This window comes from Stenotrophomonas sp. GD03877, from assembly GCF_029840555.1.
Taxonomy (GTDB): Bacteria; Pseudomonadota; Gammaproteobacteria; order Xanthomonadales; family Xanthomonadaceae; genus Stenotrophomonas; species Stenotrophomonas geniculata.
In genome coordinates this window covers 1-54317 of record NZ_JAOCCT010000011.1, presented here as the reverse complement: position 1 = coordinate 54317, position 54317 = coordinate 1, and the positions used below count along the sequence as shown (strand labels likewise).

57 protein-coding genes, 4 tRNA genes and 1 pseudogene (1 of these 62 running past the window's edge) are annotated in these 54317 nt (G+C 66.7%); 26 read left to right on the top strand and 36 right to left on the bottom strand.

Annotation, left to right across the window (positions count from 1 at the left end; translation table 11 throughout):
- The 3 genes in view from N5D20_RS10510 to N5D20_RS10500 are tightly spaced (at most 14 nt apart) and all read right to left on the bottom strand, a layout consistent with a single transcriptional unit that may run on beyond the window.
- Positions 1 to 493, bottom strand: partial view of a metallophosphoesterase family protein gene (locus N5D20_RS10510; RefSeq protein WP_279914383.1) — the beginning only. Its footprint begins 857 nt before the window's first position; 493 of the gene's 1350 nt are visible here — the first part of the coding sequence; it begins with the start codon at positions 491 to 493; its stop codon lies off the left edge, out of view.
- A 14-nt stretch (positions 494 to 507) separates the two neighbouring features.
- On the bottom strand, positions 508 to 1623 hold the full coding sequence (locus tag N5D20_RS10505; protein ID WP_197579219.1) for a phytase: 1116 nt from the start codon (positions 1621 to 1623) through the stop codon (positions 508 to 510).
- The gene (locus N5D20_RS10500; protein ID WP_197579220.1) at positions 1623 to 4184 is read right to left on the bottom strand and encodes a TonB-dependent receptor; all 2562 of its coding nucleotides are present in this window, start codon (positions 4182 to 4184) and stop codon (positions 1623 to 1625) included. Before N5D20_RS10500 ends, N5D20_RS10505 begins: the two co-directional genes overlap by 1 nt.
- A gap of 168 nt (positions 4185 to 4352) precedes the next feature.
- On the opposite strand from N5D20_RS10500, the gene upp reads away from it, so the two are divergent.
- Positions 4353 to 4985 carry a uracil phosphoribosyltransferase gene (gene upp / locus N5D20_RS10495; RefSeq protein ID WP_005409099.1) on the top strand — a complete coding sequence of 211 codons (633 nt, stop codon included), beginning with the start codon at positions 4353 to 4355 and terminating at the stop codon, positions 4983 to 4985.
- A 59-nt stretch (positions 4986 to 5044) separates the two neighbouring features.
- On the opposite strand, the gene N5D20_RS10490 is transcribed toward upp, so the two are convergent.
- Positions 5045 to 5524, bottom strand: a complete 480-nt coding sequence (locus N5D20_RS10490; RefSeq protein ID WP_049434910.1) for an SRPBCC family protein — start codon at positions 5522 to 5524, stop codon at positions 5045 to 5047.
- Complete coding sequence (locus N5D20_RS10485) at positions 5496 to 5864, bottom strand: metalloregulator ArsR/SmtB family transcription factor (RefSeq protein ID WP_197579226.1); 369 nt, start codon at positions 5862 to 5864, stop codon at positions 5496 to 5498. Before N5D20_RS10485 ends, N5D20_RS10490 begins: the two co-directional genes overlap by 29 nt.
- 123 nt (positions 5865 to 5987) lie before the next feature.
- Here N5D20_RS10485 and N5D20_RS10480 point away from each other — a divergent pair, with 123 nt between their 5' ends.
- Positions 5988 to 6281 (top strand): PsiF family protein, encoded by a 294-nt coding sequence (locus N5D20_RS10480; protein ID WP_197579221.1) that lies wholly within the window; start codon positions 5988 to 5990, stop codon positions 6279 to 6281.
- An 85-nt stretch (positions 6282 to 6366) separates the two neighbouring features.
- On the opposite strand, the gene N5D20_RS10475 is transcribed toward N5D20_RS10480, so the two are convergent.
- From N5D20_RS10475 to rsmD, 6 genes are all read right to left on the bottom strand, one after another.
- Positions 6367 to 7254 carry an MBL fold metallo-hydrolase gene (locus N5D20_RS10475; RefSeq protein ID WP_197579222.1) on the bottom strand — a complete coding sequence of 296 codons (888 nt, stop codon included), beginning with the start codon at positions 7252 to 7254 and terminating at the stop codon, positions 6367 to 6369.
- Positions 7255 to 7374: 120 nt separating this feature from the next.
- The gene (gene ggt / locus N5D20_RS10470) at positions 7375 to 9105 is read right to left on the bottom strand and encodes a gamma-glutamyltransferase (protein WP_049434900.1); all 1731 of its coding nucleotides are present in this window, start codon (positions 9103 to 9105) and stop codon (positions 7375 to 7377) included.
- A complete protein-coding gene (locus N5D20_RS10465; RefSeq protein ID WP_004153175.1) occupies positions 9102 to 9383 on the bottom strand; it encodes a YfhL family 4Fe-4S dicluster ferredoxin in 282 nt (93 codons plus the stop codon). Before N5D20_RS10465 ends, ggt begins: the two co-directional genes overlap by 4 nt.
- 132 nt (positions 9384 to 9515) lie before the next feature.
- Entirely contained in the window at positions 9516 to 10007 is a 492-nt protein-coding gene (locus N5D20_RS10460) for a hypothetical protein (protein WP_004153167.1), read from the bottom strand.
- Between the two features lie 60 nt (positions 10008 to 10067).
- Positions 10068 to 10577: a pantetheine-phosphate adenylyltransferase gene (gene coaD, locus N5D20_RS10455; RefSeq protein ID WP_010484372.1), complete on the bottom strand. Its 510-nt coding sequence runs from the start codon at positions 10575 to 10577 to the stop codon at positions 10068 to 10070.
- A 26-nt stretch (positions 10578 to 10603) separates the two neighbouring features.
- The gene (rsmD, locus tag N5D20_RS10450; RefSeq protein ID WP_312660931.1) at positions 10604 to 11212 is read right to left on the bottom strand and encodes a 16S rRNA (guanine(966)-N(2))-methyltransferase RsmD; all 609 of its coding nucleotides are present in this window, start codon (positions 11210 to 11212) and stop codon (positions 10604 to 10606) included.
- A gap of 616 nt (positions 11213 to 11828) precedes the next feature.
- On the opposite strand from rsmD, the gene htpG reads away from it, so the two are divergent.
- Positions 11829 to 13721, top strand: coding sequence for a molecular chaperone HtpG (gene htpG, locus N5D20_RS10445; protein ID WP_197579409.1), 1893 nt, complete (start codon positions 11829 to 11831; stop codon positions 13719 to 13721).
- Positions 13722 to 13889: 168 nt separating this feature from the next.
- Here the strand turns inward: htpG and N5D20_RS10440 are convergent, their stop codons facing one another.
- Positions 13890 to 14189, bottom strand: coding sequence for a hypothetical protein (locus N5D20_RS10440; RefSeq protein WP_053442829.1), 300 nt, complete (start codon positions 14187 to 14189; stop codon positions 13890 to 13892).
- Positions 14190 to 14318: 129 nt separating this feature from the next.
- Between N5D20_RS10440 and ftsY the strand changes: the two genes are divergently transcribed.
- The 3 genes from ftsY (at position 14319) to N5D20_RS10425 (ending at position 17118) form a co-directional block, all read left to right on the top strand.
- Positions 14319 to 15635: a signal recognition particle-docking protein FtsY gene (ftsY, locus tag N5D20_RS10435; RefSeq protein ID WP_197579410.1), complete on the top strand. Its 1317-nt coding sequence runs from the start codon at positions 14319 to 14321 to the stop codon at positions 15633 to 15635.
- Between the two features lie 83 nt (positions 15636 to 15718).
- On the top strand, positions 15719 to 16843 hold the full coding sequence (gene mutY, locus N5D20_RS10430) for an A/G-specific adenine glycosylase (RefSeq protein WP_197579411.1): 1125 nt from the start codon (positions 15719 to 15721) through the stop codon (positions 16841 to 16843).
- A 5-nt stretch (positions 16844 to 16848) separates the two neighbouring features.
- The gene (locus N5D20_RS10425) at positions 16849 to 17118 is read left to right on the top strand and encodes an oxidative damage protection protein (protein WP_014036808.1); all 270 of its coding nucleotides are present in this window, start codon (positions 16849 to 16851) and stop codon (positions 17116 to 17118) included.
- A 74-nt stretch (positions 17119 to 17192) separates the two neighbouring features.
- On the opposite strand, the gene N5D20_RS10420 is transcribed toward N5D20_RS10425, so the two are convergent.
- The 10 genes and pseudogenes from N5D20_RS10420 to N5D20_RS10375 all read right to left on the bottom strand — a co-directional run bounded on the left by N5D20_RS10420 (position 17193) and on the right by N5D20_RS10375 (position 24153).
- Complete coding sequence (locus N5D20_RS10420; RefSeq protein ID WP_049434174.1) at positions 17193 to 17651, bottom strand: DUF6491 family protein; 459 nt, start codon at positions 17649 to 17651, stop codon at positions 17193 to 17195.
- Positions 17652 to 17758: 107 nt separating this feature from the next.
- Complete coding sequence (lolD, locus tag N5D20_RS10415) at positions 17759 to 18472, bottom strand: lipoprotein-releasing ABC transporter ATP-binding protein LolD (RefSeq protein ID WP_005409083.1); 714 nt, start codon at positions 18470 to 18472, stop codon at positions 17759 to 17761.
- Positions 18465 to 19706, bottom strand: a complete 1242-nt coding sequence (locus N5D20_RS10410; RefSeq protein ID WP_197579412.1) for a lipoprotein-releasing ABC transporter permease subunit — start codon at positions 19704 to 19706, stop codon at positions 18465 to 18467. Before N5D20_RS10410 ends, lolD begins: the two co-directional genes overlap by 8 nt.
- Before the next feature lie 23 nt (positions 19707 to 19729).
- Positions 19730 to 20179 (bottom strand): annotated as a pseudogene (locus tag N5D20_RS24720) (hypothetical protein).
- The gene (locus tag N5D20_RS10400; protein WP_197579413.1) at positions 20130 to 20378 is read right to left on the bottom strand and encodes a succinate dehydrogenase assembly factor 2; all 249 of its coding nucleotides are present in this window, start codon (positions 20376 to 20378) and stop codon (positions 20130 to 20132) included. Before N5D20_RS10400 ends, N5D20_RS24720 begins: the two are co-directional and overlap by 50 nt.
- 98 nt (positions 20379 to 20476) lie before the next feature.
- A complete protein-coding gene (locus N5D20_RS10395; protein ID WP_005409079.1) occupies positions 20477 to 21262 on the bottom strand; it encodes a succinate dehydrogenase iron-sulfur subunit in 786 nt (261 codons plus the stop codon).
- A 66-nt stretch (positions 21263 to 21328) separates the two neighbouring features.
- The gene (gene sdhA / locus N5D20_RS10390) at positions 21329 to 23119 is read right to left on the bottom strand and encodes a succinate dehydrogenase flavoprotein subunit (protein ID WP_197579414.1); all 1791 of its coding nucleotides are present in this window, start codon (positions 23117 to 23119) and stop codon (positions 21329 to 21331) included.
- Between the two features lie 31 nt (positions 23120 to 23150).
- Positions 23151 to 23537: a succinate dehydrogenase, hydrophobic membrane anchor protein gene (sdhD, locus tag N5D20_RS10385; RefSeq protein WP_005409077.1), complete on the bottom strand. Its 387-nt coding sequence runs from the start codon at positions 23535 to 23537 to the stop codon at positions 23151 to 23153.
- A complete protein-coding gene (gene sdhC / locus N5D20_RS10380; RefSeq protein WP_005409076.1) occupies positions 23534 to 23926 on the bottom strand; it encodes a succinate dehydrogenase, cytochrome b556 subunit in 393 nt (130 codons plus the stop codon). The genes sdhD and sdhC overlap by 4 nt, the downstream gene beginning before the upstream one ends.
- Positions 23927 to 23982: 56 nt before the next feature.
- A complete protein-coding gene (locus N5D20_RS10375) occupies positions 23983 to 24153 on the bottom strand; it encodes a DUF1674 domain-containing protein (RefSeq protein ID WP_005409075.1) in 171 nt (56 codons plus the stop codon).
- 39 nt (positions 24154 to 24192) lie between these two features.
- Between N5D20_RS10375 and N5D20_RS10370 the strand changes: the two genes are divergently transcribed.
- Positions 24193 to 25068: a folate-binding protein YgfZ gene (locus N5D20_RS10370; RefSeq protein WP_019338329.1), complete on the top strand. Its 876-nt coding sequence runs from the start codon at positions 24193 to 24195 to the stop codon at positions 25066 to 25068.
- Between the two features lie 101 nt (positions 25069 to 25169).
- Here the strand turns inward: N5D20_RS10370 and ugpC are convergent, their stop codons facing one another.
- A complete protein-coding gene (gene ugpC / locus N5D20_RS10365; protein WP_010484335.1) occupies positions 25170 to 26252 on the bottom strand; it encodes a sn-glycerol-3-phosphate ABC transporter ATP-binding protein UgpC in 1083 nt (360 codons plus the stop codon).
- Between the two features lie 352 nt (positions 26253 to 26604).
- Here ugpC and zwf point away from each other — a divergent pair, with 352 nt between their 5' ends.
- From zwf to eda, 5 genes are all read left to right on the top strand, one after another.
- Positions 26605 to 28041 carry a glucose-6-phosphate dehydrogenase gene (gene zwf, locus N5D20_RS10360; RefSeq protein ID WP_010484333.1) on the top strand — a complete coding sequence of 479 codons (1437 nt, stop codon included), beginning with the start codon at positions 26605 to 26607 and terminating at the stop codon, positions 28039 to 28041.
- A complete protein-coding gene (gene glk / locus N5D20_RS10355) occupies positions 28038 to 29045 on the top strand; it encodes a glucokinase (protein WP_010484331.1) in 1008 nt (335 codons plus the stop codon). The genes zwf and glk overlap by 4 nt, the downstream gene beginning before the upstream one ends.
- Positions 29042 to 29764: a 6-phosphogluconolactonase gene (gene pgl / locus N5D20_RS10350; RefSeq protein WP_010484329.1), complete on the top strand. Its 723-nt coding sequence runs from the start codon at positions 29042 to 29044 to the stop codon at positions 29762 to 29764. The genes glk and pgl overlap by 4 nt, the downstream gene beginning before the upstream one ends.
- A gap of 58 nt (positions 29765 to 29822) precedes the next feature.
- Positions 29823 to 31739 carry a phosphogluconate dehydratase gene (edd, locus tag N5D20_RS10345; RefSeq protein WP_197579415.1) on the top strand — a complete coding sequence of 639 codons (1917 nt, stop codon included), beginning with the start codon at positions 29823 to 29825 and terminating at the stop codon, positions 31737 to 31739.
- Between the two features lie 205 nt (positions 31740 to 31944).
- The gene (eda, locus tag N5D20_RS10340; protein ID WP_197579416.1) at positions 31945 to 32604 is read left to right on the top strand and encodes a bifunctional 4-hydroxy-2-oxoglutarate aldolase/2-dehydro-3-deoxy-phosphogluconate aldolase; all 660 of its coding nucleotides are present in this window, start codon (positions 31945 to 31947) and stop codon (positions 32602 to 32604) included.
- A gap of 330 nt (positions 32605 to 32934) precedes the next feature.
- Here eda and N5D20_RS10335 read toward each other — a convergent pair whose 3' ends face one another.
- The 3 genes from N5D20_RS10335 to ispG all read right to left on the bottom strand — a co-directional run bounded on the left by N5D20_RS10335 (position 32935) and on the right by ispG (position 35779).
- Positions 32935 to 33582 carry a response regulator gene (locus tag N5D20_RS10335; RefSeq protein ID WP_004153112.1) on the bottom strand — a complete coding sequence of 216 codons (648 nt, stop codon included), beginning with the start codon at positions 33580 to 33582 and terminating at the stop codon, positions 32935 to 32937.
- 201 nt (positions 33583 to 33783) lie between these two features.
- Complete coding sequence (locus N5D20_RS10330) at positions 33784 to 34533, bottom strand: phosphatase PAP2 family protein (protein ID WP_197579417.1); 750 nt, start codon at positions 34531 to 34533, stop codon at positions 33784 to 33786.
- The gene (gene ispG, locus N5D20_RS10325; RefSeq protein ID WP_197579418.1) at positions 34514 to 35779 is read right to left on the bottom strand and encodes a flavodoxin-dependent (E)-4-hydroxy-3-methylbut-2-enyl-diphosphate synthase; all 1266 of its coding nucleotides are present in this window, start codon (positions 35777 to 35779) and stop codon (positions 34514 to 34516) included. Before ispG ends, N5D20_RS10330 begins: the two co-directional genes overlap by 20 nt.
- A 114-nt stretch (positions 35780 to 35893) precedes the next feature.
- Between ispG and N5D20_RS10320 the strand changes: the two genes are divergently transcribed.
- Complete coding sequence (locus N5D20_RS10320; RefSeq protein ID WP_125438410.1) at positions 35894 to 37120, top strand: ATP-binding protein; 1227 nt, start codon at positions 35894 to 35896, stop codon at positions 37118 to 37120.
- Positions 37117 to 37680 (top strand): response regulator transcription factor, encoded by a 564-nt coding sequence (locus N5D20_RS10315; RefSeq protein WP_005409063.1) that lies wholly within the window; start codon positions 37117 to 37119, stop codon positions 37678 to 37680. Before N5D20_RS10320 ends, N5D20_RS10315 begins: the two co-directional genes overlap by 4 nt.
- Before the next feature lie 44 nt (positions 37681 to 37724).
- Here the strand turns inward: N5D20_RS10315 and pgi are convergent, their stop codons facing one another.
- The 7 genes from pgi to pcnB all read right to left on the bottom strand — a co-directional run bounded on the left by pgi (position 37725) and on the right by pcnB (position 43822).
- Complete coding sequence (gene pgi, locus N5D20_RS10310) at positions 37725 to 39239, bottom strand: glucose-6-phosphate isomerase (protein ID WP_197579419.1); 1515 nt, start codon at positions 39237 to 39239, stop codon at positions 37725 to 37727.
- The gene (gene panD / locus N5D20_RS10305; RefSeq protein ID WP_005409061.1) at positions 39236 to 39616 is read right to left on the bottom strand and encodes an aspartate 1-decarboxylase; all 381 of its coding nucleotides are present in this window, start codon (positions 39614 to 39616) and stop codon (positions 39236 to 39238) included. Before panD ends, pgi begins: the two co-directional genes overlap by 4 nt.
- A gap of 87 nt (positions 39617 to 39703) precedes the next feature.
- Positions 39704 to 40201: a hypothetical protein gene (locus N5D20_RS10300; protein ID WP_197579420.1), complete on the bottom strand. Its 498-nt coding sequence runs from the start codon at positions 40199 to 40201 to the stop codon at positions 39704 to 39706.
- A gap of 66 nt (positions 40202 to 40267) precedes the next feature.
- Complete coding sequence (panC, locus tag N5D20_RS10295) at positions 40268 to 41107, bottom strand: pantoate--beta-alanine ligase (RefSeq protein ID WP_043402539.1); 840 nt, start codon at positions 41105 to 41107, stop codon at positions 40268 to 40270.
- A complete protein-coding gene (gene panB, locus N5D20_RS10290) occupies positions 41104 to 41919 on the bottom strand; it encodes a 3-methyl-2-oxobutanoate hydroxymethyltransferase (protein ID WP_004153072.1) in 816 nt (271 codons plus the stop codon). Before panB ends, panC begins: the two co-directional genes overlap by 4 nt.
- A 34-nt stretch (positions 41920 to 41953) precedes the next feature.
- Positions 41954 to 42439: a 2-amino-4-hydroxy-6-hydroxymethyldihydropteridine diphosphokinase gene (gene folK, locus N5D20_RS10285; RefSeq protein ID WP_197576787.1), complete on the bottom strand. Its 486-nt coding sequence runs from the start codon at positions 42437 to 42439 to the stop codon at positions 41954 to 41956.
- Between the two features lie 3 nt (positions 42440 to 42442).
- The gene (pcnB, locus tag N5D20_RS10280) at positions 42443 to 43822 is read right to left on the bottom strand and encodes a polynucleotide adenylyltransferase PcnB (protein ID WP_054171463.1); all 1380 of its coding nucleotides are present in this window, start codon (positions 43820 to 43822) and stop codon (positions 42443 to 42445) included.
- Between the two features lie 52 nt (positions 43823 to 43874).
- On the opposite strand from pcnB, the gene N5D20_RS10275 reads away from it, so the two are divergent.
- Positions 43875 to 43949, top strand: a tRNA-Glu gene (locus tag N5D20_RS10275).
- Between the two features lie 362 nt (positions 43950 to 44311).
- Here the strand turns inward: N5D20_RS10275 and N5D20_RS10270 are convergent.
- A complete protein-coding gene (locus N5D20_RS10270; protein ID WP_197579421.1) occupies positions 44312 to 45736 on the bottom strand; it encodes a sugar porter family MFS transporter in 1425 nt (474 codons plus the stop codon).
- Positions 45737 to 45927: 191 nt separating this feature from the next.
- On the opposite strand from N5D20_RS10270, the gene fdxA reads away from it, so the two are divergent.
- Positions 45928 to 46251: a ferredoxin FdxA gene (fdxA, locus tag N5D20_RS10265; RefSeq protein WP_004153066.1), complete on the top strand. Its 324-nt coding sequence runs from the start codon at positions 45928 to 45930 to the stop codon at positions 46249 to 46251.
- Between the two features lie 152 nt (positions 46252 to 46403).
- On the opposite strand, the gene N5D20_RS10260 is transcribed toward fdxA, so the two are convergent.
- Together N5D20_RS10260 and dapA are read right to left on the bottom strand one after the other, a co-directional pair.
- On the bottom strand, positions 46404 to 46919 hold the full coding sequence (locus N5D20_RS10260; protein WP_197579422.1) for a hypothetical protein: 516 nt from the start codon (positions 46917 to 46919) through the stop codon (positions 46404 to 46406).
- 32 nt (positions 46920 to 46951) lie between these two features.
- A complete protein-coding gene (gene dapA / locus N5D20_RS10255) occupies positions 46952 to 47845 on the bottom strand; it encodes a 4-hydroxy-tetrahydrodipicolinate synthase (RefSeq protein WP_049434211.1) in 894 nt (297 codons plus the stop codon).
- Between the two features lie 164 nt (positions 47846 to 48009).
- Between dapA and N5D20_RS10250 the strand changes: the two genes are divergently transcribed.
- From N5D20_RS10250 to N5D20_RS10205, 10 genes are all read left to right on the top strand, one after another.
- Complete coding sequence (locus tag N5D20_RS10250) at positions 48010 to 48570, top strand: glycine cleavage system protein R (protein ID WP_005409051.1); 561 nt, start codon at positions 48010 to 48012, stop codon at positions 48568 to 48570.
- Between the two features lie 79 nt (positions 48571 to 48649).
- The gene (locus N5D20_RS10245) at positions 48650 to 49129 is read left to right on the top strand and encodes a peroxiredoxin (RefSeq protein ID WP_049434212.1); all 480 of its coding nucleotides are present in this window, start codon (positions 48650 to 48652) and stop codon (positions 49127 to 49129) included.
- An 84-nt stretch (positions 49130 to 49213) separates the two neighbouring features.
- The gene (locus N5D20_RS10240) at positions 49214 to 50614 is read left to right on the top strand and encodes a PhoH family protein (RefSeq protein WP_010484287.1); all 1401 of its coding nucleotides are present in this window, start codon (positions 49214 to 49216) and stop codon (positions 50612 to 50614) included.
- Positions 50611 to 51117 carry a hypothetical protein gene (locus N5D20_RS10235; protein ID WP_197579423.1) on the top strand — a complete coding sequence of 169 codons (507 nt, stop codon included), beginning with the start codon at positions 50611 to 50613 and terminating at the stop codon, positions 51115 to 51117. Before N5D20_RS10240 ends, N5D20_RS10235 begins: the two co-directional genes overlap by 4 nt.
- A gap of 12 nt (positions 51118 to 51129) precedes the next feature.
- On the top strand, positions 51130 to 51798 hold the full coding sequence (locus N5D20_RS10230) for a YoaK family protein (RefSeq protein ID WP_049410361.1): 669 nt from the start codon (positions 51130 to 51132) through the stop codon (positions 51796 to 51798).
- A 90-nt stretch (positions 51799 to 51888) separates the two neighbouring features.
- Positions 51889 to 52698, top strand: coding sequence for a bifunctional hydroxymethylpyrimidine kinase/phosphomethylpyrimidine kinase (gene thiD, locus N5D20_RS10225; protein ID WP_054171457.1), 810 nt, complete (start codon positions 51889 to 51891; stop codon positions 52696 to 52698).
- Positions 52695 to 53621 (top strand): alpha/beta fold hydrolase, encoded by a 927-nt coding sequence (locus N5D20_RS10220; RefSeq protein WP_197579424.1) that lies wholly within the window; start codon positions 52695 to 52697, stop codon positions 53619 to 53621. The genes thiD and N5D20_RS10220 overlap by 4 nt, the downstream gene beginning before the upstream one ends.
- Positions 53612 to 53688: transfer RNA gene (locus N5D20_RS10215), tRNA-Arg, on the top strand. The genes N5D20_RS10220 and N5D20_RS10215 overlap by 10 nt, the downstream gene beginning before the upstream one ends.
- 58 nt (positions 53689 to 53746) lie before the next feature.
- Positions 53747 to 53823: transfer RNA gene (locus N5D20_RS10210), tRNA-Arg, on the top strand.
- Positions 53824 to 53855: 32 nt separating this feature from the next.
- Positions 53856 to 53932, top strand: a tRNA-Arg gene (locus tag N5D20_RS10205).
- The last annotated feature ends 385 nt before the right edge of the window (positions 53933 to 54317 follow it).

Here is a 54317-nt window from a genome sequence, read left to right as displayed (position 1 = left end):
CGGCACGCACTACCCGGCTGACATGGCTGACGTTCTTGTTCTGGGTATCGCCGAAGTACAGCAGGGTCAGCGGCTGGTCGGCGGCGGCCAGCGTGCGCAACTGGTTCCAGGCGCTCCAGCTGCCATTGCCCTGCACGCGGTAGACGTACTGGGTATCCGGCTGCAGGCCGCTGATGTCGGCGCGATGATGATGCGACAGACCGTTCTCGGTCTGCAGCGCACGGGTCGTTGCGCGCACCTGGCGGATGCCCTCGATGGCCGGTGAATCAGCGGCCAGGGCGATTTCCAGCAGCGGTGCCTGCACGCTGCCATCGGTACGCCAGGCGACAGCGAATCCATGGCTGGGATCGACCGCCGGCGAGGCGACGATGCGGTCAGGTACCGTCGTTGCTGCGTAGTGGCGGCTACCCGCCGCCACCTGAGTATTCGGTTCGGCCGCTGCGAACGACAGTGACGGCAACGCCAGCAGCAAGCCCAGCGCCAGCGTGCGCATCACGCAGTGCCCGCTCATGCGCCACACTCCAGCGGCAGCGCCAGCTGCTTGGCGATGCTCTCCCAGTCGAACGCCACCACGCCCTGGTCATCGTGCACGGCATAGAGCGCACCGTGCGGGAAGCGCGCGCTGGGTTGCTGCATCATCCAGATACCATCAGTGTTGGCCACGGCATTGCCCTGGAACGCGCCGACCGGCTTCAGCGTGTGCCGGTCGAACAGGTGGAACACGCTGCGCTGCTTGCCCTGTTCGGTGGTGATCCACCAGCCATCCTTGCCGCAGGTGCGCAGGGTCACGCCTTCGGCCTGGGCCTTGAACACGTCGCGGCCGAAGGTGGTACCGGTGAAGCGACCTGACAGGGTGTAGACCTTGAACTCGCTGGCGTAGCTCTCGTCCTCTTCGGCAATCAGCAGGCGGTCGTTGTCCGGGTCGCCCCAGATCGATTCGACTACGCGTAGTGCACCGGCTTCGCTGGTGTCACCGATGCTGGCGACGAGCTTCGCCTCGACCTTCGCATCGTCGCGGCTCACGTGGTATTGGCGCACGCGCTTGTCCAGTTCCGCCAGCGGCGGCAGGATGTCACGGCCCTGCGCATCCTCGCCGTTGTCCCAGGAATCGGTGACGTAGACGCTGTAGCCATCGGCAAGGCGGTCGACCCACAGCCCGTACGGCTTGCGCAGGTCCTCCGCAGCGAACGTCGCCAGCGGTGCGAAGTCCGGCAGGCTCAATACCTGCACGCGATGATTGTCGCGCTCCACGATCCACAGCAGATCGTCGATCACCGCGATGCCGTTTGGGCGGTCGAACTGCCCCGGTGCGGTACCGCTGCTGCCGACGTCACGCAGGTGCTGCCCGGTGCTGCCGTCGTAGACCACCAGCTTGTCGGTGGCCTTGGCGGTGGCGATCAGCCACAGCGCGCCGTCCGGCGCGCGCCAGGCCGCCGGCGAGTCGATGTTGTCGGCCGGGGTCATTGGTGACAGGAAGGCTTCGGCGATGGTGGTCACCACGCGCTCGCCACTGGCGGCCGGCGCGGCCGCTCCCGCAACCGGATCGTTGCCGGTGGCCGGCGTGCAGCCAGCAACCAGCGTGGTGGCCAGCGCCGCGGCCAGGACAGCAATGCCACGCCCCATCACAGCGCCACCTTCAGGCCCAGCGCATAGGTGCGGCCGTACTCTTCCATCTGCAGGGTGCGCGAACGGGTGCCCTGGTACAGCTCCAATGGCTTGTCCAGCAGGTTCTGCGCTTCGAAGTACACGCTCACGCGCGGGGTGAACTTGTAGTCCAGCGAGAAGTCGAGCTGGGTGTTCGGCGCGACGTAGATGTCGAAGGCGCGGCCCTTGCCGATGCTGTCCAGGTACTCGCTGCGGTACACCGCCGCCAGCCGCGTACTCAGACCGTACTTCTCATAGCCGATGTGGGCACTGTAGACGTGCTTGGAGGCGCGCGGCAGGGTGAAGTCCTCGCCTGGGCGGTCCTTGATGCCAGCATCGAACTCGGTATCCAGCCAGGTGCCACTGGCACCGACCAGCAGGCCATCAAGACCGTCCGGCAGGAAGGCCAGCTGCTGCTGCCAGTTGAATTCCGCACCACGCACGGTGGCCTTGCGACCATTGATCGGCTGGGTCACGTCGAATCCACCGTAGGCCGGATCATTGGTACGCACGGTTTCCACAATGTAGCCATCGATCGATTTGTGGAACAGGCCCAGCGAAACGATGCCGCTGCTGCCGATGTACTTCTCCACCGACAGGTCGATGTTCTTCGATTCGTACGGATCCAGTTCCGGATTGCCCAGGCGCACTTCCTCGTCACCGCGGCTGTAGCCCACGCGCGGTGAAATGTCACCGAACGAGGGGCGCGATACGGTCTTGTTGGCCGAGGCGCGCAGCACCCAGTCGTCTGCAGCGTCGTAGCGCAGGTGCAGGCCCGGCAGCACGTTGGTGTAGCTGCTGTTGGCCACGCGCGGGGTGACGGTGAAGCTGCGGCCGTTGGCCGCCACGTCCACCTGGTTGCCGGTCGCCTTGAACTGGGTGTTCTCCACGCGCACGCCGCCGATGATGCGCAGTGCACCGATGTCCCAGGTGCCCATCGCATAGCTTGCGAAGATGTCTTCGCTGGCCACGTAGTCCTCTTCCAGCGAGGTCATCGCGTTGCCACCGACGTCCTGCGGACGGGCACTGTACTGGCCGCCATTGGCCGCCCAGAAGGCACGCATCGCGGTCGAATCCATGCCATCACCCAGGTTGCCGTGGCGGTGTTCGGGCGAGGAGGTGCTCCAGCTCGACAGCGCCACCTTCGGGCCGACACGCAGTTCGCGCTCATCCACATTGACGTCGCGGTCGCGCCAGCGGCCCAGCAGGCCGAATTTGATGCTGCTGCTGTCGCCGTCGAAGCGCACGTTGACCTGCGCGCTGTGCTCCTTGTCGTTCACCTGCTTGGGCGAAAGCACGAAGCGGTCGAACGCGTAGTTGCTGTTGTCCAGCCACTGCGGATTGTCGAAGCTGTAGCTGGGCAGGCGGCTGCTCTGGTCCAAGGTGCCGTTGAAGGCCTTGCCGTTGAGCTTGAAGCGCGCCTCCATCTCGTCATTCACGCGCTCTTCGGTACGGGTGTAGCCAACCCTGTAGTCGACCACGGCGTTGGTCAGCTTGTTCTCGCCCCCCAGGCTGGCCGCGAAGGTGTTTTCCTTCTTGGTGCGGTAGCGCATGCGCTTGTCGATGGAATCCTTCGGCATGCCATCCAGGCGGTACTGGTCGGTGCCGGTCTTGACCATCTTGGCGTCGTCGAAGTTGAAGATCACACGCTGGCGGGTTTCGGCATCGTCGAACTGGCTGTACAGCGTGCGCAGGTAGTACTTGCTGTCTTCGTTCGGGCGCCAGTCGAGGTTGAGGTTGGCGCCGATGCGCTTGCGCTCGATCTCGTACTTGCGGTGCTGCAGGTTGATCGCGGTGACGTCGCCAGGTGCGGCGTCATCCTCGCCGTCATACTCCACTTCGGTGTTGTCCGACTCGAACTTCCGCTTCTGGTAGTTCACGCCCAGGGCCACGCCGAAGGTGTCGTTGAACACTTCGCTGTAGTTGAAGGCGGCCTTGGGGCTGGTCTCGCCGGACAACTGCTGGTGGCTGCCTTCGATCTTGCCACGCAGGCTGCGACCGTCGCGGTCGAAGGCCGAGGCCGATTCCACCAGCACGGCGCCGCCGATGGCATCACCGGGCATGTCCGGGGTCGGCGACTTGACCACGCGCAGGCGTTCGGTGGAGTCGGACGGGATCACGTCCAGCGGCGCGGCACGGCTGGAATCCTCCGGCGTGCCGATGGCGATGCCATCCACGCTGACGCTGTTGAGATTGGCATCCAGGCCACGAATGACCACGAAGCGGCCCTCGCCCTGGTCGCGGGTGACGCTGATGCCCGGCAGTCGCTGCAGCGACTCGGCCACGTTCTTGTCCGGGTACTGGCCCAGGGCATCGGAGGACACCGCGTCTTCGATGGCGTCGCTGCTGCGCTTGAGGTCGACCGCGCGGATCTGCGATTCGAGCTGGGCGCGCACTTCGATGCGGTCCAGGTCGACCGCGTCGGCAGCCACGGCGCCGGTGGCGGCTACCGCCTGCTGCCCGGCGGCATGCAGCGGTGCTGCGGCCCCCATCGCCAGGGTCAGGGTGATGGCAACGGCCAACGGAGTCTTGATATGCACTGGGAATCCCCATTCCTGTTAAGAATGGGTCTGCACGGTATGTCCGCAAGGTTGCATGGCCGTGACATGCATCTGCACATTTCATGTACGGCGGCTCCGGCCCGGTTTGGGATTCGACACGCCAATCCGGCAAAATGGCGCCCTCTCTCCTTTTCCCCCTTCCCGACCATGAAGATCGTCGAAGTGCGCCACCCGCTGGTGCAGCACAAGATCGGCCTGATGCGCAATGCTGCGCTCAGCACCAAGGATTTCCGCGAACTGGCCAACGAGCTGGGCACGCTGCTGGCCTACGAGGCCACCGCCGACCTGGACACCGAGCCACACACCCTGCCCGGCTGGGCCGGCCCGGTCACGGTGCAGCGCATTGCCGGCGCCAAGATCACGGTGGTGCCGATCCTGCGTGCCGGACTGGGCATGCTCAGCGGCGTGCTGTCGCTGATCCCGGCCGCCCGCGTCAGCGTGGTGGGCCTGCAGCGCGATGAGGAAACCCTGCAGCCGGTGCCCTACTTCGAGCGCCTGACCGGCCGCCTGGAAGAGCGCGACGCGCTGATCCTGGACCCGATGCTGGCCACCGGCGGCACGCTGATCGCCACCATCGACATGCTCAAGCGTGCCGGCGCCCGCCGCATCAAGGGCATTTTCCTGGTGGCCGCGCCGGAAGGCATCGAGGCGGTCAAGGCCGTGCACCCGGACGTGGAGATCTACACCGCGGCCATCGACGCCCAGCTCAACGACAAGGGCTACATCCTGCCAGGCCTGGGCGATGCCGGTGACCGTATCTTCGGTACCCGCGTCGGCTGATACGGCGAACCGGGGTCAGCATCCTTTCACAGCGGAAGGGATCTGACCCCAAGCGCGGCCTACAGGCCGGCCGCGAAGGCTTCCAGCTGGCCGATGACCGTGTTCCAGCCGTCGAAGAAGCCCAGCTGCTCATGCTGGTCACGCAGGGCCTTGTCCGGGTGCATCACCCGCGCGGTGTAGCGGCAGCCCTGCCCGTCATCCTCCATCGTGATGACGGCGGTGAAGCCCAGCCAGGGTGACTGCGGTCGCCAGCCTGCGCCCAGCATCGAAGTGAACACCAGGCGCTGCTGCGGCACGATTTCCAGGAAACTGCCCGGATTGTCACTGCTGCCGCCGTCCGGACCCTGCATGAAGGTGTGGAAGGCGCCACCGGGGCGCAGGTCGAATGCGCGCACCTCGGTGGTCCACGGTTTCGGGCACCACCACTGGCGCAGCAGTTCCGGGTCGGTCCACGCCCGCCACAAGGCGGCACGCGGTGCATTCAGCACGCGGCTGATGACCAGATCGGTGTCAGGGTTGTTGCCTGCGTCTACGGCCATGGGCCTGCTCCTGTCGGTGAAGGGTTTCAACGAAATCGACCATGCGGTCGGCGCGCGCTTCCCATACGGCACGTTGTTCGGCCAGCCACTGCTCGGCCTCCCCAAGCCGCGTCGGCACCAGTTCGCAGGTGCGTACGCGCCCCCGCTTGTGGCTGCGCACCACGCCGCTGCGCTCCAGCACGGCCAGATGTTTCATCAGCGAGGGCAAGGCCATCTCGAAGGGCTCGGCCAGCCTCGACACCGTGCGCGGCCCATGCCCCAGCACAGCCACGATCGCGCACCGGGTCGGGTCGGCCAATGCCTGGAAGACGTCCTGAATGGCTGGATCATACTTACCCATATGGCTAAGTAATACGCCGATCTGAACGTTGCCGCAAGCAGGCGCGGCAATGGCGTGGTTCTTCACGTGGCCTTGCAGGCGGGAAGCGAATGCTCCGCGCACCCGCCACCCTTGGAGCTCCCGATGAAAGCCTCTTTCCTGCTGGCCGCCGTCCTGCTGGTCGGCCTACCCCTGGCTGCCAATGCCACCACTCCGCAGCAGCAGCGCATGGCCGAATGCTCAGCCAAGAACAAGGGCTTGAAGGGGGATGCCTACAAGACTGCACAGAGCTCCTGCCTCAGCGGCCATGCCGCCGAGACGAAGGCCGCGACAACGCCGCAGGAACGCATGCGCAAATGCAACGCCGATGCCGGCACGAAGAAACTGGCGGGTGACGCGCGCAAGACCTTCATGAGCAGTTGCCTGAAGGCGCCGTAATGGTCGCATCCGGATAAAACACCGTCCACGCATGGCGTGGACATACCGCCATCAGTGAAAGGCCGGGCATTGCCCGGCCTTTCCATTACCCCAGGGCGCGTGCCTTCAGCTCGCCCTGTTCGTGCAGGGTCACGAAACGCCCCTTGTCATCCCTGCCCAGCTGCGCCAGCGCAACCTGCGGGTCGTGGGTGAAGAACAGCCGCACGTTGCGCGCCAGCTTGTCTTCAAGGAACTGCCGCTTTTCGTCGATCAGCAGCTCGGCATTGCGGTCGTAGCCCATGGTGATCGGCACGTGTACCCATGAGCGCCCCGGGATCAGGTCGGCACAGAACACCACGCCACCGTTCGCACTTTCGCCGGCATGCGCGTGACCGACGATCTCGGCCAGCATCAGCCCCGGTGTATGCCCGTCGCTGTAGCTGAAGCGTACGCTGCGGCCGAGCGCCTTCGAGTACTCCCCGTCCACCACTTCCAGCCGGCCACTGGCCTGCAGCAGGCCCGGCAGTTCCGGAATGAAGCTGGCGCGGTCGCGTGGGTGTGGCTGCACGGCGCGCTGCCAATGCTGCGCGCCGACCACATAGGTTGCGTTGGGGAACAGCAGCTCGGGCTCACGCCCTTCGCTCCACGCCGCCAGCAGGCCGCCGGCATGATCGAAGTGCAGGTGGCTGAGCACCACCACGTCGATATCCTCGTGCTCGAAGCCGGCTTCGCGGAGCGAATCGATCAGCACATGCTGGCTTTCCTGCACGCCGTAGCGCTCGCGCATGCGCGGGTCGAAGAACGCGCCGATACCGGTTTCAAACAGCACGGTTTTGCCTTCCAGCGGGCTGGCAAGCAGCGCACGGCAGGCCAGCTCGATGCGATTGAGCTCGTCCGGTGCCGCCCATTTTTCCCACAACGCGCGCGGCGCGTTGCCGAACATCGCGCCGCCATCGAGGCGCTGCGAGTTTCCACGAATTGACCAGAGTTTCATGTGTCGATTATCGGCGCCGGCTCGTTAAATAATCGCTAGAAGGGAAACAGAAAACCCCGCCGGCAAAGGCGGGGTTTCGATAATCAGCCGGATTGCCGGCCAGCAGCCGGCACGACCGGATCAGCGCGCCGGGACGACCTGGGCACTGCCCACCGGATTGCGCGGGTCGCTGCCGCCGAACAGCTTGTTCGCCTTGCGGTCCCATTCCACGGTCTGCAGGTTGCCCCACACATGGCTGGACCCGCGGCCGCCTGCGGCCACATTGCCCGGCAGGTCGATCTTGTGACCCATCGCCTGCAGCTGCTTCACCGTCGCCGCGTCGAACGCATCGTCCTCGGCTTCGATCAGGTCCGGCAGCCACTGGTGGTGGTAGCGCGGCAGCGCGGCAACCTGCTGCGCATCCAGGCCGTCGTCGTAGCCGAGGATGCCCAGCAGCACCATGGTGATGATGCGGCTGCCACCCGGGGTGCCCAGCACCACCACCTTGTCGGCGTTCTCCATGAAGGTCGGGGTCATCGAGCTGAGCATGCGCTTGCCCGGCTTCGGCGCATTGGCCTCGTAGCCCATCACGCCGAACGCATTGGGCGTGCCCGGCTTCAGCGCGAAGTCGTCCATCTCGTTGTTCAGCAGCACGCCGGTGCCCTTGGGAATCAACCCCGAGCCGTACAGCAGGTTGACGGTCTGGGTGGCGCCGACGCGGTTGCCGTCGCGGTCGATGATCGAGAAATGCGTGGTCTCGTCGTCTTCCAGCGGGGTCGGATTGCCCGACAGCAGGTCGCTGGGCGTGGCCTTCTCCGGATGGATGGTAGCGCGCAGGCCCTGTGCGTAGTCCTTGCTGGTCAGCACCTTCTGCGGGATCTGCACGAAGTCCGGATCGCCGAGGAAGAAGGTGCGGTCGCGGTACGCGCGGCGCATCGACTCCACCACCAGGTGGGTACGGTGCGCCGGGTCCATCTTCCTGATGTCCCAGCCTTCCAGGATCTGCAGCATGCTGGCCAGTGCGATGCCACCGGACGACGGCGGCGGCGCGGTGGTGATCTTCCAGCCGTTGTAGTTGAACACGATCGGCTCGCGCTGCTTCACCCGGTAGCCGGCCAGCTCTTCGGCGCTCCACTTGCCGCCAGCCTGCTTCACGCCGGCCAGCAACAGCTTTCCGGTCTGGCCCTTGTAGAACCCATCGAAGCCACCCGCGGCCAGGCGCTCCAGCGTCTGTGCCAGCTCCGGCTGCTTGAACAGGTCACCGGTGGCGATCGGCTTGCCGTTGCGCAGGTAGACCTCGCGCGTGCCGGGATAGCGCTCCATCACTTCTCGGCGCGACGCATAGCCCTTGGCCATGCGGTCGTACACCGGGAAGCCTTCACGCGCGATGCGGATCGCCGGCTGCAGCGAAGCCGACAACGGCAGCTTGCCGTGCTTGGCCGACAGCTCGACCAACGCTGCAGGCAGGCCGGGAATACCCGCCGACCAGGCACCGTTGACCGAACGATCACGGTCCAGGTTGCCCTGCTTGTCGAGGAAGGCCTGCGGGGTTGCCGCGGCCGGCGCGGTCTCGCGCGCGTCCAGCATCACGTCCTTGCCGGTGGCCGCATCATGCAGCAGGAAGAAGCCGCCACCGCCGAGGCCGGAACTGATCGGCTCGACCACCGCCAGCGTGGACGATACCGCCACCGCAGCATCGAAGGCGTTGCCGCCCTGCGCCAGGATATCGATACCTGCCTGGGTGGCCAGTGCGTGGCCGCTGGCAATGGCCGCGCCGTCAGGACGCTCGGCGCGGGACGGGCTGTCGGCCCAGGCCATCGGGCTCAGCAGCAGGCCGAGCAGCAACAGGGGGCGGACGATCAGCGTCTTCATTCGGATGGGGGCTCCGCGTAGAGTTCGGGGTGATCGTGCTGCAGCTGGCGCAGCTTGGCCAGCAGCTGGTCTTCCGTTTCCACGATCTCCGGGTCCGGGTCGATGCACTCGACCGGGCAGACGACCACACACTGTGGCTCGTCGAAATGACCCACGCATTCGGTGCAGCGCGCAGGGTCGATCACGTAGATGGTTTCACCCATCGCAATGGCCTGGTTCGGGCAGGCCGGCTCGCATACGTCGCAGTTGACGCAGAGCTCGTTGATTTTCAGCGACACGGCGATACTCCTCGCCCGCGCCCTGGGACAAAGGACCGGCCAGCGCGGGCGCGCGGGCCGGTCAGGTCATCAGCGGCACCCTTGCAGGACGCCGCCCGGGCCATGCCGGAGCATGGCCGCCATGGCTCGGTATTACTTGGCTTCGACGAAAATGTACTCGGCACCGGTCGGCTGGATGGCAGCCTGCACGCGGGCGTTGTCGGCCGACTGGCCGATGAAGACGACGCGCACGCCCTTCATCGAATCCGGCGACACGTCCTTGAACACGGCCTGGATCATGTCAGCCATCTTGCCCGAGGCCGAGGAACCGAAGGCCAGCATGTTGCCCGGCTGCACGCCACGGGCCACGGCCTGGGTCGCGCTCTCGGTCTGGCGCTCGTACTTGGCCTGGAAGTCCGGGTCCGATTCCGGCGAGAGGTAGTACAGGAACGGGCTGTTGGTGATGTTGCCCATGTTCTGGATCGCCACTTCCTGCAGGTACTTCTTCCAGCCTGCATCGTCGTCCTTGGACGGAGCGACCAGGGCCTGCTTGGCCTCGTCGACCGGAGCGGCCTCTTCCTTCTTGCAGGCGGTGAAGGCCAGGGCCAACGAAGCGATCAGCATCGCGCGCATGGTGGTGTTCATGGGTTTCCTCCCGGAATGGTGCGTGGTGTTGTACGTAATGGGGTGCGGGTACAGCAGGGCTTACGACTGTGCCGCCTTCGCTTCGCGGACCTTGCGCAGGGCTTCGAGCACCGCGGCCGGCACGAAGCCGGACACGTCGCCGCCCAGGCGCGCGATCTCGCGGACCAGCGAGGACGAAATGAAGCTGTGCTGCTCGGCCGGGGTCAGGAACAGGGTCTCGACCTCGGGGATCAGGTGACGGTTCATGCTGGCCATCTGGAACTCGTACTCGAAGTCGGACACCGCGCGCAGGCCGCGCAGCAGTACCCCGCCCTGGACCGAACGTACGAAATGGGCCAGCAGGGTATCGAAACCGATCACCTCGACGTTGCTGTGGTGGCCGAGTGCGCCACGTGCCAGCTGCACGCGCTGCTCCAGCGGCAGCGCCGGGCCCTTGGACGGGCTCTGCGCCACGCCGACCACGACCTTTTCGAACAGCGGCGCGGCCCGGCTCACCAGGTCGATATGACCGTTGGTGATGGGGTCGAACGTGCCGGGATAAACGGCGATGCGGCGGTTGGCCACGGTCATGGGCGGTTGCAGATGTTCAGATGAGGTCAAAGTGTAGCAGTGGCGCGGCGGTACAGGGCAAAGCGCACCTCGCGGGTGCCGCCCTCGCGGTGCAGCAGCCAGTCCGGCGGCAGCACCGGCGTGTGACCGGCCGGCGATTCCAGGTACAGCCAGGCATCGGCGGCCAGATGCCGCGGCAGCTGCGCCAGCACGTCCTGCCACAGGCCATCCGCGAACGGTGGGTCGATGAAGACCAGATCGGCCTGCTGTGCCGGTGCGCCCTGCAGCCAGCGCAGCGCATCGGCCTGCACGACGGTGACCTGGTCGTAGGCCTGCAGCTTGGCCACGGCCGCGGTCAGATTGCGTCCCAGCTGCGCGTCGCGCTCGACCAGAGTGGCGTGGGCGGCGCCGCGCGAGACGGCTTCCAGGCCCAAGGCGCCACTGCCGGCAAACAGGTCCAGCACCCGCGCGCCGCCCAGTCTGGGCATCAACCAGTTGAAAAGGGTCTCGCGCACGCGGTCGCTGCTGGGCCGAAGCCCTGGCAGGGTCGGCACCGGCAGGCGGGTATTGCGCCAGCGCCCGCCGATGATGCGGACCTGACCGTCATTGCCCCCACGGCCGCTCACCGGCGCCCCCGGCGGGAGGTATTCGAGAATTTCAGCATGAGCGGGATTGTAGTTCGGCCGGGCGGCGCCCGGCACCCGCAGAAGCCAAGGCAGCGGCCGAAGCAACGGCAAAAGCCGGCTATCCGTGGGTTGGCGGGGTGGGTCCGGTCGAGGGGGACGCTGCAAGTACGTCCATGTAAGCTCGGTCGCCGCATCCATGCGGCTCACGCCCCCTCAACCGGACCCACCCCGCCTTCGACAGTTTCCTGCGATCTGTCGGAACGGCTCTTGGGGTCAGATCCGTTTTCCTGCGGAAAACGGATCTGACCCCAGTTTTATTTCGATATCTGACAGAGGTGTCGACCAAGGTCGACACCTACCAACAGCCGCGTGAACCTGTCAGAGGTGGGGCGGTGTGGGTTGGCAGGACCGTTGGCGCCATGGATGGCGCCATCGAGCCCCAGGGACGGGTTCACGGCGTGTCCTGCCAACCCACACCACCCCGCCATCCCACGGATAGCCCGCTGTTGCTGTTGCTGTTGCTTCGGCCTCTGCAGGTGCAGGGCTGCAAGCCCTGCCGAACAACCCCTTGATTTCGGGACAATCATCCCTACCCCTTGGCGAGGCCGCACGCGCTGGCGCGGCATTGCACATGGAGCCTTAATCGATGACCGAGACCACCCAGACCGAAACCCTTGGCTTCCAGACCGAAGTCAAGCAGCTGCTGCAGCTGATGATCCACTCGCTGTACTCCAACAAGGAAATCTTCCTCCGCGAGCTGGTCTCCAACGCCGCCGACGCCGCCGACAAGCTGCGCTTCGAGGCCCTGACCCAGCCGGCCCTGCTGGAAGGCGACAGCGAACTGCGCGTGCGCGTCAGCTTCGATCCGACCGCCCACACCATCACCATCGAAGACAACGGCATCGGCATGAGCCGCGCCGAAGCCATCGCCCACCTGGGCACCATCGCCAAGTCGGGCACCGGCGACTTCCTGCGCCAGCTGTCCGGCGACCAGAAGAAGGATTCGCAGCTGATCGGCCAGTTCGGCGTCGGCTTCTACAGCGCCTTCATCGTCGCCGACGAAGTCGAAGTGACCTCGCGCCGCGCCGGCCTGGCCGCAGCCGAAGGCGTGCGCTGGACCTCGCGTGGCGAAGGCGATTTCGAGGTCGCCACCATCGACAAGGCCGAGCGCGGCACCCGCATCGTCCTGCACCTGAAGGAGGGCGAGCACGACTTCGCCGATGGCTGGCGCCTGCGCAGCATCCTCAAGAAGTACTCGGACCACATCGGCCTGCCGATCCAGATGCCGAAGGAAGGTGGCGAAGAAGGCGCTGCGGTCGAATGGGAGACCGTCAACCGCGCCAGCGCGCTGTGGACCCGCCCGCGCACCGAAATCAGCGACGCCGAATACACCGAGTTCTACAAGCATGTGGCGCACGACCATAGCGACCCGCTGGCGTGGAGCCACAACAAGGTCGAAGGCAAGCTGGAGTACACCTCGCTGCTGTACGTGCCCGGCCGCGCGCCGTTCGACCTGTACCACCGCGACGCGCCCAAGGGCCTGAAGCTGTACGTGCAGCGCGTGTTCGTGATGGACCAGGCCGAGCAGTTCCTGCCGCTGTACCTGCGCTTCATCAAGGGCGTGGTCGATTCCAACGACCTGTCGCTGAACGTCTCGCGCGAGATCCTGCAGTCCGGCCCGGTCATCGATTCGATGAAGGCGGCGCTGACCAAGCGCTCGCTGGACATGCTGGAGAAGCTGGCCGCCGACAAGCCGGAGCAGTACGCCACGTTCTGGAAGGAATTCGGCCAGGTGCTGAAGGAAGGCCCGGCCGAGGACTACAACAACCGCGAGAAGGTGGCCGGCCTGCTGCGCTTCGCCTCCACCCGCGGCGAGGCCGATGCGCAGACCGTGTCGCTGGCCGATTACATCGGCCGCATGGCCGAAGGCCAGGACAAGATCTACTACCTGACCGGCGAGAGCTACAGCCAGGTGCGCAACAGCCCACACCTTGAAGTGTTCCGCAAGAAGGGCGTGGAAGTACTGCTGCTGACCGACCGCATCGACGAGTGGCTGATGGGCTACCTGACCGATTTCGACGGCAAGGGCTTCGTCGACATCGCCCGTGGCGACCTCGACCTGGGCGCGCTGGAAACCGAAGCGGACAAGCAGGAGCAGGAAGCGGCAGCGAAGGACAAGCAGGGCCTGGTCGAGCGCCTGAAGACGGTGCTGGGCGATGACGTGGCCGAAGTGCGCGTGTCGCACCGCCTGACCGATTCGCCGGCGGTGCTGGCCATCGGCGAACAGGACCTGGGCCTGCAGATGCGCCAGATCCTGGAAGCCAGTGGGCAGAAGGTGCCGGACAGCAAGCCGGTACTGGAGATCAACCCGGGTCATCCGCTGATCGCCAAGCTGGATGCCGAAGCCGACGGCGCACGTTTCGACGACCTGGGCCGGGTGCTGTTCGACCAGGCCGCACTGGCCGCCGGCGACAGCCTGAAGGACCCGGGCGCCTATGTGGCGCGCCTGAACAAGCTGCTGCTGGAGCTGTCGGCCTGATCGAGGCGGTGGTCGCCGGGCATGGCCCGGCGGTGCCTTGGTAGAGGCCCACCTTGGTTGGCGCCCCAATAGCGTGCCAACCAAGGTTGGCACCTACCAGGGCGGGTCAAGCATGCCAACCAGGGTTGGCACCCACCAGGGGCGGCGGTTCGCGCTTGCCGAGGGGGTTCAGGCTTCGCGATCCAGCAGCGAGCCCAGCATCTGGTCCTGGCGGCGGATCACCGTGGCATTGGCGGCGAAGGCCACCACCTCGGCTTTCGCCGCCAGCAGATCACCCAGCGGTGCGCGGGTATCGGCGCCAATGGACGTCACCGAAGCCTGCACCCCGCCCTGCTCCACCGCACTACGCTGCAGCTGCAGGCGTTGGGCATCGGGAGTCGCCAGGTTGGCCACGTTGTGCGCGGCCACCTGCACGCCCTGCTGGGCCGCACGCATCCCGCCGAGGGCGATTCCCATCACGTTGTTCATGGCGGTCTCCGGGCCGCACTGCGCAGCCCTCCGGACCGGTTAACGGCCGGCAGGCCGCGACCTTGAGTCCACATCGGCCCGACAGGCCCGAGTGGTAGCATATCCCTCTGATTTCAGCGCCTTTTGCCAATGCTCAGTTTTTTCCGCCGCAAGAAGCCCCAGGATGCCCCCGCAGCGGAGGCACCCAAGACCCAGCACTACTCGGCTGAAGAGCTGGCGGCGGCGTTCCCGTCGGCCGCACCGGTCGAGGACAAAGAGCCTGCACCGGTAGCCGTACCGGCCGCGCCTGCGCCGGTCGAGCCGCCGCCGGTAGCCGTCGTTCCGGTCGCTGTCGAGCCTACCCCTGTGGTTCCGGCGCCGGTCGTTCCCGCTCCGAGCGCTCCGCAACCGGCTGCCCGGATCGACGTCGCCCCGGTGGCGGACCCGGCCATCGAACCGGCACCCGCACCACTGCCTGAGCCCACCCCGGCACCGGTCACCGACGACCTGCCTGCCGCCGCCTCGGTTGACGCCGTTCCGGCGCCTGCCGGCAAGCCCGGCTGGCGCGAACGCCTGCGCAACAGCGTCATCGCGCGCAGCTTCGGTGGCCTGTTCTCGCGCAACCCCAAGCTCGACGACGACCTGCTGGACGAGCTGGAAACCGCACTGATCACCGCCGACGTCGGCGTGGGTGCCACCACCGACCTGGTCGAGGGCCTGCGCAAGCGCATGAAGTCGCGCGAGTTCGCCGACGCCAATGCACTGCTGGCCGCGCTGCGCGCCGAGCTGATCGCAATCCTGCAGCCGGTGGCCAAGCCGCTGGTGATCGACCGCAACGCCAAGCCCTTCGTGGTGCTAACCGTCGGCGTGAACGGCGTTGGCAAGACCACCACCATCGGCAAGCTGGCCAAGCGCTTCAAGGACGATGGCCACAGCCTGATGCTGGCCGCCGGTGACACCTTCCGTGCCGCCGCCGTGGCCCAGCTGCAGGCCTGGGGCGAGCGCAACGGCGTGGCGGTGGTCGCGCAGGGGCAGAACGCCGATGCCGCTTCGGTGGCGTTCGACGCGCTGCAGGCCGGCAAGGCCCGTGGTACCTCGGTGCTGATCGCCGACACCGCCGGCCGCCTGCACACCCAGTCCGGCCTGATGAACGAGCTGGGCAAGATCCGCCGCGTGCTGGGCAAGATTGATCCCACCGCACCACACGAAGTGCTGATGGTGATCGACGGCACCACCGGCCAGAACGCGCTGTCGCAGCTGCGCCAGTTCAATGCCGCGGTGAACGTGACCGGCCTGGTGGTGACCAAGCTGGACGGCACCGCCAAGGGCGGTGTGGTGTTCGCGCTGGCCCGCGAGTTCGGCATTCCGATCCGTTTCGCCGGCATCGGCGAGCGCCCGGAAGACCTGCGCGTGTTCGACCCGGAAGCCTTCGTCGACGCCCTGCTGCCCGAAGCGCTGGGCGCCTGATACACCCGTGCAACCAGCCATGGGGCGGCTCTACTGCAGCCTGGTAGAGCCACCCCACGGGTGGCTGCCTCTCTGGAACACCGATGCCTCGCCAGCCGCACGCCAGCGCCAGCACTGCCCAGGAAGACGGTTTCGTCGCCCGCCTGATGCACTGGTTCGACGACCACGGTCGCCACGACCTGCCCTGGCAGCACCCGCGCAGCCCCTATCGGGTCTGGCTGTCGGAAATCATGCTGCAGCAGACCCAGGTTGCCACGGTCATCCCGTACTTCCAGCGGTTCCTGCAGCACTTCCCGACCCTGCCCGACCTCGCCGCCGCCAGCAACGACGCGGTGATGGCGCAGTGGGCCGGGCTCGGCTACTACGCCCGCGCACGCAACCTGCATGCCGCTGCAAAGCGCTGCGTGGAACTGCACGACGGCGACCTGCCGCGCGATTTCGATGCACTGCACGCCCTGCCCGGCATAGGCCGCAGCACCGCTGGAGCAATCCTCAGCCAGGCCTGGAACGACCCGTTCGCGATCCTCGACGGCAACGTCAAGCGCGTGCTCAGCCGCTACCACGGCATCGACGGCTTCCCGGGCCTGCCGGCCATCGAGAAGCAGCTGTGGGCGATCGCCGAGGCGCACGCAGCGCAGGTGCCGGCCGGGCGCATGGCCGATTACACCCAGGCGCAGATGGACCTCGGCGCGACCGTATGCAGCCGCGCCAAACCGGCCTGCGTGATCTGCCCGCTGCAGGACGCGTGCTTGGCGCGCCGCGAAGGCCGCACTGCTGAACTACCCACGCCCAAGCCCAGCAAGACCCTGCCCGAGCGCGAAGCAGTGGCCCTGCTGCTGCGCGACGCCCAGCAGCGCGTGCTGCTGCAGAAGCGGCCGGACAACGGCATCTGGGCGCAGCTGTGGACGCTGCCGCAGGCCGACGCCGGCAGTGTGCTGCAGGACTGGTTCGATGCGCATGTTGAAGGTTCGCTGGAAGACGCCGAGGAGCTGCCCGCGCTGCAGCACACCTTCAGCCATTACAAGCTGCACCTGCAGGTACTGTCGCGGCAGGTGCACGGCCTGCGCGTGGAAGAACCCACGCTGCGCTGGGTCGCGAGCGATGAACTTCCCGCGCTGGGCCTGCCTGCGCCGATCCGCAAACTGCTCGACGGCGCCACGATCAAGACGTCGAAACGAACTTCCAAGAAGCCCCGCAACCACGAGTGAGTGCCATGCCCCGAACCGTCTTCTGCCAGTACGAACAACGCGATGCCGAAGGTTTGGACTTCGTGCCCTACCCCGGCGAGCTGGGCCAGCGCATCTTCAACAACATCGGCAAGCAGGCCTGGGCCGCCTGGCTGGCCCACCAGACCATGCTGATCAACGAGAACCGCCTGTCACCGCGCACGCCGGAGCATCGCGCGTTCCTTGAAGGCGAACTGGTCAAGTTCCTGTTCGAGAAGGACGCGGAAAAGCCGGCCGGCTTCACTCCGGAAGCCTGACAACAAAAAGGGGACGGAGGGGATTAAGTCGTTTGTGGCACAAACGACTTAATCCCCTCCGTCCCCTTTTTTGATCATTTGGCCGGGGAGGTCTCCGCCTCGCGCTCCTGCACCTGCGCCTGGCGCAGCTCCTGCTCGGAGGCACGCAGTGCCTTCACGTCCAGCTTGCGGATGCTGTTGATGAAGCACGGCATGCGCGGGCCGCCGGTGGGGTCGCGCACCAGCACCTTGTCAAAGCGCGCCGAGACACGGTTCATCTGGCTGGTCAGGCCGATGGCGGTGGCATACGGCAGGTCCTGGCAGGGGCCTCTCAGCTCCAGCAGGTAGGCCTCGCTCGGGCGCGTCCACACCGCCAGCGCGCTGTCACCCAGCTCGGTCCAGCCATTGAGGGTGCCGAAGAACTGCATGTCGTTCTGCGGCGCACCGGCGTGGGCACGGTAAAGGTCAAGCTTCTCGGCGCTGCTGAGCCGGCCGGTGGTGGCACAGGCGGCCAGGGCCAGGCAGAGGCCGGCCAGCAGAAGCGGGGTCTTCATGGCGATCTCCTCGGGGAACCTGCTGCGATCATGCGCCGGCCGATGTGCGGCCGGCGCGATGGCAGGTAAACCCGTTCAGGTGCGGGGAGGCGGCCGTTGCCGGCCGCTCAGACGTCGGCGTGGGCCAGTGCGTGCAGGCGACCTTCGCGCAGCTCCAGAACCCGGTCCAGGCGACGCGCCAGGCTGCGGTCATGGGTCACCAGCACCAGGCTGGTGTGACGTGCACGATTCAGCTCCAGCATCAGCTCGAACACCGTTGCAGCCGTGCGGTCATCCAGGTTGCCGGTCGGCTCGTCACCGAGCACGCAGGCCGGATGGTTGACCAGTGCTCGCGCCACCGCAGCACGCTGGCGCTCGCCGCCGGACAGCTCGCCCGGCTTGTGGTCCAGGCGGTGGCCGAGGCCGACCGCTTCCAGCAGCGTGGTTGCCCGGCTGCTCGCTTCGGCCACCGCGGTGCCAGCCAGCAGCACCGGCATCATCACGTTTTCCAGCGCGGTGAACTCCGGCAGCAGGTGATGGAACTGGTAGACGAAGCCCAGCGCCTGGTTGCGCAGCAGGCCACGCGCGGTATCCGACAGCGCCGACATACGCTGGCCGGTCACATAGACCTCGCCCGCGGTCGGAATGTCGAGGCCGCCCAGCAGGTGCAGCAGCGTGCTCTTGCCGGCGCCGGAGGCACCGATGATCGCCACGGTTTCGCCGGCGGTCACGGTCAGGTCCAGGCCATCGAACACCGGGGTCTGCATGCGTCCTTCGGCGTAGGTCTTGCCCAATGCTTCGGCACGGATCACTTCATCGCCGCGGTTGAAGACCTTATTCATAACGCAGGGCCTCCGCCGGCTGGGTGCGCGCTGCCCGCCAGGCGGGATACAGGGTGGCCAGGAAGCTCATCAGCAGTGCGACCACGGTGATCGCCACCACGTCGCCGGTCTGCATGTCGGTCGGCAGGCCGGTGATGTAGTACACATCCTCCGGCATCAGCTTGACGTTGAACACGCTCTCGATGGCGCCGAGGATGCGCTCCAGGTTGAGGGTCAGGGTGATGCCACCGATCAGGCCGGCCAGCGTGCCGAAGATGCCGATCAGCGAGCCCTGCACCATGAACACCTGCATCACGCCACCCGGGGTCAGGCCGAGGGTGCGCAGGATGGCGATGTCGGCCTGCTTGTCGGTCACCAGCATCACCTGCGAGGACACCAGGTTGAAGGCGCCCATGGCGATGATCAGCGACAGCAGGATGCCCATCACCACCTTCTCCATGCGCAGCGAGTGGTAGAGGTTGGCGTTCTGCTGGGTCCAGTCACTCACGCGGTAGGCACCACCGAGGTTCTGCGCCAGATCCACGCCCACTTCCAGCGAGCGGTCCATGTCGTGCAGTTTCAGGCGCACGCCGGTGGCACCGTCGCTGCGCAGCACGCGCTCCAGGTCCTTCATGTTGGCGAAGCCGACGCCACGGTCGACTTCGTTGTAACCGGCCTCGAAGATGCCGCTCACGGTAAAGCGTTTCATCCGTGGCACCGCACCGGCAGGCGTGCCCTGCACTTCTGCAAAGGTCACCAGAACCTGGTCGCCGACATCGACGCCCAGCCAGATCGCCAGCTCCTTGCCCAGCAGCAGGTTGAAGCTGCCCGGCGTGAGGCTGTCATAGCTGCCCTTGGTGACCTTCTTGTCGATCACCGACACCTTCGGCTCCAGCGCCGGCTCGATGCCCTGGATGATCGCGCCCTGCACGCGCGGGCCGCTGATCATCGATTGGATCTCGATGTACGGCGCGGCACCGGCCACGCGCGGGTCCTTGCTGGCCACATCGACCACCCGCATCCAGTCCGGCATCGGCTCGCCGTCACGGCTGATGGTGGTGTGGGCGGTCATCTGCAGCAGGCGGCTGCGGATTTCCTTCTGGAAACCGCTCATCACCGCCAGGGTGGTGATCAGCACCGTGACGCCGAGCGCGATGCCCAGGATCGATGCCATCGAGATGAAGGAGATGAAGCCGTTGCGGCGCTTGGCGCGCAGGTAGCGCAGGCCAATGGCCACGGGAATGGGTTTGAACATGCAGGCACGCCGGTCAATTCAGCTTATGGTGCCATCGACCGGGGCCGACGGGAAACGCTACGTGCGGCCACGGCCAGTCGCAGTTCACGTCGCTGCCCGGAATCGAGCACATCCGGCCAGAACAGCAGGCGCCGGCGGCGCCGATCCTCACGCCAGAGCAACAGCAGCCAGGGGCCACGCACGACCAGTTGTGGCGCATCGACGTCCTGCCCGGCCACCTGCAGCGGCTCGGACGGTACCGGCAGAAGCACCTGCACGCGTGGCCTGCGCTGGCGCCAGGCCAGTTCGGCCAACCCGATGCCCTAGGCCAGCAACACCGCGGGAATCAACAGCCGCGGCGGCAGATCCGATGCGCGCAGCAGCCAGGGTGCGGCCAGCAGCACCGCCAGCTGGGCGGCGGCCTGCAGCCGCGAGGGGCGCCACTCAAGGCTTGAGGGCGAGGATCTTCTGTATGAGGGGGATCGCGTGCGCATGTGGGCAGGCCTCATAGCCCATGAACCAGCGCCACAACTTATCGTCCTCGCAATCGAGCAGGAACAGGAAAACCTCGCGCTCTTCGGTCGGCGCAGTGCTCCATTCACGGTCCAGGTAGCGACCGAACAGCTGGTCGAGTTCGCGCATGCCGCGGCGGCAGCGCCAGCGCAGCTTCTTCAGCAGAACGTCTTCTTCCATCGTGTTTCTCCAGATACAGCAAAGCCACGCATGGCGTGGCTCTACTGGGGTGGCACAGCCACACATGGCGTGGCTCTACCCGGTACAGCCAGGCCTGATCAGGCGCGGCGTTCCATCATCAGCTTCTTGATCTCGGCGATCGCCAGCGCCGGGTTCAGGCCCTTCGGGCAGGTCCGGGCGCAGTTCATGATGGTGTGGCAGCGGTACAGCTTGAACGGATCTTCCAGATCGTCCAGGCGCGCACCGGTGTCCTCATCGCGCGAATCGATGATCCAGCGGTAGGCCTGCAGCAGGATCGCCGGGCCCAGGTAACGCTCGCCGTTCCACCAGTAGCTCGGGCAGCTGGTCGAGCAGCAGGCGCACAGGATGCACTCGTACAGGCCGTCCAGCTTCTTGCGGTCTTCCGGCGACTGCAGGCGCTCGCGGTCCGGCGGTGCCGGGGTCTGGGTGCGGATCCACGGCTTGATCGAGGCGTACTGCGCGTAGAAGTGGGTCAGGTCCGGAACCAGATCCTTGACCACGTTCATGTGCGGCAGCGGGTAGATCGGCACTTCCTTCTTGCCGCAATCCGAAATGGCTCGGGTGCAGGCCAGGGTGTTGGTGCCGTCGATGTTCATCGCGCACGAACCACAGATACCTTCGCGGCAGGAGCGGCGGAAGGTCAGGGTCGGGTCGATCTCGTTCTTGATCTTGATCAGGGCGTCCAGGACCATCGGGCCACAGGCATCCAGATCGACTTCATAGGTATCGGTGCGCGGGTTGCTGTCGTCGTCCGGACTCCAGCGGTAGATCTTGAAGGTGCGCACGTTCTTGCCGCCGTTCTTGACGGGGAAGTGCTTGCCCTTCGTGATCTTGGAATTCTTGGGGAGTGAAAACTCGGCCATGGCTGCTCTCGTTGGCTCAGGCGGCCCGCGCCCTTGGGCGCGGATTGCATGGTAGGCGGGGTCGGATCAGTACACGCGCGGCTTCGGCGGCACTACGGACACGTCGTCGGTCAACGTGTACATGTGCACCGGACGGTAGTCGAAGCTGCACTTGCCCTTCTCGTCGACGCTGACCAGGGTGTGCTTCTGCCAGTTGACGTCGTCGCGGTCCGGGAAGTCCTCGTGCGCATGCGCGCCGCGGCTTTCCTTGCGCTGTTCGGCCGAGTTGATCGTCGCCACCGCGTTGAGCAGCAGGTTGTTCAGCTCGTAGGTCTCGATCAGGTCCGAGTTCCACACCAGCGAACGGTCGGAGACCTTCACGTCCTGGAACGAGTCGAAGATCTTGTCCATCTTCTCGCAACCTTCCTTCAGCGTCTGGCTGGTGCGGAAGACCGCCGCGTCGGCCTGCATGGTGCGCTGCATGCGATCGCGGATGACCGAGGTCGGGGTATCGCCGTTGGCGTGGCGCAGCTTGTCCAGCAGGCCCAGCGCCTTGTCGCAGGCATCAGACGCCAGCGGCTTGTGCGACGCGCCCGGCTTGATGGTCTCGGCGCAGCGGTTGGCCACCGCACGACCGAACACCACCAGGTCCAGCAGCGAGTTCGAACCCAGGCGGTTGGCACCGTGCACCGACACGCAGGCGGCTTCGCCGATCGCGTACAGGCCCGGGATCACCGCGTCGGGGTTGTCGCCATCCTTGCGGACGACTTCGCCGTGGTAGTTGGTCGGGATGCCGCCCATGTTGTAGTGCACGGTCGGGATGACCGGGATCGGCTGCTTGTGCACGTCGACGCCGGCGAAGATGCGGGCGCTTTCGGCGATGCCCGGCAGCTTGTCGTCGATCACGCCCGGGCCGAGGTGGGTCAGGTCGAGCAGGATGTGATCCTTGTGCTCGCCGACGCCGCGGCCTTCGCGGATCTCGATGGTCATCGAACGGCTGACCACGTCGCGCGAGGCCAGATCCTTGTAGTGCGGTGCATAGCGCTCCATGAAGCGCTCGCCACTGCTGTTGCGCAGGATGCCACCTTCACCGCGGACACCCTCGGTGATCAGGCAGCCGGCGCCGTAGATGCCGGTCGGGTGGAACTGCACGAACTCCATGTCCTGCATGGCGATGCCGGCACGCATGGCCAGGCCGCCACCGTCGCCGGTGCAGGTATGCGCCGACGTGGCGCTGAAGTAGGCACGGCCGTAGCCGCCGGTGGCCAGCACCACGCCCTGGGCGCGGAACAGGTGCAGCGTGCCATCGGACATGTCCAGGGCCAGCACGCCGCGGCAGGCGCCTTCCTCGTCGAAGATCAGGTCGAGCGCGAAGTACTCGATCATGAAGCGCGCGTCGTGCTTCAGCGACTGCTGGTACAGGGTGTGCAGCATCGCATGACCGGTACGGTCGGCCGCCGCGCAGGTACGCTGCGCCGCCGGGCCTTCACCGTACTTGGTGGTCATGCCACCGAACGGACGCTGGTAGATCTTGCCTTCGGCGGTGCGCGAGAACGGCACGCCGTAGTGTTCGAGCTCGATGATGGCCGGGATGGCCTCACGGCACATGTATTCGATGGCGTCCTGGTCGCCCAGCCAGTCCGAACCCTTGATGGTATCGAAGAAGTGGTAACGCCAGTCGTCCTCGCCCATGTTGGCGAGTGCGGCCGAGATACCGCCCTGGGCGGCAACGGTGTGCGAACGGGTCGGGAAGACCTTGGTCAGGCACACGGTCTGCAGGCCCTTGGCGGCCAGGCCGAACGTGGCGCGCAGGCCGGCGCCGCCGGCGCCGACCACGACCATGTCGTACTTGTGTTCGGTGATCTTGTAAGCGGACATCTAATCTGGATTCCTGTGTTGGTGCCTGGGCTCAGGCAACGCCGAGGGCGATGCGGCCCACCGCAAACACACTGACGATCATGCCGAGCACGGCGACGAACTTCACCGCGGTCTGCAGCACCAGGGCCAGCAGCGATTCGTGGATGTAGTCTTCCAGCACGACCTGCATGCCGAGCTGCGCGTGCCAGAACATGGCGATCAGCAGGCCGATCAGCGGCACTGCGTTCCACGGCTTGGCCACGGCGGCGGCGGCGGTCGCGTAGTCCGAGCCCAGCAGGCCCAGCACGAAGACCAGGAACCAGATGCCCAGCACCACGAGCGCGGCGGCGGTCAGGCGTTGGTGCACGAAGTGCTCGGTGCCGGTCTTGGCCGAGCCAAGGCCGCGCACGTTCTTCAGCGGGGTACGGAACTTGCTCACGCGGCACCTCCGAACATCACATAGGCCCACACCAGCAGGGTGATCACCAGGCTGCCGGTGACCGACAGCCAGCTGCTGCGGATGAAGGCGGGGATGCTGAAGCCGATAGCGAAGTCCTGCACCACGTGGCGGATGCCATTGCACAGGTGATAGGCGAACGACCATGTCCACGCGAACAGGAACACGCGGCCATACCAGGCCCCGGCATGGCCGGTGAAGCAGTTCCAGGACTCGGGCCCCATCATCAGGGCCAGCAGGCCGGCAGCGATGATGAGGGCACCAACAGACAGAAAGACGCCAGTGGCTCGATGCAGGATCGAGGTGGCCATCTGAATCTGCCAGCGATACACCTGAAGGTGCGGGGAAAGTGGGCGTTGTCTGGTCGCCATTCGCTGGGCTCGTTGTCTCGGCTGGGCGGCACACGGCCGCGTTGGCTCAATGCTGATCAGAAATCGATGCAGCGTCCGTTTTTCTCCCAATCGCCATACCGCACCGGATCAAGTCCGCCGCGGCCGCCGAATTCCTCTGCTTTTTCCTGTTCCACGGGCACGGGTGCCGCGGGGACCAGCGGGGCTTCAGATTCGTCGTCGGGAGTGGGGGTTGTTTGGCCTATCATGTTCGGTCTCGCAACGCACAAATTTTAGACCTCGTTCACGTGCCTGACAACCTGCCCCCTGCTTTCGTCGGATATCCGCGCCTGCCCGGCCACCAGTTGCTGAGCCTGCAGGGCACGGATGCGGCCGTTTTCGCCCACGCCCAGTTCAGCGGCGACGTCACTGCCCTGCCCCTGCTGCACTGGCAGTGGAGCGCCTGGCTGAGCGCAAAAGGCCGCACCCTGGCGGTGTTCCAGCTGCTTCGGCTGGCCGACGACCACGTGATGCTGGTGCTGGCCGACGGCGATGCCGATGCGATTGCGTCGCAACTGCAGCGCTTCGTGTTCCGTCGCAAGGTGAAGGTGCAGGTGCGCAGCGATCTGGCGGTGGCCGGCGCCTTCACCGCGCCCGAAGCCGCCAGCAACGCCGCGATTGCGCACGCCGCAGCGGACGGCTGGGAACTTGACCTGGGCAGCGATGCGCTGCCGCGCACCCTGCGCATTGGCGCAGCTGATGCATTTGCCGCCGGCAGCGAAACCGATGAGGCCGCTTTCGCCCTGGCCTGGCGCCAGGCCGACCTGCGCTACGGGTTGCCGCGACTGGAAGAAAGCCAGCGCGAAGTGTGGACCCCCCAGCAGCTGGGCCTGGACCGCCTGAACGGCTACAGCGTGAAGAAGGGCTGCTATCCCGGCCAGGAAATCGTCGCGCGCACCCACTTCCTCGGCAAGGCCAAGCGCGCGGTGCAGCTGCTGCATGCCGCAGCACCGGCGCAGGCCGGCGATGGCGTGCAACAGGACGGCGCAGCGCTGGGCACGATTGCCAGCGTGGCGGGTGAACTGGCGCTGGCGGTGCTGCCGCTGGAGGCCAGCGACGCCGAGCTGCAGGTGGGTGGTGCGGTGGCGCAGCGTGTGCCGCTACTGGATGGACTGGCGCGCTGAGGTTCACGCCGGGCACGGCCCGGCGCTACCGCCGCCATGGTGGGTGCGGACCGTTGGTCCGCACCGCAACGAAGCAGCCGAGCGTGGGTTCGGCTACAGAGTCAGAGCCGCTCGCCGGTTTCCGGGTTGAAGAAATGCAACCCCTGCGGGTGGATCGCCACGCGGATCTGCTCGCCCACCGCCGGCAGCGCCTGCGGCGCCACGCGCATGGTCAGCGCATGCTGGCCACTGCTGAGGTTGACGAAGATCTCGTTGCCGACCGGCTCAATGCCTTCGATGCGCGCAGTGAACGCATGCGCATCATCGGCGGCCGCCGGCTGCAGGTGCTCCGGCCGCACGCCCACCGCGATCGGCTTCTGCAACCACGCCGGATCGATCGTGGCCTGACCCAGCGGTGCACGCCATTCGCCGTCGACCACGGTCACGCCACCGGCATCGCCCTGCAGCGTGCCACGCAGCACGTTCATCGCCGGGCTGCCGAGGAAACCAGCCACGAACAGGTTGGCCGGGCGGTCGTACAGCGCCATCGGCGTATCGATCTGCTGGATGATGCCGTCCTTCAGCACCACGATGCGCTGGCCCAGGGTCATCGCTTCAACCTGGTCGTGCGTCACGTAGATCATGGTGGTGCCCAGCTTGCGATGCAGCTGCGCGATTTCGGTGCGCACGCTGTGGCGCAGCTTGGCATCCAGATTGGACAGCGGTTCGTCGAGCAGGAACACCGCCGGCTCGCGCACCAGCGCCCGGCCCAGCGCAACACGCTGGCGCTGGCCGCCGGACATCGCCTTGGGCAGCTTGTCCATCATCTCCGTCAGGCCCAGCGTCTGCGCCGCTTCGGCGATGCGCTTGTCGATGGTCGCCTTGTCATGCCCGCGCAGCTTCAGGCCGAAGGCCAGGTTCTCGGCCACGGTCATGTGCGGATACAGCGCGTAGCTCTGGAACACCATCGCGATGTCGCGATCCTTCGGCGCCACGTCGTTGACCACGCGATCACCGATGGTCAGCGTGCCGCCGCTGATTTCTTCAAGGCCAGCCACCATCCGCAGCAGGGTCGACTTGCCACAGCCGGACGGACCGACCAGCACCATCAGCTCGCCATCGGCGACCTCGAAGCTGGCGTCCTTCACCGCGACCTGGCCGTTGTCATAGACCTTGCGCACACCCTGCAACTGCACTTTTGCCATATCACCTATCCGGTCCGCCCGAAGCCGGGCTGTCTTTTGGGACTGCCTCGGCCCTCCCGATGGCAGTGATGATTGCGCGCTTGCGGCATGACGGCGAGCACTGCAATCGAATACAGTTGCCCATTCTGCCATGTAAACGTTTTCACGTGGCACTATCCGATGATCGGTGCGCACCGATCTGCGTCGGCGGTGGAACGAAGCTTCCGCCGGGGCAGTGGTTTCGAATGGAACGGTCTCCCGCTACCCCGGAGATCGCCCCTGACGAACCTCGGACAGGCAGTTGCGCGGATGTCCCCCGAACCCAGCCATGAAGCGATTGACAACGATGTCACCCGGATCTGAAACTCGAGCGATGCACGACACCCTCTTCCTGTTCGGTGCCACAGGTGATCTGGCCCAGCGCTACCTGTTCCCTTCGCTGCTTCGCCTGCTTGGCGACGGCCTGCTGCCGGAGGACTTCCGTATCCGTGCGCTGGCCCTGTCCGGGCATGACACCGAAGCCTTCCATGACATCCTGCGCCCGCGCCTGCAGCAGGCCATGCCGATGGCCACGCAGGACGACATCAGTGCCCTGCTGCGCCGCATCGACTACCGTTCGGTGGATCTGCGCGACGTCGACTCGGTTGCCGCCGCGGTCTCCGACCTGGTGCACCGCAAGTGCGTCAGCTACCTGGCCATCCCGCCGGGCCTGTACATCTCCACCTGCGAAGGCCTGGCCAAGGGCGGCGCACTTGCCGCACCGGCACGCCTGATGCTGGAGAAGCCGATCGGCAGCGACAGCGAGAGCGCCGAGGAAATCATCAGCACCATCGGCCAGTGGATCGACGAGGACCGCGTGTTCCGTCTCGACCACTACCTGGGCAAGGCGGCAGTTCAGAACCTGATCGCGCTGCGCTTCGGCAACACGCTGCTGGAGGCAGTGTGGAACCGCAACTACATCGAATCGGTGCACATCCTGGTGGCCGAGAGCGAAGGCGTGGATGGCCGCGACGCCTACTACGCCCGCTCCGGCGCGCTGCGCGACATGGTGCAGAGCCATATTCTGCAGCTGCTGTGCATGGTGGCGATGGAACCGCCGGCGTCGCTGGAAGCCGACCGCATCCGCGACGAGAAGGTCAAGGTGCTGCGCGCCCTGCGTCCGCTTGATGCCAAGCACGCCGCGCGTGACAGCATCCGCGGCCGCTACACCGCCGGCACCATCAACGGCCAGCCGGCACAGGCCTACCAGCCGCCGGAAGGCAGCGACGTGGAGACCTTCGCCGGTGTCACCGCGCACATCGACAACTGGCGCTGGAGCGGCGTGCCGTTCCACCTGGTCACCGGCAAGCGCCTGCCCGAACGCACCACCCGCGTGGTGGTCACGCTGAAGCCGGTCACCCACTGGCTGTTCGAGCGCCCGCAGCGCGCGCAGGCCGCACCGAACCGCCTGGTGTTCCAGCTGCAGCCGCAGGAAAACATCGAACTGGGCCTGATGAGCAGCCTGGCCGGCCCGGAATGGGGCGCGCTGGAACTGCACCCGCTGGAGCTGGAGCTGTCGGTGCCGACCGGCCTGCACCGCCGCATCGCCTACGAACGCCTGTTCCTGGATGCGTTCAACGGCAACCACACGCTGTTCGTGCGCGATGACGAAGTGCGCGCCGCCTGGGCTTGGATCGACAGCGTGGCCGACGCCTGGAAGGACGCCAAGCTGCCGCTGGAGCCCTACCCCGCCGGCCAGTGGGGCCCGAGCAATGCGGGCGAGTTCCTGCCGCAGGGCGTGGACGCGCCGGACAGCGGAGCCTCGGCATGAGCGCCAGCTCGCAGCCGGTGCTGGTCGCCGACATCGGCGGCACCAACGCCCGCTTCGCCCTGGCCGACACCTCGCAGGACGCACCGCTGCAGAAGGACAGCATCCGCGAGTATGCGGTGGCGGAGTTTCCCTCGCTGGGTGATGCCGCACGCCACCATCTCGAACAGATCGGTGCCACTGCAAGCCGCGGCGTGTTCGCGGTTGCCGGTCGCGTCGATGGTGACGAAGCGCGCATCACCAACCATCCGTGGGTGATCTCGCGCAGCCGCACCGCAGCCATGCTTGGTTTCGACGAACTGCACCTGATCAACGATTTCGCCGCACAGGCGATGGCGATTTCACTGCTGCAGCCCGATGACGTGGTCCAGGTCGGTGGTGCCGCCTGGGTGCCGGGCAAGCCGGGCCAGCCGCGCAACTACGCGGTGATCGGTCCGGGTACCGGCCTGGGTGTCGGTGGCCTGATCCTGCGCCACGGACGCTGCTATCCGCTGGAAACCGAAGGCGGCCATGTCAGCTTCCCGCCAGGAACCCCGGAGGAGATCCGCATCCTGGAAATCCTGTCCGAGCAGTTCGGCCGCGTCTCCAACGAGCGACTGATCTGCGGCCCCGGCCTGGTCAACATCCATCGCGCGGTGTGCGAGATGGCCGGTATCGATCCCGGCCAGCTGCAGCCGGTGGACGTGACCGCCCGCGCCCTGCATGGCGATCCGCAGGCAATGCGCACCGTGGACGTGTTCTGCGCGGTGTTCGGCGCCATTGCCGGCGACCTGGTGCTGACCCAGGGTGCCTGGGATGGCGTGTTCCTGACCGGCGGTCTGACCCCGAAGATGCTCGATTCGCTGCAGCACTCTGGTTTCCGCCAGCGCTTCGAACACAAGGGGCGGTTCTCTTCGATCATGGCGCGCGTTCCCTCGTTGGCCGTGATGCATCCCCACGCCGGATTGCTGGGCGCCGCCGCCTATGCCGCCGACGCCGAACGTGACGCACCTGGAGTTGCCGCATGAGCCCCACCTTCCACGACGACCGCATCGAGTTCATCAGCCACGGCGATGCCGATGGCTGGATCGAGGCAGTGGCCGCCGAGATGGCGCAGACCCTCAACCACGACATCAACGAAGTGGGCCGCGCCCGCATCCTGTTGTCCGGCGGCACCACGCCGGCGCCGGTCTACCAGGCGCTGGCCGAGTTGGACGTGCACTGGGACCGGGTGGAAGTGAGCCTGGCCGACGAGCGCTGGCTGTCGCCGCAGGATCGCGACAGCAATGCCTGGCTGGTGCGCGAGCACCTGCTCAAGCGCGCCGAAGGTGCGCATTTCGATCCGCTGGTACGGATCGGCAAGCCGCTGCCGGAATGCGTTTACACCGCCAACCTGCAGGCCCAGCACAGCCAGCCGCCGAGCCTGGTAGCACTGGGCATGGGCAACGACGGCCACACCGCCTCGCTGTTCCCGGGCTCGAAGGACCTGGCCCGCGCACTGGAAAGCACCCTGCCCTACGCGGCACTGGACGCCACCGGCTGCCCGGGCGCGAACCAGTGGCCGCTGCGCATCACGCTGACCCCGCACGGGCTGGGCCAGTGCCGCCAGCGCCTGCTGCTGCTGCGCGGCAAGCAGAAGCTGCAGGTGCTGCGCCAGGCGCTGGACAGCAACGACGCCCAGCAGTATCCGATCCTCAATGCAATCAACCTGGACGGCGCGCGCCTGCGCGTGCACTGGGCTGATTGATGTCGGCGGCGGCGCCGCGCCGCCGCTTGCCTCTCGCCACCACGAACGCCGGTAGCCAATGAGCCTCCATCCGCAACTGCAAGCCATCACTGAGCGTGTCATCCGCCGCAGCGCCGCCTCGCGTGCCGCCTATCTGGCAGCGATCGATGCCTCCCTGCGTGAGGGCCCGTTCCGCAGCCGCCTGAGCTGCGGCAACCTCGCCCACGGATTCGCCGCCTGTGGCGGCACCGACAAGAGCCGCCTGCGCGGTGGCGTGACGCCGAACCTGGGCATCATCACCGCCTACAACGACATGCTGTCGGCGCACCAGCCGTTCGAGACCTATCCCGAGCAGATCCGCGAGATCGCCCGCGAGCTGGGCGCCACCGCACAGGTGGCCGGCGGCGTGCCGGCGATGTGCGACGGCGTCACCCAGGGCCGAGGCGGCATGGAACTGTCGCTGTTCTCGCGCGATGTGATCGCACAGGCGACCGCCATCGGGCTCAGCCACGACATGTTCGACACCACCGTCTACCTCGGTGTATGCGACAAGATCGTGCCGGGCCTGCTGATCGGTGCACTGGCCTTCGGTCACCTGCCGGCGGTGTTCGTGCCGGCCGGCCCGATGACCCCGGGCATTCCGAACAAGCAGAAGGCCGAAGTGCGCGAACGCTACGCCGCCGGCGAAGCCACCCGCGAAGAGCTTCTGGAAGCCGAGTCCGCGTCGTACCACGGCGCTGGCACCTGCACCTTCTACGGCACCGCCAATTCCAACCAGGTGCTGCTGGAAGCGATGGGCGTGCAGCTGCCGGGTGCGTCGTTCGTCAACCCGGGCACGCCGCTGCGTGATGCACTGACCCGCGAAGCCACCGAACGTGCGCTGGACATCACCGCGCTGGGCGATGACTTCCGTCCGCTGGGCCGGATCATCGACGAGCGCGCGATCATCAACGCGGTCATCGCGCTGATGGCGACCGGTGGGTCGACCAATCACACCATCCATTGGATCGCCGTGGCACGCGCCGCCGGCATCGTGCTGACCTGGGACGATTTCGACGAGCTGTCGCAGCTGATCCCGCTGCTGGCCCGCGTCTATCCGAACGGCGACGCCGACGTGAACCGCTTCGCTGCGGCCGGCGGCCCGGCCTTCGTGTTCGGCGAGCTGATCAAGGCCGGCCTGATGCACGGCGACCTCGTGAGCGTGGCACGCGGCGGCATGGCCGACTATGCGCGCGAGCCGCAGCTGCGCGACGGCCGGCTGGTCTATCTGCCGGGCCTGGAACGCAGCGCCGATGACGAAGTGGTGCGTGGCGTCGACAATCCGTTCGAGCAACAGGGTGGCCTGCGACTGCTGCGCGGCAACCTGGGCAAGTCGCTGATCAAGCTGTCGGCGGTGAAGCCGCAGTACCGCACGATCGAAGCGCCGGCCGTGGTGGTCGATGCACCGCAGGTGTTGAACAAGCTGCACGCCGGCGGCCTGCTGCCGCAAGATTTCGTGGCGGTGGTGCGTTACCAGGGCCCGCGTGCCAACGGCATGCCCGAACTGCATTCGCTGGCGCCGCTGCTGGGACTGCTGCAGAACCAGGGCCGGCGCGTGGCGCTGGTTACCGACGGCCGCCTGTCCGGCGCCTCGGGCAAGATTCCGGCGGCGATCCACGTGACGCCGGAAGCGGCGCGCGGTGGCCAGCTGGCCAAAGTGCGCGAAGGCGACATGATCCGCCTGGATGGCGAGGCCGGCACGTTGGAAGTGCTGGTGGGTGCGGCGGAATGGGCAGCACGTCCGCTGGCGCCGAACACCGCGCCGGCCGCGCATGACCTGGGCCGCAACCTGTTCGCGATCAACCGCCGCGTGGTGGGTCCGGCCGACCAAGGGGCGATTTCGATTTCGTGCGGGCCGGCGGCGGCTGATGGCGGGCCGTGGGATTACGACGCGGAGTATGAGTTGGGACACGATGCCGCGGCGGCGGCAGCGCCGCATGAGGCGAAGGACGCCTGAAGCGAAAAGCCGCGGCAGGCTTCCCGGCTTGGGCAGTAGAGCGCCCTGGCCGGGACACGCCCTAAACCCATCCATGGGGGCTCGATCGCGGCATCCATGCCGCTCACGGTCCCGGCCAGGGCGCTCTACTGCCCTTGGACAATTCCCGGCGCGTCATCTGCGCTGCGGCCACTGAATCAAGAAGAGCAAAGGCAAGGGCAAAAGCATGGGTATCGAACAACATCAGGTGAAGGCGGCGGAGCTGTTGCATGCGGCGGGCATCCTGCCGGTGGTGACGGTTCATACGCTGGACCAGGCGCGGGCGGTCAGTGCGGCGCTGCTGGAAGGTGGCTTGCCGGCCATCGAGCTGACGCTGCGGACACCGGTGGCGATGGAAGCGCTGGCGATGCTCAAGCGCGAGCTGCCGGATGTGGTGGTGGGCGCGGGCACGGTGCTGACCGTGGAGCAGATGCAGCAGTCGATCGATGCGGGTGCTGACTTCCTGGTGACGCCGGGTACGCCGCCGGCGCTGGCCGATGCATTGGCCGCTGCGCCGCTACCGGTGGTGCCGGGTGCGGCCACGCCGACCGAGCTTCTGTCGCTCTACGCGCGCGGCTTCCGTGTGTGCAAGCTGTTCCCGGCCACGGCCGTGGGCGGGCTGGCAATGATCAAGGGCCTTGCTGGCCCGGTGGCTGACCTGAAGCTGTGCCCGACCGGTGGCATCACCGAGAACACCGCCGCCGAATACCTCGAACAGAAGAACGTGGTCTGCATTGGTGGTTCGTGGATGGTGCCGGGCAACTGGATCGCCGACGGCGAATGGGACAAGGTGCGCGCCAGCGCTGCTGACGCGGCGAAGATCATCAAGCGCGTCCGCGGCCACTGAGCCCAACGCAGCTGTAGAGCCGAGCCCACGCTCGGCTCCACGCCAGCGGAATGGAAAGCAGCCGAGCATGGGCTCGGCTCTACAGGACCAGCATCCAGAGCGGGCAAAGCGCGCGACGCGCTCCCGCTCTTCCTTCTTCATTCCGCGGTGGACGCGCACGGAACCTGTCCGTGGCCCTGCGGAGGGATTGCGCAGGGGCGTAAGCGCCATGGATGGCGCGTCCGAGCCTCCAGGGATGGATTCACGGCGTCCCCTGCGCAATCCCTCCGCAGGGCCAATCCCACGAATCCTGCCGCACACCGCGAGGGGCTCAGCCGTTGGCCGAATCCCTCACAGCGGCCGTGCCGGATCCACCAACCCGTACTGGCTGGCCATCCGCGCCAGCGCGATGTTGTCGTGGATCCCCATCTTCTCGAACAGCCGCGCCTTGTGCGTGTTCACCGTCTTCGCACTCAGGCTCAGGCGCCGCGCAATGTCTTCCTGGCGCAGGCCTTGGGTCAGCAGCAACGCCACTTCCAGCTCGCGCGGCGACAGGCTGTCGAACGGCGAACCATTGCCTTCCACCGTCGACAACGCCAGATTCTGCGCGATGCTGGTACCCAGGTAACGACGGCCACCGGCCACGTCGCGCACCGCACGCAGCAGTTCCTGCGCATCGCAGCCCTTGCCGATGTAACCGGCAGCACCGGCTTCGAGCAGCCGCTTCGGCAGCGGGCCATCTTCCAGCACCGACACGATCACCACGCGGGTATTGCGGTGGCTGCGCACGATGCGCTCGGTCACTTCCATGCCGCTCACACCCGGCAGGTGCAGGTCACACAGCACCACGTCCGGCAGCAGCTGGCGGACCTCGCGCAGCGCGTCCTCGCCGGTTTCGGCTTCGCCCACCACCTCGATGTCGGTTTCCCCCGACAGAATCATCTTCATCCCGGTGCGGACCAGCGCGTGGTCATCCACCAGGTAGACTCGAATCGTCATTCACGTACCTCTTCGAATGCGGCCATTGCAGGTCAAGCTAGGTGGGGTGCCGATACCCCTGCAAGCGCGTTCGGGATGCGACCCCGGCAATCTGCCTTGCGCATCACAGTACCGCGCGTTGTGCTTGCCCCCTGTCTTGCAGAACCTGCTGCAACGAAACAACTGATCTATCACGTAGACGTCCCTCAAGGGCCATCCACGTCAATCCCCCTGTGATGATGCTTCGCTGGCCTTCGCTGGCGGCGGGCCGTGACGTCGCCAGGGGTGCCGGCGACTGAACATGACCAGATAGCACCCTACCACCCAAACCAGCGCGGCACACCATCCGGCCAGGATATCGGAGGGGTAATGCACCCCCAGATACACCCGGGACACGCTGACCAGCAGGCTGAATGCCGGCGCCAGCAGCAGCACCGGCCAGCGCCAGCGGGTGTTCCAGGCCAGCAGTACCAGGGTCACCGCCAGGGTCATCGAGCCCATCGCGTGGCCGCTGGGGAAACTGAACGTCGATTCCGGCGCGATCGATTCCCACAGGCTGGGGCGCTGGCGCTGGAAGAAGTGCTTGCTGCCCATGTTCAGCAGCGCGGAGCCGACGAAGCTGACCGCCACGAAGGTGGCCTCGCGCCAACGCCGGTAGCCCAGGAGCGCGCCGATGATCAGCACGTCGGCCGGGATCAGGAACCATTCGTAGCCCAGTTTTGAAATGAGCACGAAGAAGCAGTCCAGCAGCGGCGAATGCAGGCCATGCATCTGCCACAGCAGCGGCGCGTCGAAATGGAACGATTCAAACTCGTGCACCTCGTCAGCCAGGGCGACGAAGCCGGCCAGCGGCAGCAGCACACCGCCGAACAGCAGGACCAGGCGCCAGGCGTTGCGCACCATCCAGTGGCGGAAGCCGGAGGCGGACTCCGGTGCAGCGAGGATCGCAGGCTTATCCGGCGCTTCGGACATACTTTTGTTCGACGTAATCGTCGATCAGGGCGACGAACTCCTGGGCGATGTTGTCGCCACGCAGGGTCACCTTCTTCTCGCCATCGACGAACACCGGCGCTGCAGGCGTTTCACCCGTGCCCGGCAACGAGATGCCGATGTTGGCATGGCGCGACTCACCCGGCCCGTTGACGATGCAGCCCATCACCGCCAGGGTCATGTTCTCTGCACCCGGGTGCTGGATCTTCCACAGCGGCATCTTCTCGCGCACGTGGTTCTGCACCACCTTGGCCAGCTCCTGGAAGAACTCGGAGGTAGTGCGGCCGCAGCCCGGGCAGGCCGTGACCAGCGGCGTGAAGGCACGCTGGCCGGTGGTCTGCAGCAGTTCCTGGGCGACGATCACTTCCTGCGTGCGCGACTGGCCCGGTTCCGGGGTCAGCGAGATGCGGATGGTGTCTCCGATGCCTTCCTGCAGCAGCACGCTCAGCGCCGCGGACGAGGCGACGATGCCCTTGCTGCCGATGCCGGCCTCGGTCAGGCCCAGGTGCAGGGCGAAGTCCGAGCGCTGGGCCAGGTCGCGATACACCGCGATCAGTTCCTGCACGCCGCTGACCTTGGCCGACAGCACGATGCGGTCGCGCGGCAGGCCGAGTTCCACTGCCTGCTCGGCCGAATCCAGCGCCGAGCGGATCAGCGCCTCGCGCAGCACGCGACCGGCGTCCCAGGGCTGTTCGCGCAGGTTGTTCTCGTCCATCAGCTTCGCCGCCAGGGCCTGGTCCAGCGAGCCCCAGTTGGCGCCGATGCGCACCGGCTTGTTGTAGCGGATCGCGAACTCGATCAACTGGGCGAACTGCAGGTCCTTCTTCTTGCCGAAGCCGACGTTGCCCGGGTTGATGCGGTACTTGGCCAGCGCTTCGGCACACGCCGGCTCGGCGGTCAGCAGCTGGTGGCCGTTGTAGTGGAAGTCACCGATCAGCGGCACGTCGATGCCCATCATCGCCAGCTTGTCGACGATGCGCGGGATCGCCGCAGCGGCTTCAACGGTGTTGACGGTCAAACGCACCATTTCCGAACCTGCACGCCACAGCTCAGCCGCCTGCTTCACGCTGGAGGCCACGTCGGACGTGTCGGTGTTGGTCATCGACTGCACCACCACCGGCTTGCCTCCACCTACGGTGACCCCGCCGATCTGCACGGCGTGGGTCTGGCGGCGGGGCCAGGAGGTGGCATCGGAGGGGGGAGTCGGGCGGGTGACGGCGTCGTGCATGGGCGCATTCTACCGCCCGCTCCCGCATTCCGGGTGACTCGCATTCAGCCGGCGGCACGGCTGCGGCCGATTGTCGCAGGCAAGGTCACGCGTGAACGCATACGATGAGCGTGAATGACCGGTCCCGACGCCCCGTTTCTCCGAACCCTGTGCAGCCTGCGCTGGCTTGCCGTAGGTGGCCAGGCCGCCACCATCCTGGTCGCCACCTGGGTGCTGGGCCTGCCGTTGCCGCAGCTGCCGCTGTGGGCCGGCGTAGCCGTGCTGACCCTGTTCAACATCTACACCCAGCTGCGCCCGGAAGCGGCTGACACCGCGCCACTGACCGCATTCGGCCACATCCTGGTGGACGTGATCATCCTGACCTGGATGGTGGGCTGGAGCGGCGGCATGGCCAACCCGTTCAGTTCGCTGTTCCTGATCCTGATCGCGCTGGCCGCGTTCGCCCTGCCCCTGCGCTGGGCGCTGGCGGTCGCGCTGGCCTGCCTGCTCGGCTACGCCGCCAGCGGCATCTTCGGCCAGTCGCTGCCGGATGGCTATTTCCGCGCGCAGGACCTCAACCGCTGGGGCGTGGTCGCCAATTTCCTGATTTCCGCTGCGGTCGTACTGACCTTCTCCACCCGCCTGGCACTGGCGCTGCGCCAGCGCGAACTGGAACTGTCGGCCCTGCGCGAACGCTTCGCCCGCAACGAGGGCATTGTCGCCCTGGCCACCCATGCCGCCTCGGTGGCACATGAACTGAACACGCCGCTGGCGACCATGACCCTGCTCGCCGATGACGTCGCCGAGCGCAGCGAAGAGCCCGAAGTCCGAGAAGACATGGAAACCCTGCGCGAGCTGCTGGTGCAGTGCCGCGAGCGCGTGCTGGCGCTGGCCGCACCGGCCTCGGCCGATGCGCCGGGGCGCAGCCACTCCAGTGCCCAGCAGGTACTGGAACAGTGGCGCCTGGTGCGGCCGACCATCGACCTGCACCGCAACGACGATGCGCCGCTGCGGCTGCCACTCGACCCGGGCGTGGGCCATCTGCTGATGGTCTTGCTCAACAATGCCGCCGATGCCGGCGAACAGGCCGGCCGGCCGCGCGTGGACCTGGACCTGCGCATCGAAGGCAACGATCTGATCGGCGAGGTGCGCGACTACGGCCACGGCTTCAACGCGCGCGCCGCGGTGCTGCCGGGCAAGCTGTTCGGCAGCAGCAAGAGTGAAGGCATGGGGGTCGGCCTGGCCCTGTCCCATGCCACCATCGAACGCCTCGACGGCGAGATGTGGATGCGCCCGGCCCAAGGGGCCGGCAGCCGCGTCGGCTTCCGCCTGCCGCTGGCCCTACGCGAGGAAACCCCATGAGCGCCTCAACCCTCGGCCTGCTGGTCGACGACGACGAACTGTACCTGCGCACGCTGCAGCGCAGCCTGGCCCGCAAGGGGCTGGAAACGCAGACCGCGCAGGATGCCGCCAGCGCACTGGCGTTGGCCCGCCAGCATCCGCCCGCCTTCGCGTTGATCGACCTGAAGCTGGGCAGCGACTCCGGCCTGGCGCTGATCCAGCCGTTGCGCGCCCTGCGCGCGGACATGCGGATCCTGCTGGTCACCGGCTACGCCAGCATCGCCACGGCGGTCGAAGCGATCAAGCTCGGGGCCGATGACTATCTGCCGAAGCCGGCCACGGTGCCGATGATCCTGCGCGCCCTCGGTGAGGAAGATGACGGCCCGGCCGACGATGGCGAAATGGAAGTGCCGGACGCGATGACGCCGATCAGCCGCCTGCAGTGGGAGCACATCCAGCAGGCGATGCATGAGACCGGCGGCAACGTATCGGCGGCCGCGCGCCTGCTCGGCATGCACCGCCGCTCGCTGCAGCGCAAGCTGGCCAAGCGGCCCAGCCCGGAACGCGATCCGAGCCGGTGACGCGGCGTCGCGTCCGCCGGGCATGGCTCGACTCTCCAGATACCTCAGCCCTTCAGCTGCGCCAGGATCTCGCGGGTCATCGGATCGGCAATCGCCACATCCTCACCCTGCAGCGCCGGCAACAGGCCACTGGCCAGCTGCTTGCCAAGCTCGACACCGAACTGGTCGAAGGCATTGATGTTCCAGATCACCGACTGCACGTACACAGCGTGTTCGTACATGGCGATCAGTGCGCCCAGCGCCTGCGGGGTCAGCGCGTCGAGCAGGATCAGCGTGCTCGGGCGGCCGCCCGGGTAATCACGGTGCGGGTCGTCGCTGCTCTGGCCATTGGCCAGTGCTTCGGTCTGCGCCAGCAGATTGGCCAGCAGGGCCTGATGATTGATCGTGTAGGGATCGTCGTTGTGCACGCAGCCGATGAAATCTGCCGGAACGATGCTGGTGCCCTGGTGCAGCGCCTGGAAGAAGCTGTGCTGCACATCGGTGCCCGCCCCGCCCCACCACACCGGCACGGTGTCGGTGGTGACAGGTTGGCCGTCACGCTGCACGCGCTTGCCCAGGCTTTCCATCACCAGCTGCTGCAGGTAGGCCGGCAGCAGCGCCAGGCGCTGGTCGTAGGTCATCACCGCGTGCGTGGCATGGCCCAGCAGGTTGCGGTTCCAGATGTCGGTCAGGCCGTGCAGCACCGGCAGGTTGCGCTCCAGCGGTGCATCCAGCGCATGCGCATCCATCTGCGCCGCGCCTTCCAGCAACTGTTCAAAGCGCTCGAAGCCGATCGCCAGCGCGATCGGGAAACCGACCGCCGACCACAGCGAATAACGGCCACCCACCCAGTCCCACATCGGCAGCACGCGATCGGCGGCGATCGCGAAGGCCTTGGCGGCACGTTCCGGATTGGCACTGACTGCATACAGACGCTCGCTGCCACCCAGCCAGTCGTGCAGGATCTGGCCGTTGAGCAGGGTTTCCTGCGTGCCGAAGGTCTTGGAGATCAGGATGCCGGCGGTCTTCGCCGGATCCAGCGTAGCCAGCGTGCGCTGCATGGCGGCGCCGTCCACGTTCGACACGAAATGCACGCGCAGTCGCGCACCGCTGACCGGGCGCAGTGCATCGGCGACCAGGCGCGGACCGAGATCGGAACCGCCGATGCCGACGCTGACCACGTCGGTCACGCCACTGTTTTCCAGCGCGCGCACCAGCACGCCCATGCGCTGGCGGATCGTGCGCGCGGTGGCATAGGCCTCGGCCGCCACCGGCGCATCGACCACGTCGCCACGCAGTGCGGTGTGCAGTGCGGCGCGACCTTCGGTCAGATTGACCTGCTCACCACGGAACAGGCGGGTGATGGCACCGCCGACATCACGGTCGGCGGCCAAAGCCAGCAATGCCTGCAGCGCCGCGGCATCGTATTTCTGCCGGGCGAAGTTGACGTACAACGGACCGACCCGCAGCGCCAAGTCCTGCACGCGGCCGGGTTCGGCGGCGAGCAGGCTGGGGATGCTTGCGCCCTTCAGGCGCTGGGCGTGGGAATGCAGCGAGTCGAATCCGTTGTTCGTTGTCATGCGGCCTGGGTCGGGATCGTGTCGTTGGTGTGGGTGATCTGGTTCTTGCCATCAACGTACACCAGCTTCGGCTTGAAGCTGTCAGCTTCCTGCTCGGTCATGCTGGCGAACGCGGCGATGATGATGATGTCACCGACCTGCACGTGGCGCGCGGCGCCACCGTTGAGCGAGACAACGCCGCTGCCGGCTTCGGCGCGGATGGCATAGGTCGAGAAGCGCGCACCGTTGGTCACGTCCCAGATGTGCACCTGTTCGAACTCGCGGATGCCGGTGGCAGCCAGCAGGTTGTCATCGATGGCGATCGAGCCTTCGTAGTTCAGCTCGGAATGGGTGACGGTGGCGCGGTGGATCTTGGTCTTGAGCAGGGACAGGTGCATGGGGGCGCTGCAACGGCAAAGGAAAGAGCGGATTCTAGCACCCGCTTGACCATCGTCAGGGGGCTGCAGCAGGACGCTGAAGGCTGTTCAGGTGCCCTCCCCCGGCGGCGGCGGCGCTGCGTGCCCGGAACCGCCTTCCAGAGACAGCCGGAACACCGTATGGAAGGCCAGCCCGGCGACCAGCCCGAAGCCTCCCGCGGCCAGCACCTGCAAGGCATAGCTGATCACATCGAAGGTATCGACGTAGCGCAGGCGCTGCAGCCAGGGCCCCTGGTTTTCTCCCGGCCAGGCGCAGGTGGCCATGGCCAGCGCGCCCAGCCCGAAGCCGACCAGCACGAAGCCGGCCCGGCGCAGGCGCTGCTGAGACTGCAGGATCAGCGCCATCGGCAGCAACACCGCGATGGCATTGCAGACGGCCAGTACGAACATCAGCCCACCACCGGTGAGCGCAGGCATCGGCGTACGCCTGAATTCGAGCGCGAACAACAGGCCGCCAAACAGCTGGGCCGGCAACATGCCTGCCGCCAGCACCGCCAGGATCGAGGCCTGGGCGAGGCGGCCGGTATCAGTGCTGGGGGCTTTCATTTCCGGTCTCCCGTCCGTGGGAAGTGCAGAGGCGCCCGTTGCGGGCGCCCCCAAGCCGCGTGCGGCTCAGAACTCCAGGTTGTCAATCAGGCGCGTTGTGCCCAGGCGCGCGGCGATCAGCGCCACGCGGCCACCGCCGTCGAAGGTCGGCTCGGCCAGCTCGGGCGTGCGCAGCACGGCGTAGTCGACCTGGAAACCGGCCGCCTGCAGCGCCGCCGTGGCGTCGGCCTCGATCTGCACCCGCGTGTGCCCGGCCACGTAGCCTTCGCGCATGCCCAGCAGCGTGCGGTGAATGGTCGTCGCAACCGGTCGCTGTTCGGCGTTGAGGTACTGGTTGCGCGAACTCTTGGCCAGGCCATCCTCGTCGCGCACGATCTCGGCACCGACGATCTGGATCGGGAACGACAGCTCGGCCACCATCTGCCTGATCACGGCCAGCTGCTGGTAATCCTTGCGGCCGAACACGGCCACATCCGGCTGCACCTGCAGGAACAGGCGCGCCACCACCGTGCACACGCCGTCGAAGTGGCCCGGGCGGCTGGCGCCTTCCAGCACTTCACTGACACCCGGCGCGTGCATCTGCGTGGTCTTGTCCACGCCCAGCGGATACATCGCCTCGACGCTGGGCAGCCACACCGCATCGCAGCCGGCCTGCTCCAGCCCGGCCACGTCAGCCTCGGGCGTGCGCGGGTAGCGGCTGAAGTCCTCGTTCGGCCCGAACTGGGTCGGGTTGACGAAGATACTCGTCACCACCTTGTCGGCGTACTGGCGGGCCAGGGTCACCAGCGAATGGTGGCCACCATGCAGGTTGCCCATGGTCGGCACCAGCGCCACGCGCAGGCCCTCGCGCTTCCACTGGGCGATCTGCTCGCGCAGCGCGCCGAGCTCGTTGAAGGTCTGGATCATTGGGCGTAGGCGTGCTGTTCGTCGGGGAAGCTGCCGTCGCGCACGGCGTCGGCATAGGCGCGGGTGGCACCGGCCACCGAACCGCCTTCGGCAAGGAAATCCTTGACGAACTTGGGACGGCGATGGCCACTGTCCAGGCCGAGGAAATCGTGCAGCACCAGCACCTGGCCGTCGCACTGCGGGCCGGCACCGATGCCGATGGTCGGAACATCCACCGCCGCGGTCACTTCGGCGGCGACCGGGGTCGGCACGCATTCGAGCACCATGATGCTGGCGCCGGCAGCGGCCACGGCCCTGGCATCTTCCACCAGCTGGCGCGCGGCATCGCCACGGCCCTGGATCTTGAAGCCGCCCAGGCGCAGCACCGACTGCGGGGTCAGGCCCAGGTGAGCGCAGACCGGAATCTCACGCTCGACCAGGTAACGGATGATGTCGACCTTGAAGCCGGCACCTTCGATCTTGACCATCTCGGCACCGGCCTGCAGCAGCTGCAGCGATGCATCCAGCGCGCGTTCCGGGGTGGCATCGGCACCGAACGGCAGGTCGGCCACCAGCAGCGCACGCTGCAGCACGCGGGCCACGGCGCGGGTGTGGTAGACCATGTCGGCCACGGTCACCGGCAGGGTCGAATCATGGCCCTGCACGACCATGCCCAGCGAATCACCGATCAGGATCAGGTCGACGCCATTGGCATCGAAGGTACGGGCAAAGCCGGCGTCGTAGGCGGTCAACATGACCAGCTTCTGGCCATTGCGCTTGGCCTCGGCCAGGGCGGGAACGGTCCAGGGCTTGCTGTCTGCGTGGGTGCTCATGTGCTGATAACCGGGGGAGATAACCCGGGCATTATCACCCTATCGGCGCGATCCCGCAGGCATCCACCCGCATCACTGCATCCTGCACGCGGCCATGGCCGGGAATGGCCAGATCCGGCGCGATTTCGGCCAGCGGCACCAGCACGAAGGCACGCTCGTGCATGTAGGGATGCGGTACCTGCAGGCCGGGCTGATCGAGTACCTGCGCGCCGTACAGCAGCAGGTCCAGGTCCAGTGCGCGCGGCCCCCAGTGCACCGCCGGATCGCGCACGCGGCCAAAGCCCCGCTCCAGCGCCAGCATCGCCTGCAGCAGCTCATCGGCCGGCAATGTGGTTTCGACCGAGGCCACCGCGTTGACGAACGGCGGCTGGTCTTCATTGCCCCAGGCCGGCGTGGCATAAAGCCGCGAGGCCTGGCGCAGGCGGGTACCGGGCAGCGCGTCGAGCGCGGCAATCGCCGCGCCGACGGTGGCGGCCGCGTCGCCAAGGTTGGCGCCGAGGCCGATCCAGGCAAGGGTCATCGTTTACTCGCCCGCCGCACCGGCCGGGGCGCCCGGACGACGGCGGCGACGGCGGCGCTTGCGCGGTGCCCCGCTCTCGTCATCTCCCTCTTCGCTGTGCATCACGTCCAGCGACGATTCCAGCTCGCGGCCGGACTGCGCTTGTGCCTCGCGCCAGAACTCGACATCGGCAGCGTGCTCGGCCGAGGCCACCTGACGCAGGCTGAGGAAGTCGAACGCGGCGCGGAAGCGCGGGTGGGTGAGCGTACGGAACACGCGCTTGCGCTGGCGCGAACCGAAGCGCGACTGCAGCAGCCAGATTTCCTGCATCGGCAGCGAAAAGCGGCGCGGCAATGCGATGGTGCTCAGCTGCTGCACGGTCACACGGTCGGCAGCACGGCGCTGTGCCTCCTCCGGTGCCACGCCCTGCTTGAGCAGGGTCGCCTGCGCGCGGCAGAACGCGGGCCACAGCAGCAGCGCGAACAGGAACGCCGGCGAGACCGGCTCGTCGTTGGCCACGCGCGCATCGGTGTTGGCCAGGCCCTCGACCAGCATGCGGCGCAGCGCGCCGGTGCGGTTGGACTTCAATGCCTTGGCGCTTTCCGGGAACAGCACGTCGAGCAGGCCGTAACGCTCAAGGCCTTCGAAGCTGGCCACGCCGTGCCCGGACAGGAACAGCTTCAGCACTTCCTCGAACAGGCGTGCCGGTGCGGCTTCGTTGAGCAGGCCGGCCAGATGCGGGATCGGCGCGGCGGTGCCCTCTTCGATCTGGAAGCCGAGCTTGGCCGCCAGGCGCACCGCACGCAGCATGCGCACCGGGTCTTCGCGATAACGCTGCTCGGGGTCGCCGATCAGCTTCATCAGGCGCGCCTGCACGTCTTCGAAGCCGCCGGTGTAATCACGCACCGAGAAGTCCTCGATGGCGTAGTACAGGGCGTTGCAGGTGAAGTCGCGGCGGATGGCGTCGTCTTCGATGGTGCCGTACACGTTGTCGCGCACGAGCATGCCGTTTTCCATCTCGCGGTCGCCGCTGCCGTCATCGCTGTTGGCACGGAAGGTGGCGACTTCGATGATCTCGCGGCCGAACACGACGTGGGCGAGGCGGAAGCGGCGGCCGATCAGGCGGCAGTTGCGGAACAGCTGCTTGACCTGTTCGGGCGTGGCATCGGTGGCCACGTCGAAATCCTTGGGTTGGCCATTGACCAGCAGGTCACGCACCGCGCCGCCGACAAGGTAGGCGCCGAAGCCGGCATCGCGCAGGCGATAAAGCACGCGCAGGGCGTTCGGGCTGATGTCCTTGCGGGAGATCGTGTGCTGGTCGCGCGGGATGACGCGCAGGCTGAACGGTGATGTAGCAGAGGAAATGATGTTGGCGCTTCCGGTTGAAGTTTCGGGATTGCCCAATGGCATCGAGGTGCATATACTAGCGCTCCTGCCTCGGCAGCGACACAGTTACGCTCCCTTCGTCTAGTGGTTAGGACGTGGCCCTCTCAAGGCTAAAACAGGGGTTCGAGTCCCCTAGGGAGCGCCAGTCGCCGCAGCAGGAACCGAAAAAGCCCGCCTTGTGCGGGCTTTTCTGTTTTCCGGGGTTGTGATGGCATCGATCGGCTTGGTCGCAGTAGCGCCTCCCTGCTATCGACTTGAGCCGGTGGGGTCACCCAGGGCAGGACACGCCTTGAACCCATCCATGGGGGCTCGATGGCGCCATCCATGGCGCCAACGGTCCTGCCCTGGGTGACCCCACCGACTCTGGACGGTCTCCCACGAGCTGCGGCAACAACCGACCAGCACTTCGCCGCATCCGCACGCACCATGAAACTGTCAGGAGGGGGCGGGCCCCCTCACACTCTGGACAGGCAGGCGCCAACGGAATGCAACCGAAGCCAGTCGCCGTCAGCCTTCCATCTGCTCCAGCTCCTTGCCCTTGGTCTCGCGCACGTAGCGGACCACGAAAAAGATCGAGAGGATGGCCGCCACCGTATAGATGCCGTAGGCGCCGGCCAGGCCGATGCCGGCCAGCAGCATCGGGAAGGTCACGGTGATCGCGAAGTTCGAGGTCCATTGCGCGGCGCCGGCCACCGCCAGCGCCGGGCCGCGGATCTGGTTGGGGAACATCTCGCCCAGCATCACCCACATCACCGGGCCCCAGGACATATTGAAGAACACCACGTAGACGTTGGCTGCCACCAGCGCCAGCCGGCCCATGCCTTCGGACAACTGCAGGCGACCGTCGGCCAGGCTGCCACTGGCGAACGCAACCACCATCAGCACCAGCGCCACCGACATGCCGACCGAACCGATCCACAGCAGCGGCTTGCGCCCGATGCGGTCGATCAACAGCACCGTCAGCAGACAGGCGCCGATGCTCAGCGCGCCGGACAGCACGTTGATCAGCAGCGCATCGCTTTCCGAGAAGCCCACCGCCTGCCACAGCACCGCGCCGTAGTAGAACACCACGTTGATGCCGACCAGCTGCTGGAACATGGCCAGGCCGATGCCCACCCAGAGGATCGGGCGCAGCTTGCCGCTGACCGTGTCGCGCAGGTCGGCAAAGCGCGGCTTGTGCTGGTCCTGGGCCAGGCTGGCTTCGATCTCGGCCTGCTTGGCCGCCGCCGCGGCCTCGCCGTACAGCCGCGACAGTACCGCCCTCGCCTGCTGCTGACGCCCCTTAAGGACCAGGAAGCGCGGGCTTTCCGGTATCACCAGCAACAACAGCAGGAACAGCCCCGACGGCAGTGCCTGCATCCAGAACATCCAGCGCCAAGCCTCATGGCCCAGCCACAGCGGCTCGGTCGAGGCCCCAGCGGCACGGGCCAGCAGGTAATTGCTGAGGAAGGCGGCGAACAGGCCGCAGATGATCGCCATCTGCTGCACCGTGGCCAAACGCCCGCGATAGCGCGCCGAGGCCACCTCGGCAATGTAGGCCGGCGACATCACACTGGCCGCACCCACCGCGAAGCCGCCGAGCACGCGTGCGGCAATGAACAACCAGGAGGCGTGTGCGGCACCGGCACCCAGCGCCGAAACCAGGAACATCAGCGCCGAGGCGATCAGCACACCACGACGGCCCAGGCGATCTCCAAGCCAGCCGGCCAGGAAGGCACCGATTGCGCAGCCGAGCAGCATCGAGGCGACTTCGAAACCGAGCGCCGCCTCGCTGGAGTTGAAGGCCTGGCGCAGGCCATCGACCGTGCCATTGATGACACCACTGTCGAAGCCGAACAGGAATCCACCCAGGGTGGCCACGCAGCTGATCAGGACGATGAATGCAGTGTTCTCACCGCCATGGGAGGCGATGTTGGGCTGGGCTGGGGACATGGACGATCCTGCTGGGAAGGGGGCCGGCCATCCGACGCAGCCGGCTGACCCGCAGCGTCGCACAGGCCTCCCCCTGCCGCCAATGACGCCACGGCCGCGCCTGCCAGACGCCCGATTTCCGCCCCGCGCCGACACCGGGGGCCAACCTGTTCTAGAATTGGCGGGTTCAGGAATCGATCCACCCCCAGCCCATGCCCTTTGTCGTCACCGAAAACTGCATCAAGTGCAAACACACCGATTGCGTGGAAGTGTGCCCCGTGGATTGCTTCCACGAAGGCCCGAACTTCCTGGTGATCGACCCGGATGAGTGCATCGACTGCACCCTCTGCGAACCGGAATGCCCGGTCAACGCGATCTTCCCGGAGGACGATGTTCCTGCCGGCCAGGAAAGTTTCGTGGCCCTCAACGCCGAACTGGCGAAGGAGTGGCCGGTGCTGACCGTGCGCAAGGACCCGCCCGCCGACGCCGGCGAATGGGACGGCAAGCCGGACAAGCTGAAGCTGCTGGAGCGCTGAGAAGCGCCCACGGCGGTAACGAAAAGGGCGCCCACGGGCGCCCTTTTCTGCTTCCCGGTAGGTGCCAGCCTTGGTTGGCACAGAAGCGCCGACCAAGGTCGGCCTCTACCAGAGCGGGTGCGGACCAAGGCCCGCACCCACCCGACCAGCCCTTACTGGGCCAGCTTCGCCTTCAGCGCGGCGATCAGCTTCACCGGCGCTTCGGCAGTGGCCGGCAGGCCACGCGGATCGACCGCGGAAATGTAGGCCCCAGCATCGACAGCGACCACGCGGACCAGGAAGTTGCTGCCTTCGTAGGCCACGTCATACGAGCCCAGCAGCTGCGCGCGGCTGGCGATGGTCACGCCTTCCAGGCCTTCCAGCGCGGTGCCGACCTTGGCGAAAGCTTCGTCCTTGCCACCGGCGATGGTGAAACCGGTGTTGCCCACGGCCGGGGCCGCAGCCACCGGGGCCGCCGGCTTGGTCGCCGATGCCAGCGTCGGCACCTTGTTGTCACCGGTGGTGGTCGGCAGGTTCAGGTCCGGCGGCACTTCCAGCGGACGCATTTCCGGGGCCAGGGCGTAGTCGCCCTTGACACCACGCTTGAAGCAGCCGGTGGTGCCGGCGGCAACGGCCACCGCAAGCAGGGCGTAGGACAGCACGCGGACGGTGGATACGGATTGACGCATGTGAATCTCCTGGGTCAGACCAAGACGGAAGGTCAGTGGCTGGAAAGGGCTTCGAGGGCGGCGATGTCGCCGGCAAGGTGGTCGGCCGCCGGATGATGCGGCGCCGACAGGGGCAGCAGCGGCAGGCGCAGGTCGTGACCGATGCCGATGCGGCGCAGCAGCGCCTTGACCGGAATCGGGTTCGGTTCGACACCACAGAAATCATGGAACGGATGCAGGCGCGCATCCCACGACGCGGTGGCTTCGTGATCGTGCGCGGCGGCCAGTTCGCACATCCGGCGGTAGGCGCCCGGAAGCACGTTGGAACCGACCGAGATCAGGCCATCGACGCCGGCCTGGATCGACCGGGCCGCCGTGCCGTCGTCACCGCTGAGCACGGCGAACTGCGGACTGCGCAGGGCCAGCAGCGCCTGCACCCGGCCGGTGTCGCCCACCGCCTCCTTGATGCCGACGATGTTGGGATGGCTGGCCAGTTCGGCCACGGTCTCCGGTTGCATGTCGCAACCGGTGCGGCCAGGCACGTTGTACAGCACGACCGGCAGCCCGCCCTGGTCGGCCACCGCGCGGTAGTGCGCGATCAGACCGGCCTGGGTCGGCCGCACGTAAGGCGGGGTGACCACCAGCGCGTGGCTGGCGCCGAGCGCGGCGGCACGACGGGTCTGTTCGATGGTCTTGGCGGTGCCCGAAAGGCCGGTTCCGGCCATGACCGGGATGCGACCGCCTATGCGCTCGACCGCGCTGGCCAGCAGCAGGTCGTACTCGGCATCGGTGAGGGTCGCCGCTTCGCCGGTCGAGCCGGCAACGACAACGCCATGGACGCCACCTTCCAGTTGCAGGTGCAGCAGGCGCTGCCAACCGTCGGGATCGAGGGCGCCGTCGGCCCGGAACGGGGTCGCCAGCGCGGTGATGAGGCCGGAAAGGGACAAGGACGTGCTGCTCTTGGCTGGGAAGGGAAAACGCCCGCCACGAAAGGCCGGGGGCGACTTGAATGTTACTTGCGGCGCGAAAGCACGGGCAAGTATGCTGGACACCGGTGGATCCCCGCCTCTGGCGGGCATTCAGACTAACGCATGCATTACCCGGAATCGCCTTGACCGACACCACCCCGCGCCCCGCGCCGAGCGAAAACCACCTCCTGATCAACGCCTATACGACGCATCCGGAGTCCCCCCTGCTGTCCGTCACCCGACGCATCGCCGACAGCGGCTGCAATCTGGTGGACGCACGCCTGGCCACGGTCGGCCGCGATGTCTCGGTCACCGCCCTGGCCACCGGCTCCTGGGACTCGGTGGCCAAGCTGGAGGCGATGCTGACCCGGCTGGAACGCGAGGAAGGCCTGAAGCTGGTCTGGTACCGCACCGCCGCCAAGCAGGCGCAGTCCAACCTGCTGCCGTACATCGTCGAAGTGATCGCCGCCGACAAGCCGGGGATCCTGTTCCAGCTGGCCGATTTCTTCGACCGCCAGGGCATCACCATCGAGAACCTGCAGAGCACGCGTTACCGCGCCATGCAGACCGGCGCGGAAATGTTCAGTGCACAGGTCACCATCGGCGTACCGGCCAACATGCACATCGCCGCACTGCGCGACGATTTCCTTGAATTCTGCGACCACCTGAACCTGGACGCGATCATGGATCCGATGAAGTTCTGATTTTTCGCGCGTCCCTCACGGGCGCGTGGCGTTTCATGCAATTGTCGTAGAAACAACCCAGGCTCGACAGAAGGACCTCATGAACAACGGCGATACCCTGGACAGCACCACCCTCTCCCTGCCGCTGGCACTGTCCGGTGGCGAACAGGCCACTCTCGGCGATTACGCCGGCCACTGGCTGGTGCTGTACTTCTATCCCAAGGACAGCACCCCCGGCTGCACCACCGAAGGCATCGACTTCAACGCACTGCTGCCGAAGTTCAAGAAGGCAGGCGCGGTGGTACTCGGTGTCTCGCGCGACTCGGTGAAGTCGCATGACAACTTCTGTGCCAAGCAGGGCTTCAACTTTCCGCTGGTCAGCGATGGCGACGAAGCGCTGTGCAGCGCCTTCGACGTGATCAGGATGAAGAACATGTACGGCAAGCAGGTACGTGGCATCGAACGCAGCACCTTCCTGATTTCCCCCGACAGCCGCATCGTGCAGTCCTGGCGCAAGGTCAAGGTTGCCGGCCATGCCGATGCCGTTCTCGCCGAACTGAAGGCCTCCCAGTCCAAGTGAGTCCCACTGCCTACTGTGTCTGCCATCACCCTGCCCCGCAGCAGGCCGTGGTGGTTTTTCCCTGTCCGTAACCAGGAATCGACGATGACCCGAGGCAAGCGCATCTACGTGCTGGATACCAACGTGCTGATGCACGATCCCACCGCGCTGTTCAAATTCGAGGAGCACGACGTCTACCTGCCCATGCAGGTGATCGAGGAGCTGGACAACGGCAAGAAGGGCACCTCCGAGGCGAGCCGCAACGCCCGCCAGGTGAGCCGCTTCCTCAATGAGCTGGTGCAGGAATCCGGCCTGGACAACCTGGCCGACGGCATTCCGCTGCAGCGCCCCAATGGCCTGCAGCTGCGCGGCAAGCAGAGCGCCGGCAAGCTGCGCTTCCAGACCAGTCATTTCGACGCGGGCAAGAGCTTTGGCAAGGTCATTCCCGACAATGCCATCCTCGGCGCGATCCTGGCGCTGAAGGAAGAAACCCCGGACCTGCCGGTGGTGTTCGTTTCCAAGGACATCAACCTGCGGATCAAGGCCGCCATCGCCGGCATCGTGTCCGAAGACTACGAGAACGACCGTGCGCTGGACGATTTCAGCCTGCTCTACACCGGCGCCACCGAGCTGCCGGAAGACTTCTGGAAGCGCCACGGCGACGACCTGCGCAGCTGGAGCGACAAGGGCCGCACGCATTACGAAATCCTCGCGCAGGATGGCGAGGAGTGGTACCCGAACCAGTACGTCTACCTGCCCGGCGAAGACGAGGTCGAACTGCGTGTCAGCCGCGTGGTCGGCGACGGCAAGGTGGTGCTGTCGCTGGTGGATGATTTCCGCCACGGCAGTCACGCCGTATGGGGCATCAGCGCACGCAACCGTGAGCAGAACTTCGCGCTCAATGCACTGATGGACCCGGAGATCGACTTCGTCACGCTGCTGGGCACCGCCGGCACCGGCAAGACCCTGCTGGCGTTGGCTGCCGGCCTGGCGCAGACGATGGACCAGCAGCGCTACCGCGAGATCATCATGACCCGCGCCACGGTCAGTGTCGGCGAGGACATCGGTTTCCTGCCCGGCACCGAGGAAGAGAAGATGACGCCGTGGATGGGCGCGCTGACCGACAACCTGGAAGTGCTCACGCACAACCAGGAAGGCGGCACCTGGGGCCGCCAGGCCACCAACGACCTGCTGGCCAGCCGCATCAAGATCCGCTCGATGAACTTCATGCGCGGCCGCACCTTCCTGTCGCGCTACCTGATCCTGGACGAGGCGCAGAACCTCACCCCGAAGCAGATGAAGACGCTGATCACCCGTGCTGGCCCCGGCACCAAGATCGTCTGCCTGGGCAACGTCGAGCAGATCGACACGCCGTACCTGACCGAGACCACCTCGGGCCTGACCTACGCGGTGGATCGCTTCAAGAACTGGCCGCACAGCGCACACATCACCCTGCGCCGTGGCGAGCGCTCGCGCCTGGCCGATTACGCTTCGGAGGTGTTGTGAAACGCTGCAACCGCCTGCTGCTGCCCACGGCTGCGATCACCCTCGCAGCCGTGCTCGGCGCCTGCACCACCACACGCGGCCCGGCCAGCGTGCCGACCGCCGAGCGTACCGGCCAGTCATGGGTCGTCACCCGCCCGATCATCGCCGCGCAGGTGCTCGACACCTGCTCGCGCGCCAGCCCCAGCCGCGAGGCCGGGCGGGTCAGCGGCTACTGGGCGCCCAGCCGGCAGCAGATCGACCAGCTGGAAGCGCAGCTGTCCTCGCTGGAAGCACAGGTACCGAAGGTGCTGGACTTCGACCGCCAGTACGTCGGCATCGAAAGCGCCGGCAAGCGGCTGATCTACATCAACGCCTTCCACCTGCCCGACGACAGCGGCATCAATCCGGCACGGGAAGCGATCCGCGTCTGTGACGGCGGCACGCAATTCTGGGGCGCGGTGTTCGACCCGGCCAGCAACACCTTCAGCGAGCTGCAGTTCAACGGCGGCTTCGGCGGGCCCTGAGGGGCCCCGCCGATGGGAATACGCCTGCCCACCTGGGTCTGGATCGGCGCGGTCGCGCTCTCGTGCGTGGCCGGCATGGTCAACGTGGTCGGCTTCCTCGGTTTCGAGCACCAGGCCGTCAGCCACATGACCGGCAGCACCAGCCAGCTCGGCATGGCGCTGGCCCAGGGTGACTGGCGCGCGGTCGGCCACCTGTGGGGACTGCTGATCGCGTTCTCGCTGGGTGCGATGCTCAGCGGCCTGCTGATCCAGGACAGCGCCCTGCAGCTGGGGCGCCGCTACGGCGTGGCGCTGGCACTGGAATCGGCGCTGTTGCTGATCGCCATTCCGCTGTTCGAACAGCACCAGATCTGGGGCGCACTGGCCGCTGCCATGGCCTGCGGCCTGCAGAACGCGATGGCCACCACCTTCAGTGGCGCGGTGGTACGCACCACCCACCTCAGCGGCATGTTCACCGACCTCGGCATCGGCCTGGGCCACCTGCTGCGCGGGCTGCCGCTGCAGGTACGCCGCCTGACCCTCAGCGGCCTGATCATCAGCGGCTTCCTCGCCGGCGGCATCATCGGCGCCTGGCTGTTCGTGCGCTGGCAGTACGACGCCCTGCTCGCCCCTGCCCTGCTCACCGGCCTGACCGGGCTGGGTTATGTGCTGTACCAGCAGTGGGCGCGTTGGCGGCATTGAGGTGAAGCGCATCCACGCATGGCGTGGGTCTACTGGGCGACCGTCCGGTTGGCACTGTTCCCTTACGGGTGACCACGGCACAATCGCTGGATGAGCCCGACCACTCCCGTTTCCGCCCTTACCATCGCCGGCTCCGACTCCGGCGGCGGCGCTGGCGTCCCCGCCGATCTCAAGGCCTTTGCCGCGCACCGCGTGCATGGCCTGGCTGTGTTCGCCGCACTGACCGCACAGAACACCCGTGGCGTCACCGCCGTGCATGTGCCACCGATCGCATTCCTGCAGGCGCAGATCGAAGCCTGCTTCGATGACTTCGAAATCCATGCCGTGAAACTCGGCATGCTGGCCAACGCCGAGGTGATCCATGCCGTCGCCGACGCACTCGAAAAGCACCGCCCACCGCACGTGGTGCTGGACCCGGTGATGGTCGCCACCAGCGGCGCACGCCTGCTGGAGGAAAGTGCGCTCAAGGCCATGCGTGAGCGCCTGCTGCCGCTGGCGACGCTGGTTACGCCCAATACGCCGGAAGCAGAACTCCTGATCGGCCGGAAGATCGGCAACGGCGATGACGCCGAACAGGCTGCCTCCACCCTGCTCGACCTCGGTGCCGGCGCCGTGCTGCTGAAGGGCGGCCACCTGCATGAGGGCAATCGCGTGATCGATCGTTACTTCGACGGCGTCAGCAGCGAAGAATTCATCCACGCCCGCCTGCCGCTGGACGCACATGGCACCGGCTGCACGCTGGCCTCGGCCATCGCCGCACAGCTGTGCAACGGCCTGAGCCTGGCCAACGCCTGCGAAGCCGGTATCGACTACGTTGCACGCGGCCTGCAGCAGGGCTATGCCCCCGGCCGCAGCGAGGTGCTGGTGCTCGATCACTTCGGCGCGGCGCCACACGCATGAGCCTCACACCGGACGTCCTTGCCGTGCAGTGCGCTGATGGCCATCGCTACGAAGTGATCGCCTGCGTGCCTGCACAGCCCGTCGCGCGCCTGCTGTGGCTTCCGGCACTGGGCGTGGCCGCGCGCCACTACCTGCCACTGGCATTGGCGCTGGCGGCGAAGGGCGTGGCGGTCTACCTGCACGAGTGGCGCGGCAACGGCAGCAGCTCACTGCGCCCGTCGCGCACGCAGGACTGGGGCTATCGCGAGGTACTCGAACAGGATCTGCCAACCAGCCAGGCGGTCCTGGCCACAGCGGATGACGACGCCGGCGCCCTGCCCTGGATCATCGGTGGACACAGTCTCGGTGGGCAGCTGGCCTGCGTGCACGCAGGCCGTAATCCGCAGCACTTCAACCGGCTATGGCTGGCCGCCAGCGGCTCACCGTTCTGGCGTGGTTTTCCGCCACCACGCGGCTGGCTGCTGCCACTGGTCTACCGCTTCCTGCCATGGATCGCGCAACGCCAGGGCGTCTTGCATGGCCGTCGCCTTGGCTTCGGCGGCACGGAGGCGCGCGGGTTGATTGCCGACTGGGCGCGCGTGGGCCTGAACAACCACTACGCCGCGACCGGCATGGACGAAGACCTCGATGCGCAGATGGCGCGCGTGCATGGCAGCGCACAGGCCGTGCTGATGGAGCACGATTGGTTGGCGCCCACCGGATCGATGCAGACGCTGCTGGCGAAGCTGCCGAATGTGGACGCGCAGCTGCGCGTGCTGTCCGCGCAGGAACTGGGCACGCGCGCCGATCATTTCGCATGGTTGAAGGCGCCGGAGGCCGTAGCTGACAGCTTTTTCATTCAGTTGGATGAAAATTTTCACAAAACTGTTGACGGTACGCGCCGACATCCGCATAATTCCGCTCCTGTCGCAGGGCGCCCGTAGCTCAGTTGGATAGAGTACCTGGCTACGAACCAGGCGGTCGGGAGTTCGAATCTCTCCGGGCGCACCACTCGACAGGTTTTCAGCATCCGCCGCTGGAAATGTTTTAAAATTTGATTGTGTACCGCGCGCCCGTAGCTCAGTTGGATAGAGTACCTGGCTACGAACCAGGCGGTCGGGAGTTCGAATCTCTCCGGGCGCACCATACACAGTCAGCACAACAAGTTTATGTAATTGGCGCCCGTAGCTCAGTTGGATAGAGTACCTGGCTACGAACCAGGCGGTCGGGAGTTCGAATCTCTCCGGGCGCACCATTACACCGAAACAGCAGGCCTCGGCCTGCTGTTTTTTTATGTGTGTTTTTCGGCAGGGTTGCACCCTGCACCTGCAGAGGCTTCAAGCCAAGGCAACGGCAACAGCAAAAGCTGGCATTCCGTGGTTTGGCGGGGCGACATGGACAGGCAGGACACGCCGTAAACCCATCCATGGGGGCTCGATGGCGGCATCCATGCCGCCAACGGTCCTGCCTGCCCATGCCGCCCCACCTCTGACAGATTTCCGCGATCTGATGGATCCACGCCATGCGTGGATGAATCTCCATCGAGTTCGAATGTTTCGATATCCGTCAGATCGGCTCTACAGAAGTGCGGACAGTTCACGGAAAACTATCGAAGGCGGGGTGGGTCCGGTTGCGGGGGC

Excerpts from the sequence above, each read along its gene's own strand:
- N5D20_RS10270 (WP_197579421.1), bottom strand. The coding sequence starts at position 45,736 with ATGTCCCCAGCCCAGCCCAACATCGCCTCCCATGGCGGTGAGAACACT.
- N5D20_RS10400 (WP_197579413.1), bottom strand. The coding sequence starts at position 20,378 with ATGGAAGAAGACGTTCTGCTGAAGAAGCTGCGCTGGCGCTGCCGCCGC.
- eda (WP_197579416.1), top strand. The coding sequence starts at position 31,945 with ATGGGTATCGAACAACATCAGGTGAAGGCGGCGGAGCTGTTGCATGCG.
- folK (WP_197576787.1), bottom strand. The coding sequence starts at position 42,439 with ATGACCCTTGCCTGGATCGGCCTCGGCGCCAACCTTGGCGACGCGGCC.
- lolD (WP_005409083.1), bottom strand. The coding sequence starts at position 18,472 with ATGAATAAGGTCTTCAACCGCGGCGATGAAGTGATCCGTGCCGAAGCA.
- N5D20_RS10480 (WP_197579221.1), top strand. The coding sequence starts at position 5,988 with ATGAAAGCCTCTTTCCTGCTGGCCGCCGTCCTGCTGGTCGGCCTACCC.
- coaD (WP_010484372.1), bottom strand. The coding sequence starts at position 10,577 with ATGACCGTGGCCAACCGCCGCATCGCCGTTTATCCCGGCACGTTCGAC.
- N5D20_RS10230 (WP_049410361.1), top strand. The coding sequence starts at position 51,130 with ATGGGAATACGCCTGCCCACCTGGGTCTGGATCGGCGCGGTCGCGCTC.
- N5D20_RS10460 (WP_004153167.1), bottom strand. The coding sequence starts at position 10,007 with ATGAACACCACCATGCGCGCGATGCTGATCGCTTCGTTGGCCCTGGCC.
- ugpC (WP_010484335.1), bottom strand. The coding sequence starts at position 26,252 with ATGGCAAAAGTGCAGTTGCAGGGTGTGCGCAAGGTCTATGACAACGGC.
- N5D20_RS10315 (WP_005409063.1), top strand. The coding sequence starts at position 37,117 with ATGAGCGCCTCAACCCTCGGCCTGCTGGTCGACGACGACGAACTGTAC.
- panB (WP_004153072.1), bottom strand. The coding sequence starts at position 41,919 with ATGAGCACCCACGCAGACAGCAAGCCCTGGACCGTTCCCGCCCTGGCC.
- N5D20_RS10375 (WP_005409075.1), bottom strand. The coding sequence starts at position 24,153 with ATGATAGGCCAAACAACCCCCACTCCCGACGACGAATCTGAAGCCCCG.
- sdhC (WP_005409076.1), bottom strand. The coding sequence starts at position 23,926 with ATGGCGACCAGACAACGCCCACTTTCCCCGCACCTTCAGGTGTATCGC.
- panC (WP_043402539.1), bottom strand. The coding sequence starts at position 41,107 with ATGATCCAGACCTTCAACGAGCTCGGCGCGCTGCGCGAGCAGATCGCC.
- ispG (WP_197579418.1), bottom strand. The coding sequence starts at position 35,779 with ATGCACGACGCCGTCACCCGCCCGACTCCCCCCTCCGATGCCACCTCC.
- N5D20_RS10395 (WP_005409079.1), bottom strand. The coding sequence starts at position 21,262 with ATGGCCGAGTTTTCACTCCCCAAGAATTCCAAGATCACGAAGGGCAAG.
- fdxA (WP_004153066.1), top strand. The coding sequence starts at position 45,928 with ATGCCCTTTGTCGTCACCGAAAACTGCATCAAGTGCAAACACACCGAT.
- pgl (WP_010484329.1), top strand. The coding sequence starts at position 29,042 with ATGAGCCCCACCTTCCACGACGACCGCATCGAGTTCATCAGCCACGGC.
- N5D20_RS10475 (WP_197579222.1), bottom strand. The coding sequence starts at position 7,254 with ATGAAACTCTGGTCAATTCGTGGAAACTCGCAGCGCCTCGATGGCGGC.
- panD (WP_005409061.1), bottom strand. The coding sequence starts at position 39,616 with ATGCACCTGTCCCTGCTCAAGACCAAGATCCACCGCGCCACCGTCACC.
- N5D20_RS10425 (WP_014036808.1), top strand. The coding sequence starts at position 16,849 with ATGCCCCGAACCGTCTTCTGCCAGTACGAACAACGCGATGCCGAAGGT.
- N5D20_RS10260 (WP_197579422.1), bottom strand. The coding sequence starts at position 46,919 with ATGCGTCAATCCGTATCCACCGTCCGCGTGCTGTCCTACGCCCTGCTT.
- N5D20_RS10490 (WP_049434910.1), bottom strand. The coding sequence starts at position 5,524 with ATGGCCGTAGACGCAGGCAACAACCCTGACACCGATCTGGTCATCAGC.
- N5D20_RS10320 (WP_125438410.1), top strand. The coding sequence starts at position 35,894 with ATGACCGGTCCCGACGCCCCGTTTCTCCGAACCCTGTGCAGCCTGCGC.
- zwf (WP_010484333.1), top strand. The coding sequence starts at position 26,605 with ATGCACGACACCCTCTTCCTGTTCGGTGCCACAGGTGATCTGGCCCAG.
- N5D20_RS10245 (WP_049434212.1), top strand. The coding sequence starts at position 48,650 with ATGAACAACGGCGATACCCTGGACAGCACCACCCTCTCCCTGCCGCTG.
- htpG (WP_197579409.1), top strand. The coding sequence starts at position 11,829 with ATGACCGAGACCACCCAGACCGAAACCCTTGGCTTCCAGACCGAAGTC.
- N5D20_RS10220 (WP_197579424.1), top strand. The coding sequence starts at position 52,695 with ATGAGCCTCACACCGGACGTCCTTGCCGTGCAGTGCGCTGATGGCCAT.
- ggt (WP_049434900.1), bottom strand. The coding sequence starts at position 9,105 with ATGAAGACGCTGATCGTCCGCCCCCTGTTGCTGCTCGGCCTGCTGCTG.
- pgi (WP_197579419.1), bottom strand. The coding sequence starts at position 39,239 with ATGACAACGAACAACGGATTCGACTCGCTGCATTCCCACGCCCAGCGC.
- N5D20_RS10410 (WP_197579412.1), bottom strand. The coding sequence starts at position 19,706 with ATGTTCAAACCCATTCCCGTGGCCATTGGCCTGCGCTACCTGCGCGCC.
- ftsY (WP_197579410.1), top strand. The coding sequence starts at position 14,319 with ATGCTCAGTTTTTTCCGCCGCAAGAAGCCCCAGGATGCCCCCGCAGCG.
- glk (WP_010484331.1), top strand. The coding sequence starts at position 28,038 with ATGAGCGCCAGCTCGCAGCCGGTGCTGGTCGCCGACATCGGCGGCACC.
- mutY (WP_197579411.1), top strand. The coding sequence starts at position 15,719 with ATGCCTCGCCAGCCGCACGCCAGCGCCAGCACTGCCCAGGAAGACGGT.
- thiD (WP_054171457.1), top strand. The coding sequence starts at position 51,889 with ATGAGCCCGACCACTCCCGTTTCCGCCCTTACCATCGCCGGCTCCGAC.
- sdhA (WP_197579414.1), bottom strand. The coding sequence starts at position 23,119 with ATGTCCGCTTACAAGATCACCGAACACAAGTACGACATGGTCGTGGTC.
- N5D20_RS10440 (WP_053442829.1), bottom strand. The coding sequence starts at position 14,189 with ATGAACAACGTGATGGGAATCGCCCTCGGCGGGATGCGTGCGGCCCAG.
- N5D20_RS10335 (WP_004153112.1), bottom strand. The coding sequence starts at position 33,582 with ATGACGATTCGAGTCTACCTGGTGGATGACCACGCGCTGGTCCGCACC.
- N5D20_RS10485 (WP_197579226.1), bottom strand. The coding sequence starts at position 5,864 with ATGGGTAAGTATGATCCAGCCATTCAGGACGTCTTCCAGGCATTGGCC.
- N5D20_RS10300 (WP_197579420.1), bottom strand. The coding sequence starts at position 40,201 with ATGAAAGCCCCCAGCACTGATACCGGCCGCCTCGCCCAGGCCTCGATC.
- N5D20_RS10240 (WP_010484287.1), top strand. The coding sequence starts at position 49,214 with ATGACCCGAGGCAAGCGCATCTACGTGCTGGATACCAACGTGCTGATG.
- N5D20_RS10330 (WP_197579417.1), bottom strand. The coding sequence starts at position 34,533 with ATGTCCGAAGCGCCGGATAAGCCTGCGATCCTCGCTGCACCGGAGTCC.
- N5D20_RS10420 (WP_049434174.1), bottom strand. The coding sequence starts at position 17,651 with ATGAAGACCCCGCTTCTGCTGGCCGGCCTCTGCCTGGCCCTGGCCGCC.
- upp (WP_005409099.1), top strand. The coding sequence starts at position 4,353 with ATGAAGATCGTCGAAGTGCGCCACCCGCTGGTGCAGCACAAGATCGGC.
- N5D20_RS10505 (WP_197579219.1), bottom strand. The coding sequence starts at position 1,623 with ATGGGGCGTGGCATTGCTGTCCTGGCCGCGGCGCTGGCCACCACGCTG.
- edd (WP_197579415.1), top strand. The coding sequence starts at position 29,823 with ATGAGCCTCCATCCGCAACTGCAAGCCATCACTGAGCGTGTCATCCGC.